The sequence below is a fragment of the Microcoleus sp. PH2017_34_RAT_O_A genome, assembly GCF_020737885.1.
Lineage (GTDB): Bacteria > Cyanobacteriota > Cyanobacteriia > Cyanobacteriales > Microcoleaceae > Microcoleus.
In genome coordinates this window covers 1-43698 of record NZ_JAEQDD010000080.1, presented here as the reverse complement: position 1 = coordinate 43698, position 43698 = coordinate 1, and the positions used below count along the sequence as shown (strand labels likewise).

32 protein-coding genes and 1 pseudogene are annotated in these 43698 nt (G+C 46.4%); 14 read left to right on the top strand and 19 right to left on the bottom strand.

Annotated elements, in window-relative coordinates:
• From JGK11_RS23600 to JGK11_RS23590, 3 genes are all read right to left on the bottom strand, one after another.
• Positions 1-1632, bottom strand: a 1632-nt coding sequence (locus JGK11_RS23600; protein ID WP_293213083.1) for a DUF3769 domain-containing protein, incomplete at its 3' end; no start/stop codon positions are given.
• A gap of 536 nt (positions 1633-2168) precedes the next feature.
• The gene (locus tag JGK11_RS23595) at positions 2169-2285 is read right to left on the bottom strand and encodes a photosystem II reaction center protein I (RefSeq protein ID WP_039887172.1); all 117 of its coding nucleotides are present in this window, start codon (positions 2283-2285) and stop codon (positions 2169-2171) included.
• Positions 2286-2964: 679 nt separating this feature from the next.
• Entirely contained in the window at positions 2965-4947 is a 1983-nt protein-coding gene (locus tag JGK11_RS23590) for a hypothetical protein (RefSeq protein ID WP_293213081.1), read from the bottom strand.
• 183 nt (positions 4948-5130) lie between these two features.
• Here JGK11_RS23590 and JGK11_RS23585 point away from each other — a divergent pair, with 183 nt between their 5' ends.
• Positions 5131-10122 carry an alpha-mannosidase gene (locus JGK11_RS23585; protein WP_293213079.1) on the top strand — a complete coding sequence of 1664 codons (4992 nt, stop codon included), beginning with the start codon at positions 5131-5133 and terminating at the stop codon, positions 10120-10122.
• 230 nt (positions 10123-10352) lie between these two features.
• Here the strand turns inward: JGK11_RS23585 and JGK11_RS23580 are convergent, their stop codons facing one another.
• On the bottom strand, positions 10353-10487 hold the full coding sequence (locus tag JGK11_RS23580; RefSeq protein ID WP_293180234.1) for a hypothetical protein: 135 nt from the start codon (positions 10485-10487) through the stop codon (positions 10353-10355).
• 737 nt (positions 10488-11224) lie between these two features.
• Positions 11225-11389, bottom strand: coding sequence for a hypothetical protein (locus JGK11_RS23575; protein WP_293198533.1), 165 nt, complete (start codon positions 11387-11389; stop codon positions 11225-11227).
• A 171-nt stretch (positions 11390-11560) separates the two neighbouring features.
• Here JGK11_RS23575 and JGK11_RS23570 point away from each other — a divergent pair, with 171 nt between their 5' ends.
• Positions 11561-15505 (top strand): PAS domain S-box protein, encoded by a 3945-nt coding sequence (locus tag JGK11_RS23570; RefSeq protein WP_293213077.1) that lies wholly within the window; start codon positions 11561-11563, stop codon positions 15503-15505.
• Here the strand turns inward: JGK11_RS23570 and JGK11_RS23565 are convergent.
• Both JGK11_RS23565 and JGK11_RS23560 read right to left on the bottom strand, forming a co-directional pair.
• Positions 15471-15665, bottom strand: coding sequence for a hypothetical protein (locus tag JGK11_RS23565; RefSeq protein WP_293206297.1), 195 nt, complete (start codon positions 15663-15665; stop codon positions 15471-15473). The genes JGK11_RS23570 and JGK11_RS23565 overlap by 35 nt on opposite strands.
• Before the next feature lie 218 nt (positions 15666-15883).
• A complete protein-coding gene (locus JGK11_RS23560; protein WP_293213075.1) occupies positions 15884-20332 on the bottom strand; it encodes a tetratricopeptide repeat protein in 4449 nt (1482 codons plus the stop codon).
• Positions 20333-20541: 209 nt separating this feature from the next.
• Between JGK11_RS23560 and rpiA the strand changes: the two genes are divergently transcribed.
• Both rpiA and JGK11_RS23550 read left to right on the top strand, forming a co-directional pair.
• The gene (gene rpiA, locus JGK11_RS23555) at positions 20542-21258 is read left to right on the top strand and encodes a ribose-5-phosphate isomerase RpiA (protein ID WP_293180219.1); all 717 of its coding nucleotides are present in this window, start codon (positions 20542-20544) and stop codon (positions 21256-21258) included.
• 255 nt (positions 21259-21513) lie between these two features.
• Positions 21514-22869: pseudogene (locus JGK11_RS23550) on the top strand (IS4 family transposase); the annotation flags it as partial.
• Positions 22870-22931: 62 nt separating this feature from the next.
• Here the strand turns inward: JGK11_RS23550 and JGK11_RS23545 are convergent.
• The gene (locus tag JGK11_RS23545; protein WP_293213073.1) at positions 22932-23123 is read right to left on the bottom strand and encodes a hypothetical protein; all 192 of its coding nucleotides are present in this window, start codon (positions 23121-23123) and stop codon (positions 22932-22934) included.
• Positions 23124-23153: 30 nt separating this feature from the next.
• Here JGK11_RS23545 and JGK11_RS23540 point away from each other — a divergent pair, with 30 nt between their 5' ends.
• Both JGK11_RS23540 and JGK11_RS23535 read left to right on the top strand, forming a co-directional pair.
• Positions 23154-24299: an aldo/keto reductase gene (locus tag JGK11_RS23540; RefSeq protein ID WP_293213071.1), complete on the top strand. Its 1146-nt coding sequence runs from the start codon at positions 23154-23156 to the stop codon at positions 24297-24299.
• Between the two features lie 489 nt (positions 24300-24788).
• Positions 24789-25544, top strand: a complete 756-nt coding sequence (locus tag JGK11_RS23535; protein ID WP_293180210.1) for a Fe-Mn family superoxide dismutase — start codon at positions 24789-24791, stop codon at positions 25542-25544.
• 58 nt (positions 25545-25602) lie between these two features.
• Here the strand turns inward: JGK11_RS23535 and rsmG are convergent, their stop codons facing one another.
• Complete coding sequence (rsmG, locus tag JGK11_RS23530; RefSeq protein WP_363319733.1) at positions 25603-26328, bottom strand: 16S rRNA (guanine(527)-N(7))-methyltransferase RsmG; 726 nt, start codon at positions 26326-26328, stop codon at positions 25603-25605.
• Positions 26329-26430: 102 nt separating this feature from the next.
• Complete coding sequence (locus JGK11_RS23525; protein ID WP_293147764.1) at positions 26431-27102, bottom strand: energy-coupling factor ABC transporter ATP-binding protein; 672 nt, start codon at positions 27100-27102, stop codon at positions 26431-26433.
• A 389-nt stretch (positions 27103-27491) separates the two neighbouring features.
• Here JGK11_RS23525 and JGK11_RS23520 point away from each other — a divergent pair, with 389 nt between their 5' ends.
• The 3 genes from JGK11_RS23520 (at position 27492) to JGK11_RS23510 (ending at position 29738) form a co-directional block, all read left to right on the top strand.
• Entirely contained in the window at positions 27492-28508 is a 1017-nt protein-coding gene (locus tag JGK11_RS23520; protein WP_293180207.1) for a Sll0314/Alr1548 family TPR repeat-containing protein, read from the top strand.
• An 85-nt stretch (positions 28509-28593) separates the two neighbouring features.
• A complete protein-coding gene (locus JGK11_RS23515) occupies positions 28594-29046 on the top strand; it encodes a DUF3531 family protein (protein WP_293198544.1) in 453 nt (150 codons plus the stop codon).
• A 239-nt stretch (positions 29047-29285) separates the two neighbouring features.
• Complete coding sequence (locus tag JGK11_RS23510; RefSeq protein ID WP_293213085.1) at positions 29286-29738, top strand: NUDIX domain-containing protein; 453 nt, start codon at positions 29286-29288, stop codon at positions 29736-29738.
• 507 nt (positions 29739-30245) lie between these two features.
• Here JGK11_RS23510 and JGK11_RS23505 read toward each other — a convergent pair.
• The 3 genes from JGK11_RS23505 to JGK11_RS23495 all read right to left on the bottom strand — a co-directional run bounded on the left by JGK11_RS23505 (position 30246) and on the right by JGK11_RS23495 (position 32224).
• Entirely contained in the window at positions 30246-30611 is a 366-nt protein-coding gene (locus JGK11_RS23505) for a phage holin family protein (RefSeq protein ID WP_293147768.1), read from the bottom strand.
• Between the two features lie 26 nt (positions 30612-30637).
• Positions 30638-31729, bottom strand: a complete 1092-nt coding sequence (gene ychF, locus JGK11_RS23500; RefSeq protein WP_293180201.1) for a redox-regulated ATPase YchF — start codon at positions 31727-31729, stop codon at positions 30638-30640.
• Between the two features lie 270 nt (positions 31730-31999).
• Positions 32000-32224, bottom strand: coding sequence for a gamma-aminobutyric acid A receptor, epsilon-like protein (locus tag JGK11_RS23495; RefSeq protein ID WP_293206303.1), 225 nt, complete (start codon positions 32222-32224; stop codon positions 32000-32002).
• 364 nt (positions 32225-32588) lie between these two features.
• Here JGK11_RS23495 and JGK11_RS23490 point away from each other — a divergent pair, with 364 nt between their 5' ends.
• From JGK11_RS23490 to JGK11_RS23480, 3 genes are all read left to right on the top strand, one after another.
• Positions 32589-34133 carry an aminotransferase class I/II-fold pyridoxal phosphate-dependent enzyme gene (locus tag JGK11_RS23490; RefSeq protein ID WP_293213069.1) on the top strand — a complete coding sequence of 515 codons (1545 nt, stop codon included), beginning with the start codon at positions 32589-32591 and terminating at the stop codon, positions 34131-34133.
• A 120-nt stretch (positions 34134-34253) separates the two neighbouring features.
• On the top strand, positions 34254-34847 hold the full coding sequence (gene cbiT, locus JGK11_RS23485; RefSeq protein WP_293147744.1) for a precorrin-6Y C5,15-methyltransferase subunit CbiT: 594 nt from the start codon (positions 34254-34256) through the stop codon (positions 34845-34847).
• 429 nt (positions 34848-35276) lie between these two features.
• Positions 35277-36194: a phosphatidate cytidylyltransferase gene (locus JGK11_RS23480; RefSeq protein ID WP_293213067.1), complete on the top strand. Its 918-nt coding sequence runs from the start codon at positions 35277-35279 to the stop codon at positions 36192-36194.
• Positions 36195-36434: 240 nt separating this feature from the next.
• Here JGK11_RS23480 and JGK11_RS23475 read toward each other — a convergent pair whose 3' ends face one another.
• On the bottom strand, positions 36435-37226 hold the full coding sequence (locus JGK11_RS23475) for a DUF2993 domain-containing protein (protein WP_293213065.1): 792 nt from the start codon (positions 37224-37226) through the stop codon (positions 36435-36437).
• Between the two features lie 347 nt (positions 37227-37573).
• Positions 37574-37714 (bottom strand): hypothetical protein, encoded by a 141-nt coding sequence (locus JGK11_RS23470; RefSeq protein WP_293180186.1) that lies wholly within the window; start codon positions 37712-37714, stop codon positions 37574-37576.
• A 112-nt stretch (positions 37715-37826) separates the two neighbouring features.
• Here JGK11_RS23470 and JGK11_RS23465 point away from each other — a divergent pair, with 112 nt between their 5' ends.
• Entirely contained in the window at positions 37827-38621 is a 795-nt protein-coding gene (locus JGK11_RS23465) for a pseudouridine synthase (RefSeq protein WP_293180183.1), read from the top strand.
• Positions 38618-39487, top strand: a complete 870-nt coding sequence (locus JGK11_RS23460) for a RodZ domain-containing protein (RefSeq protein WP_293198547.1) — start codon at positions 38618-38620, stop codon at positions 39485-39487. The genes JGK11_RS23465 and JGK11_RS23460 overlap by 4 nt, the downstream gene beginning before the upstream one ends.
• A 141-nt stretch (positions 39488-39628) precedes the next feature.
• Here JGK11_RS23460 and malQ read toward each other — a convergent pair whose 3' ends face one another.
• From malQ to JGK11_RS23440, 4 genes are all read right to left on the bottom strand, one after another.
• Positions 39629-41137 (bottom strand): 4-alpha-glucanotransferase, encoded by a 1509-nt coding sequence (malQ, locus tag JGK11_RS23455; protein WP_293180177.1) that lies wholly within the window; start codon positions 41135-41137, stop codon positions 39629-39631.
• A gap of 617 nt (positions 41138-41754) precedes the next feature.
• On the bottom strand, positions 41755-41880 hold the full coding sequence (locus JGK11_RS23450; protein ID WP_265235804.1) for a photosystem II protein Y: 126 nt from the start codon (positions 41878-41880) through the stop codon (positions 41755-41757).
• Between the two features lie 206 nt (positions 41881-42086).
• On the bottom strand, positions 42087-42845 hold the full coding sequence (locus tag JGK11_RS23445) for a MinD/ParA family protein (protein ID WP_293147654.1): 759 nt from the start codon (positions 42843-42845) through the stop codon (positions 42087-42089).
• Positions 42846-43401: 556 nt separating this feature from the next.
• On the bottom strand, positions 43402-43698 hold a 297-nt coding region (locus tag JGK11_RS23440), incomplete at its 5' end, for an RNA-guided endonuclease TnpB family protein (protein ID WP_293198549.1).

The window sequence follows — 43698 nt, the reverse complement described above, 5'->3', positions numbered from 1 at the left end:
CTTTGCTCTCAGCCCGTAGCTGTCGGGGGAAAAGGGATTTCCACCGTTCTTTTCCACGATTCGCTGGAGGTAAATTTGGGGTGTCAGAGTCAGGCGCACGGGCCCGTTTTGCAATATTTCAAAACCGCACTCGGCAAACAAACCGCCTCTGTCGCCCCCGTCGTAGCCGAAAGTCAAACAGGGGCCGTTTTTCTGTTGGCTGTCAAAAACTTGCCTGCGGGGATACACGGGTATTTTGACGCGGTTGTCAAATACCAAGCGGGGGGAATTTGTGACTAATTCCTCAGCCGTGGGGGAAATCCTGGTAATTGTTGCTCTTCGGGCTCTGTATTCGAGTTCCGGCGGGGAAAACGGGTCGTTAGTAATCCGAATGTTGGTTGCTACTCTGACGCCATTTGGCAGTAATTCGAGGCGATCTGCTTCAAAGCGGACGCGGTTGACGGCGCCGGTAATTTGGGGGGCGGTTAAGCGTCCGCCAGCGCCACCAGCGCCACCAGCGCCACCAGCGCCACCACCGCCGATGGTAATAGTAGCAGCGCCGGGGGATTTGACTCCGCGAAGGGGCTGTTGGCTGGTCAGCCGATCGCTCAGCGGCTGTTCTAGAATGGTTCCAGCACTAATATCTGTCGGTAGTGTGGGGGTTAACTCGCTACCCGCTGCGGGGAGGAATATTTCGCCGCTGGCTTGTTCGACTGCGCCGGAGTTGAGTCCGAGATTGAATTCCATCTGCCGGCCGCGGACTACTTGTTGGCCGCGAGTATAGGCGACGTTACCGGATGCTATCACTTGGCGGGTGACTAGGTTGACGATCGCGCGATCGGCATCAATCACTGTTTGTCGGAACCGCACCACAACCCTACCAACCGCCGTGACAATTTGCTGTTTGTCGTCAAATTCTTGACTATCGGCCTTAATTTCGATCGTATCAGCCGGACTCACCGGAAATGGCACCGTTCGCTGAGAAGGCGCGGTACGGACTCCGGGCGCGGCAGGTTTGGGCTGCGGTTTCGGCGCTGGGGGAGTGGCTGGCTTGGGCCCTGGGGGCGTCGTTGGCGTCGTTGGCGTCGTTGGAATCTCGAACTCTTGCTGTTTTGCAGGAGGCGTTTCTGGCGGTTCGGGAACAACAATCTCCGCAGGTTCGGGGGAGTTATCTTTTAACTGCTCGCCTTTAGCCTGATACCCGTTTTCTGGCTGTCGGACAGCATTATTGTCCTTTTTGCTCTGATCCCCTGCTGTTCGTTGACGGTTCCGAGCGGCAATGGCATTTTCTACTGAACCCAATTGGTAAGAAGTAAACGAGGTATCTTGCTGGGCTTCCGCAGTTTCGGATTTTTCTGCTGGAACAACCGGAAGCTGAAATCCCGCCGCTGCGCCGCCACTTTCCACGGAGGTTAGGGGAGTGGCGATTTCAGGAGACTGACTGGTGGCTTCGGTGGTACCGAGGAGTGCGGCTGAGGGTTCTGGTTGCGGGGATGTTGGTTCGGGCTGAACGATTTCTGGGCTGGCTTCCGGTATTTGTGCGGAGTTGCTGCGGGTGTCTCCATCATTTGTCGCCACAGTGAGGGCGACTTTTTTGGGCTTCGCGATGTAGATGATGGCAGAGGGTTCGGGCGGCGGTACCGGATAGGGCATAGTTACAACAGGTGAATCATCCGATTTTAGATTTTAGATTTTAGATTTTAGATTTTAGAGGTTTTTTTATAGCGGAGAGTCGATCGTCCAAATTTTTGCATTTAACAGGCAGCGTTTCAAGGTTAACCGGAAATCTTCGGTTGTGCCGAGTCGCTAAGGGGCTCATCCTCAGAAACTTGGTTGATTACCAGAAAGAATTGGTTTAAAGGCGGAACCCTTCCTTGTAGGGAGGAATTAAAATCAGACTATTCATTGCTTCAATCCTCGGACTTCTAGGTTAACTGTCAACTGTCAACTGTCAACTAGGGCGGGCACGGGGGCACCGCCCCTACAACTGTCAACTGTCAACTGTCTTCCTTCTTCCTTCTTCCTTCTTCCTTCGTGACAACTGTCAACTGTTAACTGGTTTCTTTCGGCATAAGATAACCTCGCTAGTGGTGCGAGGTCAAGTTTTGTTGGACTAATTTTTGGGGATTTGCTGGCTGGTGCGGGGGCTGCGGTGACGTGCCCCCGAGTCAGCGAGGGAGGTAGCTGGTTTATTCCATGTCTCTGCGGTTGGGGTTCCGAGCTGGGTCATTGGACAAAAACCCAAATATGAACAGGGAAACAAAAAATAGAACAACTACATTAACTACGATTTTGAGGGTTAGCACGCTAGGGAGTCTCCAAAGATGAAATAATACTGAGCTGATTTGCTGCTGTTGCGGCAACTTTTTTATCTTGACATATTCACTGCCCTAAAAGTGCGGTGATTCTTGACGCTTCCCAGGGTGATGCTACCTGAGTAGTCTTACTCTCCCTCCACATCCATTTAGAGTCGTGGCAATGCCCTATCCCGACTTGTTGGAGACTATAGCAGAAAGCAGTCCTCAAAGGACGGGGTTTTAGCCCTCCGCTTAGCTCCGCCAAATTTTTCCAATAAGCTAAAGATTATTGACACTCCCCACGGCTTCAGCCGGGGGATTCTCCAAGCCGAACTTGGAAGGGATAGGCAAATATCCCCCTAGACCCTTTAAATCAACTACCAATACCAGAGGTGTTGCAGTTGGGCTTACTTTGAGTTTTTCTTTTGCTTTCAGAGTCCATCACAAGCCAGATAGGTACGCTCTTCAACCTGCCATTATTTGCCCTTTCTAAGTATTCCGGTTCTAGCCGGATATCTGAGTTGCCGGGATTTCTCCGCACTAGGATGATTCAACGCGCAGACGGTTATTCCTACTCACTCAATTACATTACCATGCTTAGTCCCCAAATACAATATTTACTGGCGGTTAAAACCGCAGACCGACTAATCCCCACGTAAGACAGCCGGGGACACGGGAGGCTCGTTTTCTAGTCAATTTTATCTTTGCTTTTGAGGATTGTTGGCAAGTTGGTTTTTGCCCAATTCCAGATTTGCTCGATGATTTTTTCGACGCGCACCATGATTAAATCGAGCCATTCGAGCACTTGTTCTAGTGGGTGTTTAATGTAACCCATCGATTCTGCTTTTGTTTCTAAGTATTCGTCTGCTGGCGGGAGACCTGCACTCTGATTTTGATGTGCTGCGATGCTGGGGGCGGGGGTATATCTGCTGGTGGGGGGGGCGATTGCTGCTGGGGATTTGCTGGTTTGTGCGGTGTTCGGGTTGGTGTTTTTTGGCACTTGGGTCTCCGGCGCGCGCTCTGGGGTTGATTCTGCTGCGAGTCCAGATTTATTTTCTGGAGTGACGGCTAAGTTTGAGTTTGTTTGGGGTTGACTTTGTGGGACTTTTGTAAGCAAGCTCTGTTTGAGCTGGGCGAGCATCCTGTGAATTGCTTCGGGGTAAGGCGATATTGAGACTGCGGTCGATCGACTTTCTGACAATTCTACTGTTTTTGCAATTTCCTGCTTGACTTCTGGGCTATTTTGTGATATGAGGTTTTGAACAGTTGCCTCGGGTTCGGCACTTCCTGCGATTAAGTGCTGCGGTGCTGGTTCTCCGAATAAGTCTTGCCAATTCAGCCAAGGTCGATCGACCTCTGGGCTATTTTCCGTTCGATCTTGTTCCTGGCGTTGTTTTAAATAATACTGAATTGCGACTGATTTATCAGTATTATCACTAGCTGCCGTTTCTTTGCCCAGCAGTTGGTCTACGGACGACCAAATCATTTTTTCGATGTTTTTCGCGTATTTTTCGAGGATTTCGCGGGCTGACAGACCTGAATTGTTTTCCGTGGCGGAAGTGTTAAATTTTACTTCTGGATTGTCAGCGGTGGTTTTGGCTGCTGGGGGGAGGGTAAATTCTTCGAGGTTGACGGCGGCGCGATCGAGTAATGTGACAAAGGAGATCGGATTGTCGGTGCGATCGAACTTGCTGTTAAAATTAGGTTCTAATTTTGGGATATTGCGGTCGATCGAATTTGATCGAGCAATCGTCGGCTGTGCGGTGTTGGCCGGAGCGATCGGCGTGGTGGATTTTTGGACTAAGATGAGATTGCGGTCGATCGCGCCTTTGACTGCGAGGATTGATTCTCCAAACTGATTTCTTTTCACAGCAACCGGACTCGACTGGAGCCAGACCATCAATTCCCAAAAACGACGCACCGGCGCCAACCGAGATTTTTTCGCAGCAGACTCTAAACCGAGATTAAATTTTAATTCTTTTTGAGCAATTTCCCGCCGTTCCGGCCCCTCGTTGGCGACTTCCCAAGTTATGCGACTTTCGAGCAGTTCTTGCTGTTCGGGCGTCAAAATATCTAATATGCGATTGTCATCTCCGATTAAGACTAAAGTGCGGGCTGGGATGAAAGTCGCGATTCCCTGAACTTTTTGGGATTGGCTGTCTAATTGAGTTTTGGCCTGGGGAGGTTCTAAGACGGAAGTTGTTTGATGCTTGGCAGCTTGTTTGATAAAATTGATGGCTGGATGCAAATCGCGATCGGCTTTCTCCGTTGCTGGGTTTGTCTGGATTAACAGCGGAAAACTGACTAAAGTTGTGGCGGTTTGCGACGAGTTTAGCAAATTTTCAGCGAGTTGCAAGATTTGGTCGATCGAACTTTCATCGGAAATTTCTCCCGGATACCAATTTCCCGAAAAATCTGGATTTTCGTCATCGGTATATTCTTGAAGTTCGGGTAAATCTACTTTTTGGCTGGATTCCCGCAACTGTCGGCTCAACATTCGGGAACTTTGGACGAGCAGGTAAGCTGGATAAAGTAGAATTTGGGTAGCGCTGAGAGTGGTTTGTTTAATTTGTCGCCAAGTGCGATCGCAATTATCGGCAACTTGGCGGGACTGTTTGGATATAAAATTTAATAGTCGGCTTTGGTATGGGCCGTAGTAACCGTCGGACATAGGTTTAATTATTGAATTCAGGTTTTAGATTCGCGCCGGAATGTCTGAATTTTGCAGTACAATCAAAACTGGATATTAATCGCAGTTTCAAACCCTCTGAAACCTTTATTTCTTCGCGTCCTTTGCGTCTTCGCGGTTCGATACTGAGCCCAGATTCCTACGCAAGTCCTATTTTAACTAAATATGAGCGCCGTTGTGCCACCTGCTAGCAATAATATTTCTGAAGTTGTAGAGAAGTTGCGCCGCCTCAGTCAAGTGGACGTTCAGTCTGGTTGGAGGTACTGCGATGCTGACTCGGCTACTGTCGGTTCGGTAGGTATTTCTAACAAGCAGGTTGCGGAACTTAACGAAAAAGGACATATTGCTTGGCCGTCTGGGAAGCAAGTTGTTTATTTAGGACAGCAATTTGTCATTCCTGACAATTTGCACGGCTATCCTGTGGTGGGTTTGCGTTTGCTGTTGAGTTTGACTTGGTGGGCAGAAGATGCGACTATTTTTGTCAACGGTGAGTTAGTTGGACAAGGTGATTTATTCGATTGTGCCGATCGAGTTTTGTTGAGTGTGGCGGTGAATCCGGGAGATGAATTTTTAGTTATTTTACGGTTGGTAAGTCCTGGACACGATAACGGTGCTTTAGTGCGATCGATTTGTTTGTACGAAGCTGCGGACTCTACTTGTTTCGATCCGGGTTTTGTGGCGGACGAATTAGAGATTTTGCAAAATGCGATCGCTCGAAATTTAGGAAACAAACATTCCCAAGATTTATCCATTAAAATTTTAGCAAGTCGCCCAATGTACGTCAAGGGAGAAAGGCTGCAATCTGAGATTGATTTGGCGGTTGGTTTGATTGATTGGTCTGCTTTGCCGAATCGCGCCAAGTTCGATCGATCTTTGTCTGTGTTGCGACACAATTTACTGGGATATCTGCGGGCTTTTTCTGGAGAGTTAGATGATTTAACCGCAGAGGCCGCAGAGGACACAGAGGGAGGAGGAAGAAAGAGGGTTTCTCGGATTGGAGATAATCGGAACGTTACATCTATATATATAGATGAAAATCTTGACCTTACCTCTTTTTCTGGGGAGTTAGATGATTTAACCGCAGAGGCCACAGAGGGCACAGAGGGAGGAATCAGGGAGAAACTTTCTCAGGTTGGAGATAATCGGAACTCTACATCTATATATATAGGTGAAAATCTTGACCTTACCTCTTTTTCTGGGGAGTTGGATGATTTAACCGCAGAGGCCACAGAGGGCACAGAGGGAGGAGGAAGAGATGTTGTTTCTCAGGTTGGAGATAATCAGAATATTACATCTATATATATAGGTGAAACTGGCGATATAGCTTTTCTCAATCAAGTCATGCACTTGCGGGCTAATCATCAATTACCAATTACAAATTCCCAATTACAAATTACAAATTCCCAATCCAGATCTGACTCACTTGAAACTTGCCATACATCTATATATATAGGTAAAATCTATTTGGTTGGTCACGCTCATTTAGACTTAGCTTGGCTGTGGCCTGTCCCGGAAACTTGGGAAGCGGCGGAACGAACTTTTGAGTCGGTATTGAAATTGCAATCCGAGTTTCCCGATTTGATTTTCTGTCATTCAACTCCAGCGCTTTATGCTTGGATGGAAGAGCACCGCCCTGACTTATTTACTGCAATTCAAAAACAGGTGGCCGTCGGACGTTGGGAAGTTGTCGGTGGGATGTGGGTTGAACCGGATTTAAACTTGATTTCGGCTGAGTCAATGGTGCGGCAAGTGTTTTACGGACAGCGTTATGCCAAAGAAAAGTTTGGGGAGTTGATGCGGGTGGCTTGGCTACCGGATACTTTTGGCTTTGGATGGCAATTACCTCAGATTTTGCGGCAAGGTGGAGTTGACTATTTTGTGACGCAGAAGTTGCGCTGGAATGATTCGACGGAATTTCCCCACGGTGCTTTTTGGTGGGAAGGGTTGGATGGTACTAAAATATTTAGCATGATGTCTGGCGCGATCGGCGAAAGTGTAGAATCTGTAAAAATGACAACTCATGCTTTTGATTGGCAAATTAAAACTGGTTTGCAAGATTCTCTTTGGTTGCCTGGAGTTGGCGACCACGGCGGCGGCCCGACTCGCGATATGCTAGAGGTGGCGAAACGCTGGAAGTTGTCGCCTTTTTTCCCAAGGTTGGAGTTTGCGAAGGCTGTTGATTATTTGTCTTTGATTGAGAGTCAGTTTTTGCCGGAAGTTGCAGATGTTGATTCTCAATCTGATGTTTCGCAGTCGCCAAGTCGGGAAAATTTACCAATTTCTGAAGTTGTCGAAACTTTGTCGGATGTCGCATCGGGAAACTTGCTCGAAAATTCGACAATTTCATCCGAAAGTAGAACTTCAACTCAGGAAACTCCCGCAAGTTTACCAATTGCTGAAGTCGTCGAAACTTTGTCGGATGTCGCATCGGGAAACTTGCTCGAAAATTCGACAACTTCATCCGAAAGTCGAACTTCAACTCGGGAAACTCCCACAAGTTTGCCAATTGCTGAATTCGTCGAAACTTTGTCGGATGTCGCACCTCCAAATTTACTCGAAAATTCCGCAACTTTACCCGGAAGTCGAACTTCAAGTCAGGAAACTTCCGCAAGTTTGCAAGCTGAGACGGTTGTGAAAACTTTATCGGATGTCGCACCTCCAAAATTAGTCGAAAATTCCGCAAATTTACCCGAAAGCCTTAACTCCAATCTCAAAACTCCCGCAAGTTTGCCAATTCCTGAAGTTGTCGAAACTTTATCAGGTGTCGCATCGGAAAATTCCGCAAATTTACCCGAAAGCCTCAACTCCAATCTCAAAACTCCCGCAAGTTTGCCAATTCCTGAATTTGTCGAAACTTTGTCGGATGTCGCACCTCCAAATTTACTCGAAAATTCCGCAACTTTACCCGAAAGTCGAACTTCAAGTCAGGAAACTCCCGCAAGTTTGCAAGCTGAGACGGTTGTGAAAACTTTATCGGATGTCGCACCTCCAAAATTAGTCGAAAATTCCGCAAATTTACCCGAAAGCCTCAACTCCAATCTAAAAACTCCCGCAAGTTTGCCAATTCCTGAAGTTGTCGAAACTTTATCAGGTGTCGCATCGGGAAAATTACTCGAAAATTCGACAAGTTCATCCGAAAGTGAAACGAATTCGGTAGAAAACGAGGAAAATTTGCAACTTAGGAAAACAACCGAGAATTTGTCCGGCTTAGTAGGTGATTTTTCCGGTAAATTTTCGGAATCAGAACCTAAATACCTTGATTTCCCAACCGAAATTCACCAAGAGAAATCTCAACTAAAAAATTCCCCCTCTCTTCCCCTCTCCCCCTCTCCCAATCTCCCGATTTGGAAAGATGAACTTTACTTAGAATTCCACCGGGGTTGTTACACGACTCGCGCTGACCAAAAACGCCAAAATCGCCGCTGCGAAGATTTGCTCTATCAAGCGGAGTTGTTGTCTTCGATCGCGACAATCTGCACTGGTGCGGTTTATCCGAAAGTTGAGTTAGAATTGGCTTGGAAACAGGTGTTGTTTAACCAGTTTCACGATATTTTGCCCGGTTCGGCGATCGCCCAGGTCTACACTGATGCTAATCTAGCCTTTGCTGAGGTCGATCGCTCTTGCCACCACATCCTGCTACAATCCTTAGATGCGATCGCTGCTCAGATTTCTCTACCTTCTCCTCCGCAGCCGGACGCTCAACCGATTTTTGTTTTCAATTCTCTCAATTGGTCGCGCTCTGAAGTTGTCGCCGTAACTCTTCCCGATTCCCCCGACGCAGCTTGGCAAATTTACGACTTATCGGGAGGGCGGTTGACTTCGCAGATTGTTAAGGGCGATCGACTCCCATCGCAATCCCAATCTACACTGTTATTTTCGGCCCAGAGTGTTCCGGCGATCGGCTACCGCGTTTTTTGGCTTTGCCATGGCGCTCAAACCCTAAATCATGCCCCTGCAAGCTCAGCAACCGAAAAAAAGACAGATTTATCAAAACTTACATACGGTATAGCACAAAAAAACACGCCTTGTCAAGAAACGCATTTTTCAGCCCCAGAAACGGTCTTAGAAAATGAGCTTATTCGGGCAACAGTAGACGCAGAAACTGGTAATTTATCCAGCATTTGGGATAAAGCAAACAATAGAGAAGTCCTGAATGCAGTCGGAGGCAATCAACTGCAAGCATTTCAAGACAGCGGCCAATATTGGGATGCTTGGAACATCGATCCGAATTACCAAAAACATCCATTACCCGCCCCGATACTCAAACAGATTTCTTGGGTAGACCGGGGAGAAGTACGGCAGAGTTTGCGCGTAGTTATGCAAATTGGTAAATCCGAGTTTCGCCAAGATTATATAGTAGAAACAGGTTCGCCACTGCTGAAAATCAAGACAGTCGTAGATTGGCAAGAAACTCACGTTTTAGTCAAAACAGCCTTCGGGTTAAATGTCGCAGCAGATTTTGCAACTTGCGAAATTCCCGGCGGCGCGATCGCACGCACGACCAAGCCGCAGACACCGGCAGAAAAAGCCAAATGGGAAGTACCGATTTTCCGTTGGACTGATATCAGCAATGACGGTTTTGGAGTCAGTTTGCTCAACGATTGTAAATACGGTTGCGACATTCAACCAAATCAAATTCGGCTGACTTTGCTCAGAAGTTCCACTTGGCCGGATGAAGCAGCAGATGTTGGAGTTTCCCAATTTACTTGTGCCGTCTATCCCCACGCTGGAAATTGGCAAGATGCTGGCACTGTTCGGCGCGGCTGCGAGTTGAATATGCCGCTGTTAGTAAAGGTGTTGTCGCAGTTGCCGGAAAATCGCGATCGGACTCTGCCACCCGTTGGCAAGTTCTTGGATTTGTCCGCCGAAAATTTAGTGTTGATGGCTTTCAAACAGTCGGAAGATGATGCGAATGTCTGGATTTTTCGGTGTTGCGAATCCGAGGGCAAACAGGCTGTGTTAGCATTGGATGGCGATTTGGGATTGGAGATTTTAGAGTCAGTCGATTTGCTGGAAAGACCTGCAATTTTGTCTGAAAAGTTGCCTCTATCGGAAAGTTTTAAGATAGAACCTTGGAAAATTGCTAGTTTTGCTGTTGTAACGAACCACGATAGCGCTCTTGTCGCGAAGGAAGAGAGGGAAGGGAAGAAGGAATAATCTCAAAACCTAAGATATTAGACCTCTTGCATCAATCATTCAATTATACAGGAACCGCAGATGTCAAGCAGATAAACACAGGTAAACGCAGATGATTTTTCAAGATAATTTGCAAATGAGTGCAATCTTGTCTATTGCCGATCGCCTTTTAGCTAACGGGCGCGGGAATCCCTCGCGCGATATCGTTTACAGATAGGTGTCGATCGCCCGCCAAGCAGTTTTGAGGTCTCCTACTCCCCAAAGCTACGGCACTCATCTGACCCAACAATTGCGATCGCCGCCCGGTTCATCCGCAGCCAGGGCAAATATCCCCAGCCGAAACCTAAGTAAGTCAGTCCCAACAGTAGATATTTGAATGTTATCATAGATACGTGACATACCCGACACTCATTATTGTAAACAAATAGAGTGCGGGCTTCCTCTTTCAACGGGAGAGCCTCGACGCGAGCAATCTCTAAGCTGGTCTTATCCTCCCTCCGTAGGTTTTACTCACCCGAAGGTGGTCCTAACTAGCAAGATAATTACTTATCTTTTCCGGCAGACTCCCTGTGTCCCAAGGAGTAGAATTGTTGATTTTTTCACCCATCCATCAGCTCTTTTACGGCAAGAAAGGGATCTTGGGGCTACCAGTCAGAAACTGATAGGTGGTGTCTAGCATTTATACAACGGAAAGTTCGCCCACCACGGCTACTCTTATCATCCCCGCTTATTTCGATTCTATCATGGATTCGCTATCGCTCAATTTGCTTGCTGCTCGTTTTCATCCCGTCACTCATCCTGTAAACGGATAGAGTGCGGGACTTCCCACTCGTATTAGTTAAAACAATTGATTGCCAATTTTTTCCATTGTCGGGGATACTACAAGTACACAGGGGGTAATTGCTGTTTTAACTGCTGACACGGCAACGCCACAGGAAATATCTCCCGCACGCAGACGGTCTAGCAACTACTGCAACCGCTAAGAGGGTTAAGATGTTCTTAATTGCCGAAACCCTTGTGGTTGATTGCAATGAAAGGTCTTCCCTCGAACGTCTTCCCTCGAACGTTTTCCGTCTTCCCTCGAACGTTTTCCGTCTTCCGTCTTCCTTCTTTCGGTCAACTATCAACTATCAACTATCAACTGCCAACTGCCAACTGCCAACTGCCAACTGCCAACTGCCAACTGCCAACTGCCAACTATCAACTGCCAACTGCCAACTGCCAACTGCCAACTGCCAACTGCCAACTGCCAACTGCCAACTGCCAACTGCCAACTGTCAACTGTCAACTCTTCCTTCTATACAAACACAGGGGTTGCATCGGAAGCGAAAACCAGCGCGCTGGAAAAGCTGTAATTTTGTTACAAGTTGTAACTTTTTCAAATAACAGGTTAAATTTAGTTTCACAAGAAAGTTAAATTCCAGAAAGTAAAATTAATTACAGTCGAGTTAAGCTAAAAGTGTTTGCTAAAAAAAATCATTCAAGGAACCCAGAAACCAACAATTCTCACTTGACAGGTACGGGGGACGATCTCGCGGCCACGAAAGTTTCGTCCACCAAACAACAAGTCGAACAGGATTGGTATCGAACTGTCTACGATAATTTTCCGGGCATTTACTTCGTCCTAGACGCTTTGGGAAGAGTTTTTTCCCTCAATCAATTCGGCGAATCTCGCCTCGCCTACAGGTCGCAGGAATTAATTTGTCATTCAATTTTTAACATATTTTACTGCCAAGATCAAGGGAAAATGCAGTCAGAATTTGCGAGATTGGTTCACCCGACAAAAGGTACGTCAAATCCAAAAGTCGCCTGTTGGGAAGGCTGTTTGACTCGCAAAGACGGCAAAATTATGTGGGTAAAAGCAACGGCGCGCGCTTTGCCTGCGGTAGAATGGAAAATAGACGAAAATACCGATAGTCACTCAGTTGCCAATTTCCAACGGCCGGTGGTACTGTTAGTTTGCGAAGAAATTAAAGCCGCTGCGCCGGTAGCACCGCCGCCAAATTCTCAGGACAATTGGCGCCGTTCAACTTTGGCGATCGCAAAATTAGCCAAAAGTCAACTTAAAGAACGCAACAATATAGAAGAATTCATCCGCGAAGTCACGGAAACCGCTGTCAGTATTGTCAACTGCGATCGAGCCAGTATTTGGCTGTACGGGGAAGACAAAACCCAGCTTCACTGTATCGACTTTTACGAACAAAATACCAAACTCCATTCCGTACAAATAATCATCACAGCGGCCGACTGTCCGGCGTATTTTCAAGCCTTAAAATCCGTAAATGCGATCGCAACGGTGGCAGCCGAAAATGACCCGAGAACGCGAGAACTGGCAAGTCTTTATTTTGCAGATCGGGGTACGACTGCCCTGTTGAATGTACCGATTTTGCTGGCTGGTCAAATGGCTGGAATAGTCAGCGCTGAACGCCGGGGTTCCAGCATCCAGTGGACGGAAGAAGAACACGAATTAACTACAATCTTAGCAGAATTTGTATCGTCAAGTTTGTTGGCTAGCGAAAGCTTAAAATTAGAAGCTATGCGGCGCGAACAGCAGCAAAATATGCTGAGTCAATACTACGACCAACTAGAAGAAAGAGTAGAAAGACGCACGGCAGAACTTAAAAAAGCTAACAAAAAACTGGAACAAGAAATAATTAAAAGAAAACAAGTAGAAGCAGAAATGCGCCGCCAGCACCAAGAACAGCAAATTATTTTTGATTCGGTGCCGGCGATGATTTGGTACAAAGATACGGACAGCCGCTTGTTGCGAATTAATCAAGCCGCCGCTGCATCGAGAGGTTTGCCCGCAAATCAACTAGAAGGCAAATCTTTTTATGAAATCTATCCAGACGAAGCAGAACAATATTATTTAGAAGATTTAGAAGTCATCAATTCTGGCGTTCCCAAACTGGGAAAAGTCCAACTGCTGCCAACTGCCACCGGTCACAAATGCTGGGTGCGGACAGATACAATACCTTACCGCGACGAATCAGGTCAAGTGGCTGGCGTTATCGTGTTTGCAGTAGATATTACAGATTTAATTAGAGTCGAAAGAGAACTGCGAGAAAATCGCGCTCGCCTTACTGAAAAAGTTGAGAAACGTACTGCTATGTATCGGCAGGCAATGGCCGCTCTGTATTCGGCAAATACGCAAATGCAACAGCTAATGAACAACAGCTATGCCGGGGAACACGGTAGCAGCACAGCAGCACAATTGCTCGAATGCGAAGCTTATTTTGAAGCAGTTGCCGTGGCCGATCGCGACACAATTTTGAGCGTCAGCAGGGATTTTGCCGAACTGTTCGGTTACGAACCTGCGGAAATGGTGGGAATGAGTTTGCTGGAACTGCTGTCGCCAAAATCTTACAAAATGGCACCACAAATGATTTCTGCACCCAGCAATACAGTCTGCGAAACGATTTTTCTCAGGCGGGACGGGACTGCTTTTCCTGCTGACGTGCGTAGCAAATTTGTAGTTTGCGAAGGTCGTTTGGTGCAGGTTAAAGCAGTGCGAAATCTCACGGAACGCAAATTAATGGCAGCAGAATTAGAACGATCGCGCTCTTTGTTGCACGCTACGATGGAAGCGACGGCAGATGGCATTCTGGCTGTTACTAACGCCGGAGAATTGATTAGTTTTAATGAAAAGTTAGTTCAAATGTGGGGTATCCACGAAGAAGTTAGAAACTCACTGGATAGAACGGTGCGGCTGACGTTTCTCACTAAGCAAGTTAAAGATCCGAGGGATTTTTTACAGAGAGTTAGAGAAATTTATAGCGATGCGGAGTCCGAAGGCTGCGATATTCTCGATTTTAAAGACGGCCGGACTTTTGAGCGATACACGCAGCCGATTCGAGTCGGACAAAATATTATTGGCAGGGTGTGGCGCTTCCGCGATATTACTTCTCGCGAAAAGGTGACGGCAATGTTGGGGGATTCTCAACGGCGCTTTCGGGCAATTTTTGATTCTTCTTTCCAATTTGTTAGCTTGCTAAAACCGGATGGCATTCTGCTGGAATCTAACCAAACTTCTCTAGATTTCGCGGGAATTAAGCTGCGGGATGTGGCAAATCGACCGTTTTGGCAGGGGCCTTGGTGGGGGGTTTCTCCGGAAGTTCGCCAACAGTTGCAAGAGGCGATTTCTCGATCGGCAAAAGGTGAATTTGTCCGCTATGAAGTGGAGGTTCAAGGGGTAAACCGCACGGCAACTATCGATTTTTCTCTCAAACCGGTGGCAGACGAAACTGGTAAAATTGTCTTGCTGCTACCGGAAGGTCGAGATATTACTGAAAGCAAGCAGGTGCAAGTGGCTCTGCGCCAGCAAGTTGAGCGGGAACGCCTGATCGCCGAAATTCAATCTCGCATCCGTTCTTCTCTGGATCTCAAAGATATTCTTAAGACTACAGTAGCGGAAGTGCGGGAGTTTTTGGCCACGGATCGGGTGATTATTTTCCGCTTCCGGCCAGATTGGAACGGGGATGTGGTGGTGGAGTCGGTGGGCGCAGGATGGATGCCGCTGATGGGGATGGCGATCGAGGATTGCTGTTTTGCTAATACTTATGTGGGACAGTATTTAAAGGGCAGAATTCGCGCTGTAGAAAACATTCAGGCTTCTAATTTTGCCGAGTGCCACGTCAATTTTTTGGCCGAGTGTCAGGTGAAGGCGAATTTGGTGGTGCCCATCGTGCAGCAGGGAATCGAACACCGTGACGGCAATCCTTCTTGTCAAGTGCCGAAGTTGTGGGGTTTGTTGATTGCCCACCACTGTTCGGCGCCCCGCGAGTGGCAGCCGTTTGATATGGATTTGCTGAGTGAGTTGGCTACTCAAGTGGCGATCGCGATCGAACAATCTTTACTTTACCAGCAGTTAGCTGCTGCTAACCAGCGGTTGGACGGGTTGGCGAATTTGGACAGTCTGACTCAGTTAGCTAACCGCCGCCGGTTTGACGAGGTGATTAATCGGGAATGGGAGCAGTCGAGCACTGCGGAACCGCTATCTTTGATCATGTGCGATATTGACTGTTTTAAACTTTATAACGACAATTACGGCCACCAAGCTGGGGATGCTTGTTTGCAACAAGTCGCGCGGGCGATCGGGGATGCTTGCGCCCACGCACCCGCAGAACGCCTTTATTTGGCTGCTAGGTACGGTGGCGAGGAATTTGGGGTAATTTTGCCAAATACGGATATCGCCGCTGCACAGGCTTTTGCTGAGGGAATCCGCAGGCGCGTCAAAGCTTTGGCAATTCCCCACCTCAAGTCTGTTGTCACCGATTGTGTGACTCTCAGCATGGGGGTGGCGACGATTGCTGAAGGTCAAAATTCACCGAAGATGCTGATTGAAGCTGCTGATAAGGCGCTGTATCGGGCTAAGTCTGGCGGGCGCGATCGAGTTGGCCGTTGACAGTTGTCAGTTGACAGTTGGCAGTTGGCAGTTGGTAGTTGACAGTTGGCAGTTGGCAGTTGGCAGTTGGCAGTTGGCAGTTGGCAGTTGAGGAATTACAAAAAAACGATCGCGCCAACCGGCATAAGGTTAGGGCGATCGCGGTACTATGAATCAGCATTTATATATCGGACTCGGCGCGGAATTTTTACGCATTTTCACGGATTTTGTTACAAAAATTTACTGAAGGTTGCGTACAAATATCTTGAAATCGCTTTTCTCTACCTGATATCTCTTTTTTTTTGAACCGCAGAGGGCGCAGAGGACACAGAGGAAGAGAAGGGAGAAAGAGTTCACAACTAATGACAACTGTCAACTGTCAACTGTCAACTGACTAACCTATTTAGCTAATAGTTTCTGAAACACTTCATACATATCTTGGGCTAACTGTTTGGGATTCCACAAAGGCGCAAGATTTTCAGACTGCTTAGACTTAATTAAATGCTCTTTCACCGCATTTCTCAAACCAGCATCGCGCCCAAACTTAACTCCCCACTGCGTGTATTCTTCCCAACTCCAAGCTGCACCCACATCGAGATTTGCACTTTTGAGAAAAGCATAACCCATTCGTGAAAGATATTGGTCGCCGGATCTCGTTACTACTGGCAAATTCGCCCACAAAGCCTCTAAATTGTGAGTCCCGCCGTTGTAAGGATAGGAATCTAACAACACGTCGGCTACATAATAAATAGCGCGATGTTCTTCTTCACTTCGGGTTTGGCCGATAAACTTAATCCGTTCAAAATCTACTCCCTGAATATCGCATTCTTCGCGGTATGTGCTATGAATTATATCCGGATCGCCTTGACCTTTGCGAATCAACATACTATCTGGTACTTGCTTAAGTATTCTAACTTGAGCTTGCACCATTTCAGGATTAGTTTTTCTGCCCGGAGCGACACAGAGATAAGCCATTTGATCCAAGCCAATCCCGAGGGCATTTCTAATCGCCTCTCGATTCACAGGAATGCTTTGCAGTTCGCCAATTGCTACCGAACAATTAGGCAATCTCACTAACTGTTCTAAGTAATTTTTGTCAACACCTGGGGGATGAGTGTGTTCGTCGCACAGAAAGTAGTGATTCTCCGAAATGTATGGCGCGTCGAACCCCAGCCAAGAAACGCAAATCCCCGCCGGATATTGGTACAAAACTTCGACATTTGTCGGTACTGTCATGGAGTCTAAGTCTATTAAAACATCCAAATCGTCTTGGACTACTTCGGCGAAGATTTCGCCACCGTCAGCAAAACCGTTGGGATATTTTTTCGGCCAGTAAAACTTGCCGGCCATTTCTTCAAACCGCTGTGTAACTTCGTCTCGGTTGAGTTTACCTGTTACGTAAAGATGAACGTGGGGAGTGATGCGACTTAATTCGCGGATTAAGGCTTCGCTGCACCAGCCTACGGAGTGGCGGCGGAAGTGTTTGGAAAGGAAGCCGATTTTTAATGGCTGTTGTTTGGTTAAATAATTTGCGGATTTGATTCTGTTGGCTTGCTGTCGCTGCGGGACGGCTTTTTGGTAGTATTCTTTGGCAATTAGTCGGTAGAAACTGGCATTTTTTTCGCGGTTGTCTCGGAGGTGGGAAACTGCAAACAGGAAGATTTCGTAAAGCAGTTTGAGTTCGATGACGCTAAAGGTTTCGACTTTTTCGTAGCAGAGTTGTTCGATTTCTTCGAGTTTCTGAATTGCCTGTTTGCTGACTCCTGATTGGAGGTAGGAAAAGACGTAGGCTGTGGCTGACATGACTGGGGCATTTTCACCGCAGAATTCGCAGTATTTGTCGGCGACGCTGCGGGCTCTGGCTAGGTTGGTGGAGTGGCTTAGCAAGTCGCACAGTTGTTGGTGGGCTTCGCTGTATTTGGGGTTGCATTCGATCGCCTTTTCAAAATATGCGATCGCCTCCAACGGCTTATCTTGCTTCTGAATGTGTCCCATCCGGCAGTAAACCTCTGCCCAATCCGGTTTTAAGGCCAAAGCTTGCTGATAGCTGGCTAAAGCTTCTTCCAGCAGGCCCTGCATGGACAAACAACTGCCGATGTTCGCGTGAACTTCCGGCCAATCGGGCTTAATTTTCAGAGTATTTTGATAATTAGCAATCGCTGCTTCGTAGTTGTATTGCTGCATGAAAGAATTGGCTAAATTGAAGTGCAGCACTTCTAATTCGGGTTTTAAAGCTACAGCTTGCTGGTATGCGACGATGGCAGCATCGAGATTTCCTTGCTGCGATCGCGCGCTGGCGATGTTACCATAGGCCTCTGCCCAATCCGGTTTAATGGCGATCGCCTTTTGGTAGCTTTCGATGGCTTCGTCGCGCTTGCCTTGACTAAACAGTCGGTTTCCTAAGTTGAAGTGGAAGTCGGCGCCGACAAGCTGCGGGTTGAGTTCGGATGTTCTCTGAAAACAGGCGATCGCAGCGTCGATGTTGCCATGTTTGTGATATACTTTGCCTAAATTCCAGTGAGCGCCCGCTAAATCTGGACTCAGGGCGATCGCTTGTTGGTAATGGGCGATCGCCTCTTCCAAACGACCCATTTTGAAATACATACTGCCGATGTTGGCGCGCACTTCCGCAAAATTTGGCTGCAATTCTAAGGCTTGAGAATACGATCGAATCGCAGCTTCCATTTTACCAACCGCTTGCAAAGCATTGCCTAAAGTTACATAAGCATGGGTATAATCAGGTCTAATTTTGATAGCTTGGTGGCACGCTGCGATCGCCTCTTGAATTTTCCCTTTAACTAAAAAGTTTTCTGCCAGTTTTTTGTACTGTTCTACTTCTTGAAAATTAGCAACTTGTGTGATATCTGGAACATTCAGCGAGGTAACTTGTTCGGAAACTTCAGCAGGGTTGGTAAACGGAGTATTTAAATTTTCAGGATTAGGTGCTGGTGGCAAATTGATACTCGAAGGCTGCAATCCATAGCCTTCATCTTTGTTGACAGATACTGGTTGTTGCTCGTCAGATTCTGTTTCTAATGCGAGAAATTTGCTATCGGTAGTTTCTTGCTGTTTTTGTGCGGTTAAACTGGATAAAATTTCCGCAGCGCTGGCATTTTCCGGTTGCAGTTGCAGCACTTTTTGACAGCAAGCAATAGCCGCATCTAACTTTCCTTGCTGCTGCAAAACGCTGGCTAGCATCAAATTCACCGAGCACAAACCGGGATTAATAGCAAGAGCTTGTTGGTAAGCCTTTGCCGCCTGTCCCAATTGCCCTAACTTGTAATACATACTGCCAAGATTCGCGCTGGCTTCTGCTAAATCCGGCTGAAGTTTTAAAGCTTGCAAATAAGCTTGAATTGCCATTTCTAGCTGGTTTTGGCCGTGCAGGGCATTGCCCGCTGTCAGGTACGCGGGAGCAAAATTCGGTTGAAATTTGATGGCGAGGTTGCATTGGGCGATCGCGCGATCGAATTCTCCTTGCAAAACATAAACTTCCGCCAACTTTTTATGAACTTCCGCATCTTTGGGATTGCACTCTAAAGCTTTCTGATAACTCTCGATGGCGCCACCGAGATCTCCTCTATCTTTCAGGCGATTTCCCTTGACAAAATATGTTTGAGCTGATTCTAAATCCACCAAAAACTCTTGGATCATTTGCTCTGCCACTCTTACAGGTTTTACACTAATACTATTCAACCATTCTACCCACTCTCGGGTTCGCACAGACCAAGTACACCCTCGATTGATATATTCTACCTGCTGTCTCAGATGAGTTTCAGCAATTGCACCCCCCGCCCCCGTAAACTCTTTTAAAACTTCGACTGTCGCATCTAAAAACCGCCTTGTATATCCCTCCCAATCCGGTGTCCCTGCACGCTTCCAATCAGTTACAGATGCCAAATTTTCCACCCCTGACATAGAAACTAGACGCGCAAATCCAGCCGTTGTTTCCGGCAAAGCTGCCAATTCACTCGTCACAATGCGGCAACCGCTAGCCATCGCCTCCATCACCGCAATCGATGACGTTTCTAAATAGCTATTCGGGTAAGCTAAAACCGCGACTGAACGCAGTTGCCGGACAAGTTCGGGTTGCGGTACAGAACCGACATACTCGACACCTTCTATTTCCTGACACTCTTCGTAAAGTTGATCGAAACAAAGCTGATTATCATTGTCGTCTATTTGGTGTACTTTCATGCTAGAAAATACTTTTAATCTGGTTCCGGGGACAGCTTGACGAATTTCGGGAAAAACATTTAATAAAATATCCAGTCCGCGAAATGGAGTGCTAGTGTAAGCTAGAATGGGCGGTCGAGATTTTTGAGATTGGATCGAAATATTATCGGCAAAAATGTTAGCAAAACAAGGTGCAATCGCATTTCTGAAAACATAACTGCGCTTGGAGTCAATCCCAAAACGAGTGTGAAATTGCTGGCGCTGCCACTCGCTGACAAAAACCAAAGCATCACAAGCATTAATTTCTAGCTCATTCTTGAAATCCTTAAGAAAAACAAAGCCAGGTTCGTTATGAATCCACAAAATCAATTTAGTGTGCGCGCCCAAAAAAGGCTTAATTTCCAGTGCCTTACCAACTATATTGACTACAACCAAAAAATCTAGCGATCGCAATAATTCCAAATTAGCACTGTCCGCCACCCGCAGCCTGCAATCAACCCCGCGCCACATCCCCGGTTCCGAAGTATTGTTGAGTAGAAATACCTCATTTCCCAGGGCTGCCAACGCCTCAGCTAAATAACAAATAGCCGACTGAGTGCCGCCCAAAGGTTCGCGGTAAGGAGTTTCAATGTTGTAATCCCAAGTGTAGGTATCGAGAAATCCGATTTTCATTATGGCAATTATCCGCCGATTTGTGAACTAGATTTTTTTAACCACAGAGGGCGCAGAGGGCGCAGAGAAGAAAGAGAGAATTTCCCACTTGAAACAATTTGCGAGTGCCGTCTCTTCTGCTTCTTACTCTCTGCGTTCTCTGCGCTCTCTGCGGTTAAAAAAATCCATAATAAATGGTATAATCTTAAAGCTATTGAGGATTACCGAACATGACCACAGAACAAGACCCCGTAAAATTGATGAAACAGCAAGTTGGCTTTGCTGCTGCCGATCGCGTAAAATCTGGTATGATTGTCGGACTCGGCACGGGGTCAACTACAGCTTATACTATTCAAGCATTGGGCGATCGCATAAAATCAGGCGAACTCAAAGATATCAAAGGAGTTCCCACATCCTTTCAATCAGAAGTATTAGCCAAACAGTACGGAGTACCGCTGACAACCCTCGACGAAATTGACAGAATTGACGTAGCCATTGACGGCGCTGACGAAGTAGATCCGCACCTCAACTTAATTAAAGGTGGTGGCGCCGCCCACACCCGCGAAAAAGTAGTCGATTGTCTCGCTGCTCAGTTTATTGTAGTAGTTGACAGTTCCAAAATGGTAGATAAATTGGGTTCGACTTTTCGCGTCCCCATCGAAGTTATACCGATGGCAATTACCCCCGTTACTCGCGCCATTGAAAAATTGGGCGGTAAACCAGAACTCCGCATGGGAATCAGAAAAGCAGGCCCGGTAATTACCGACCAAGGTAATATGGTAATCGACGTTCAATTTGATAACCTTGACAATCCTGCGGAATTAGAAAAAACTTTGAATAACATTCCAGGCGTGTTAGAAAATGGCTTGTTTGTCAACTGTACAGATTTGGTTTTAGTAGGCGAAATTAAGGACGGCAAACCTGTAGTGCGGGAAATTTCTAAATAGTTATAGTAGGGTGAATCAGGAAGGAAAAGTTTAGCAGTCTACTCAAGAATATTCAGCCTGAAGCACCCTACGGTTAATTAGCTACTCAAGCTTTTTATATCATGTCCGATCGATTAACCGCATTAAAATTCGTTCGTAGTGCGGACTTAAGTCAAATGGCACTGAAAAAGTGACCAAAAAAAAATCTGTAAGGCAAGATATACATAGATAATTGCCTTACAAACCAAAATATCTCTCTCCATTATGCCAAATCGTGCGTCCATTCTCAAAGAACAATTTTTGCAAAGCGTTGCGTCACCTTGGGAAAAACTGCTGCCAGAAAAGTTAGTCTATTCGCTTCTAGCGAAAGAGAAAATCACCTACTACCAAAGCATCTACACACCGATAGTCACCTTGTGGGCGATGGTATCCCAGGTACTCGATCCCGATAAAAGCTTGAGTCAAGCCGTGAAGCGGATGAGTACATGGCTAAGTGCGGCCGGAGTCAAGCCTCCTTCTTCTGACACCGGGGCATATAGTAAAGCTCGTAAACGACTGCCAGAAAAACTCGTTCAACAGTTAGTACCCATAGTCGCAGAAGCTCTAGAAGCGCAAGTTCCCATAGAACAACAATGGTGTGGACGACGAGTGCGGGTATTAGATGGGACAACAGTATTGATGAGTGATACTCCTGAAAATCAAGCCGAGTATCCACAACACAGCAATCAAAAACCAGGATGTGGATTTCCCATCGCTAAAATAGTGGTACTTTTTTCATTGCTGACTGGCGCTGTGGTATCTGCTGGTATAGCATCCTTGGCAACCAGTGAGATTGTGATGAGCCGTTTGATTTATGGAAATTTAGTCCCCGATGATGTGGTATTAGCAGATCAAGCTTATGGTAATTATGTCGATTTAGTTTTGGTAAAACAGCAAGGAGCCGACGCTGTTTTTCGTAAAAATCATCTCCGTAAAACGGACTTTAGACGGGGTAAAAAGTTGGGAATAGGCGACCACAAAGTCGTCTGGAATAAGCCCCAACAGCGTCCCAACCACATGACTATTGAGGAATTCGAGGCATTGCCGTCAAGTTTCATCGTCCGAGAAGTATGCTTGCGAATTAAGCGCCGTGGTTTTAGAGATGAGCGGATAATTGTAGTGACAACATTGGTGGATGCCCAACGGTATACTGTTGAAAAGTTGACTGCTTTATATGGATTACGTTGGTCGGCAGCAGAAGTCAATTTACGCTATCTCAAAACCACGTTAAAAATGGAGATGTTAACAGCTAAAACTCCAGTGATGGTGAGAAAAGAAATCTGGACACATCTATTAGCTTACACCTTATTGCGTACCATTATGTGGCAGGCTGCATCTGAGTCAAAAAATACAGTTTTTCAACTCTCATTCCAGTCAACTAGGCAGCAGTTTAATCTGTTATTGACGCTGTTGGCAACTACGGGAAAACGCCAACAGCGGCAATGGCGTCAATTTCTTTTGGAACAGGTGGCAACTAATTTACTCACTATTCGACCCGACCGTTCTGAGCCTAGAGTTTTGAAACTGAGACCGAAACCGTATCCTCGAATGCAGGAACCTCGCTCTGTCTTGAAAGCTAAACTGCGAACGTGATTCAGTCTTTTTCAGTGCCATTTGACTTAAGTCCGTACTACAAACCGTTTTTGTTATGGCAATCAAGAGGACATGATATTACCAATTCCCAATTCATTCCCAATTCCCAATTCCCAATTCCCAATTCCCAATTCCCAATTCCCAATTCCCAATTCCCAATTCCCAATTCCCAATTCCCAATTCCCAATTCCCACCTCACTCACTTCAAAATTGCTATAATAGTATAAATTCGTATCTCTATTTTGATCGTGCAATATCGCAGATTCGGCCGCACAGAATTATCCATGCCCGTCTTTTCCTGCGGCGGCATGAGATATCACCACAAATGGCAAGATGTGCCAGCAAATGAAATTCCACCAGACAATCAACAAAATCTAGAATCGACAATTCGCTACTCAATCGAATGCGGTATCAATCACATAGAAACTGCTCGCGGTTACGGCACTTCTGAGATGCAGTTGGGGTGGATTTTGCCGCAGTTCCCTCGCGAAAAATTGATAGTACAAACAAAAGTTTGTCCTCAAGCCAACTCCGAGGAATTTCGCGAAGAATTTGATAAATCCTTAGCTTATTTACAGCTAGAATACGTCGATTTATTTTCCATACACGGCATTAATACCTGGGAATTTCTAGAGGATTCTATGCGCCCGGGCGGCTGCTTGGATGTGGCAAAAAAATTGCAAGCAGAAGGCAAAGTTCGGTTTATTGGTTTTTCAACTCACGGCCCTACGGATGTGATTGTCAAAACTATTGAAACCAATCAATTCGATTATCTTAACTTGCACTGGTACTACATCAATCAAAATAATTGGCCCGCAATTGAAGCAGCCAAACGTCACGACATGGGCGTTTTTATTATCAGTCCTTCCGACAAAGGCGGTCAACTTTACAACCCGCCGCAAAAGTTGGTAGATTTGTGCTATCCACTGAGTCCGATGGTGTTTAATGATTTGTTTTGTTTGTCACACCCGCAAGTACACACTTTGAGTTTGGGTGCAGCCAAACCTGAAGATTTTAACGAGCATCTAAAAGCTGTAGAATTGTTAGATAAAGCTGATGAAATTTTGCCGCCGATATTAGCAAGGCTGGAAAATGCAGCAATTGATAAATTAGGAGAAGATTGGTTTAAGACTTGGGACTTCGGTTTGCCAACTATCGAAAATACTCCCGGAGAGGTTAACATTCGAGTGATTTTGTGGCTGTGGAATTTGGCGAATGCTTACGATGCGATCGACTATTGCAAGATGCGCTACAACCTTTTGGGTAACGCCAGCCACTGGTTTCCGGGCAAAAAAGCCGATCGCCTCGACGAATTAGACTTGCGCCGCTGTCTCGCCCACAGCCCCCACGCTGCGAAAATTCCTAGTATATTGCAAGCAGCCGATCGACTTTTTGGAGGCGAAGCCGTGCAACGCTTATCCCAAGAATAATATAAAAAACCCGGTTTCGAGACAGAAACCGGGTTTGTGAGCCGGAACACGTGAGACTTATGCACGCGTACCTCATTAGCCTATACTTGAGTTGTTCTTACCAACATCACCCATCCTTCTCATCCATTCGGGCGATAAGTCAGTAGTCATTAGTCATTAGTCATTAGTCAGCTCGCGAAGCCGAAGGGTAGTGATTAGTCATTGGGTGCATCTGGCGCAAGGCAAATATATCCGTAGGGGCGAAGCATGACCGCAGTCAATATGAGATGATAACTAATAACTTATATGCGGTCATGCTTCGCCCTCTTCCTTGCGCCAGATGCACCCTTAGTCATTAGGAAAGAAGAAGATATACACAGCAAGCTTGAGCGCGAGTTGTATTTTAAGTTTAATTAGGTATATTTACGATTTTATAATTTTTTTCCCAACTTCCTCCCCTTTTGCTTTAATCTGAGATAAAACAGTTAATAATTCACTTAGGGATCTTTTATGACACTCCAACGCCGAGATTTCTTGTATTTGCTAACAGCCACCGTCGGAGCTATTACCGCAGGTGCTTGCCAAGCGTCAGGCAATAGTGTAGCGCAAGCAAGTCCATCCCCAGAAAGCCCAAAAATAGCCCAAACTCCCGGGCTTTTTACACTACCGCCTCTGCCTTACGAATACAACGCTTTAGAACCGCACATCGATGCGCGGACAATGCAATTTCACCACGACAAACACCACGCAGCTTACGTTAAAAACCTCAACGATGCTGTCAATAAATACCCGAATCTTAAAAACGTGAGTGTTGAAAATATGCTCAAAGACTTGAGCAAAGTGCCGGAAGATATTCGCACAACTGTACGCAATAATGGCGGCGGACACCTCAATCACAGTATGTTTTGGGAAATCATGAGTCCCAAAGGCGGCGGCGAACCCACAGGAGCAATTGCCACAGCAATTAAGCAAAATTTCGGCAGTGTTGAGGATTTTAAAGCCAAATTCAACGAGGCTGGTACTAAGCGTTTTGGCAGCGGTTGGGTGTGGCTAGTTCGCAATAAAGCTGGTAAACTTGAGATTACAACTACTGGCAATCAAGACAGTCCTTTCAGTGATGGCAACTATCCCATTATGGGCAATGATGTTTGGGAACACGCTTATTATCTCAAATACCAAAACCTGCGTGCAGACTACTTAAAAGCGTGGTGGAACGTGGTTAATTGGGCGGAAATTAACAAACGCTACGAAAAGGCGATCGGTTAGTTTAACAAAGATACAGTGGCGGTTGTTTCAACCGCTATTGTATCTAAAATGGCTTCCGCTAGCGAATCGGGCGATCGAGCTTCTGTACAGTTTTCCGCAAATAAAGGCAGTGGCGCGCGCCCTGACTCGCAGGCGTGGTGAATGATTCGACTGACTCAAGCGTACCGCCCAAACGCTCGATCGCACTTTGCAACTCTTCCTCTTCCTCTACCGTCCAATTTCCCCGGTAAAGTACCGCCAAACCGCCGTTTTTCAGGAAAGGTAGCGCGTATTTAGCGCACAGAGAAGCTGCTCCAACTGCCCTCAGAAATGCGATATCGTAAGCTTGTCTGTGCTGCGGTTGTCGGGCAATTTCATCGGATCTGCCCAGCAAAGTCGTAGCATTTTTGATCCCTAAAGACGGCAAAACCGTGTCCAAGAAAGTAATTTTCTTGCGAGTAGAATCCAGGAGAGTGACTGATAAATGTGGAAGGGCGATCGCGATCGGCAAACCAGGAAAACCCGCACCAGTCCCGATATCGATCGCTTTGAGCGGGGACTCAACGGGAAAATCGTTATTTTCCGGCGAATTGTGATTAACCGGCAGCAGTCTCGCAATTCCCCGCAGAGAATCCCACAAATGTTTTTCCCAAAACTCGATCGGCTCAATAATTCGAGTTAAATTCAAGGAACGATTGCCTTCAACAATTAACTCATAAAGCCGCTGAAATTGTTGCTGCTGCGACTCATCCGGCTCCCAATTCAGCGTTTTTTGCCACAATTCATTCATTTGGGGTAACATCATAATTTCTGTCTGGTTCATCTTCTAATAACCATCGAAAGAACTAATGACAAAGTTTGCGACTTCTTAACCTCGCACAACTGTCAACTGTCAACTGTCAACTGCCTACTGACTCACACAACTTGCTTCCTTAGCCTCTAACTTCGCGCGATCGACCTCCTGCAAATCCCCGTGATCTAACGTCCAAAACTTATCAGCAACGCTCAACAAATCGCTAGCATCGTGAGTAACAATCAACAAAGTCCAGTGATTTTTCAACTTACCCAACAAGCTTACCAACTGTCGGCGCATCGACCAATCCAAACCCGCCGTCGGTTCGTCCAAAAGTAGCAAATGCGGCTGGCGAATTAGCTGCACCGCCAGGGCCACCCGGCGCTGTTGTCCGCCACTTAAAGCGTGGGGAGAAGCGCGCAGCGGCAAATGTGCCAACCCAACTTCTTTCATCGCTGAGTGAATTTGTTCTTGTCCCAATTCGGGATGTCCCAGTCGCAATTCTTCTAAAATTGTCCCCCCACAAAAATGTCTTTCAGGAAACTGGAACACTAAACCTCCTAACTGTTGCAAGTGTTCCGGTGTTAATTCTTGTTCGCGCCAGCGGATGTCGCCGCTAGTTTTTTCTGCTAAACCTGCTAATATTTCTAAGAGCGTACTTTTGCCGGAACCGCTACGGCCGACAATCAGCCCCATTTGTTGCGATGGCAGTTCTAAGTTGATATTTTTTAGAATAGCATTGGGACAGGCTGTAGGATGATAGACTAAGTTTTTTAGATAAAGCATTAACGTAATTGGGAATTGGGAATTGGGAATGGGGAATTGGGAATTGGGAATTGGGAATCGTGTATACCTCAGATCCTGGTTGTGCTATTAATAGTTAAGGTTGTTTTTGGCTGGTGCCGATCGCCCAAATTTATTTTACATAAATCTTTACAAAATTTTCGGTTTTTTTCAGCCTTGGCGTTTGATTATTGACATTTTTTATGGTATATTTTGACAATGGAAATCTGTGCGCTCATATATATTAGAATTCACACTTCCATTATTAAAATATACCGCAAGAGCCACAAAAAATCAAGCAAATTTAACTCTTTTTTGCTAGCGGCCCGATAGTCTGAGAACGTAACTCTCTTGTTTCTAGTTTACAGTATATTTCATTGAGAGAATTGACTATGACGAAAAACCCTTTAGCATCGCTGGGCAAGCAAATGTTAAGTTACAAACAGACAGTACGGGCGATCGCCTGTGGAAGTGCGATCGCCCTGGGCATCTGCATAAACTCCGCAGTAGCAGGCGATCCCTTCCGCACGAGCAACCAGCAGGCGATCGGGCCCAACACCGAAACCGCCTTCAAAACAATGTTTCAGCAAGGAAACTACAAACAAGCAAAAGCCCAAGTTCAACAAGCACTATCAGCAGAACCAAACGAACCCCTAGCCTATGCAATGGCAGCCTCATTATCCTACATCGAGCAAGACTTAAACTCGATGAATACCTACGCGCAAAAAACCCGCGAAGTCGGCGAAAAATTGACCAAAACTAACCCCTTGCGCGGCAACATTTACACAGCAGCAGGTCACTTTCTAGAAGGAGCAAATGCCATAGCCAAAGAAGGAACAGCCAAAGGCGCGCCCCAAGCACTCAACAAACTGCGAGTAGTATTTCAATACCTAGATGCAGCAGAAAAAATAGCGCCGAACGACCCAGAACTCAACCTGCTCAAAGGCTACATGGACTTAATGTTAGCCTCAAACCTACCCTTTTCCAACCCCAGCGACGCCATTAAACGACTGGAAGAAAAAGCCTCGCCCCGCTACTTAGCCTATCGCGGCATGGCCGTAGGCTATCGAGACTTAAAAAAATACGATCGCGCTTTAGAATTTGCCAACAAATCTCTAGCAGAAACACCCACCAACCCCGAAATCCTTTATCTCAAAGCACAAGTCTTATCTGCTCAAGCCAAGACTCAATCCAACAACAAAACCATACTTGAGGAAGCCCGAAAAAACTTCGACGCCGCCTTAGCAAAACCAGATCAACTACCGCGCAGCTTAGTAGCCGAAATCTTCTTTCAGCAGTGCAAAACTCGCAACCGTCTCGACAGCAAATCTCGCGATTGTGACCCGATGCGCGATAAAATTAGAGATGCAGATGGAGTCTGGGGGCCGACGGCTTTACCACCACTATAAACAGTTGACAGTTGACAGTTGACAGTTGACAGTTGACAGTTGACAGTACCATCTTGGCGGTTGTTATTAACAAGAGTAAAACTTGATGCAAGTACAGTTTCGCGAATTTAATCCCTTTGACCTCTGGATTTGGCTAAAATTCAGCAACGTGCCTTCAAACGGCGAAAAACAGTATGTAGAAGAAGTGTTTGATTCTTGGTTCTTTTTGGGAAAACTGGGAGGATTTAATGCGGAAAATTTGCAAGTTCAAGATGAAGGCTTAGACATCAGCGATATGAATTACGATGTTAATCTAGCCGACCAAAGCATGATGGCTTTGATGCACAATATGGGAGAAATGGAGTATGAAGGTTCTTGGGCTCGCTGCTGGTTTGATTTGGGGACTAGCGATGCTATCGGCATCGATGTTTTAATTAATGTTTTCCAGCAACTCAGCAAAGAATTTGTGACGATTGAAGAACTAATTATCGGCGGTGAAAATATAGACTGGCCCGTTGAAAATACGAGGAAGAGAGAGGGTTTTGAGCCGGACAATTAACCGTTAGCACGACACGGATGATACGGATAATGACTAGAAATCTCTCATGATTCTTGTGGAACAGGCAGGATGCCTGTTCAAAACTGGCTTTTTATGAGATGTCTAATGATTGATGACTCATGACTGAATGGCTATAGCACTTCTCAAAAAGGTGAGGTATGACTGACAGCTTATATAACCGCTAAACAAAGAGGGCCCAAGCCCAACAACATACCTCATCTTTCTGAGAACCGCTATATATTATGCAAGGTAAAATTCGTGTAATTGTTTTAGGATTAATTCGATCGGGCGTTAGCGAAGCCCTCGAAGAGGATCGCATTTTCGTTTCCCAATTCAAAGATCCGGTAAAACAAGACACATTGTATCGAGCTCTGGGTGGAGGCGTAGAATTCGGAGAACACAGCCTCGACGCTTTGCAAAGAGAATTTAAAGAAGAAATTAAAGCCGAGTTAACAAATATCAGATATTTAGCTTGTTTGGAAAACTTCTTTATTTTTAATGGTCAAGCTGGACACGAATTAATACAACTCTATCAGTGCGATTTTGTTGACTCCAAATTCTATGAATTAGCAAGTTTAGATTTTGTAGACGGTAACTTGAAATGTACCGCATTTTGGATGCCTGTTCACCGATTTCGTTCGGGAGAATTGCGCCTAGTTCCAGAAAGCTTTCTCCACTATTGCCAAGACTGATAACTATAGCCTTTATCAAAAAGATGAGGTATTCATGGGGATAGGGCATAGGCCTCCGTGGGCATAGGGGATAGGGCATACCTCAATACGGTTTACTTAAAGCTTTTTTAGGAATTTCATCTGACGATTTTCTAGGCAATACAGGCATTTTTTGCAAGTCAGATTCTTCTTAAGTCAACCGTATTGGGGCATACCTCACTTTTTTGAGAACCGCTCTAAAGCGCTCCAAATCCCAACAAGCAAATACATTAGAACCAATTTTTACTCAAAATATGTGCAGTAGAGGCGGGTTTTCTCCCAAATACTTTGCCACAATTCACAAATATAGATAAACCCGCCCCTTTATTTTTGTCCGCGTTACCAGAAATAATTGGTTGAAAGCCTCTGGGTTTGGCGTAGAAATTAAAAGAAGACGATTCATTACTCCAATCCTCTTCCTTCCAGGAGGTAGAGATTGCTGTCAACTGTCAACTGTCAACTGTCAACTGTCAACTGAATGAACTTTCTCTACCTTACTCTGGGAAGCGTACCCAAAACCTGATACAGCAAAGAGTTAATGAAAGCGAGGGCTAGAGCACCAAGCAAAGCACTCCAAATTCCCCACCGCAATCTAAATCCTTCGACTAGCCAAGCCGCCAAGCCAAAGATAGCAGCGTTGATAACAATCATAAACAAACCAACAGTTACCAATAAAGCTGGAAAGCCCAAAACTACAAAAACTGGTCGCACTAAAGCATTCAGCAATCCAAAAACTGCCGCCGAAACCATCGCTTTGCCAAAACTGTCAATATCCACGCCTATGGGTAACTTGGAAATAATAAAAAAGCTCACAGATGTTACCAACCAAGCAATTACCAGCGAAACGATATCTATGTGCACGTGCTTATCTCCTTAAAAGACTAAACATTAAATCGGAACAACAGCACATCCCCCTCTTGTACAACATACTCTTTTCCTTCACTGCGAACTAAGCCTTTTTCCTTAGCTGCATTCATCGCACCGGTAGCCACCAAATCTTCATAAGCTACAGTTTCGGCCCGGATGAAACCCCGCTCAAAATCAGAGTGAATTACCCCCGCAGCTTGTGGCGCTAACATTCCTGCGATAATCGTCCAAGCGCGAGTTTCCTTCGGCCCGCTAGTGAAATAAGTCCGCAAACCCAATAATTCGTAAGTAGCTCGAATCAAAGATTTTAAGCCACCTTCTGTTACCCCCAGAGATTCGAGGAAATCAGCTCGTTCTTCCTCTGGTAGTTCTACCAATTCTGACTCAACTTGCGCCGAAACTATGACAACCTTAGCATTTTCTGCTTCTGCTATTTCCCGGACTTGTTCGACATAGCTATTTCCGGTTCCCAATTCGTCTTCAGACACGTTCGCTGCATAGATGATCGGCTTGTTTGTTAACAATTCTAAACCTTTAACTAATTCTGCTTCTTCGTCAGTTAAACTGGTCTGGCGTACTGGTTTTTCTGCATTCAAAACCACGACCAATTTTTCAAGGACGTTTACTTCTGCTTGAGCTTCCTTGTTGTTGCGGGCTTGTTTGCGAGTGCGATCGAGTCGGCGTTCAATTTGAGCTAAATCTGCTAAAATTAATTCGAGATTGATAATGTCAATATCTCGCTGGGGATCGACAGAACCGGAAACGTGAATGATATCATCATTGTCAAAACAGCGGACAACATGGACGATCGCATCTACAGCCCGAATGTGAGACAAAAACTGATTTCCCAGCCCTTCGCCCTGACTCGCACCCTTCACCAAACCTGCAATATCGACAAACTCCATCCGCGTGGGCACAGTTTGCACAGAATTGGAAATATTGCTCAGCACCTTCAACCGTTCGTCGGGTACTGCCACGATACCAGTATTTGGCTCGATCGTACAAAAAGGAAAATTAGCAGCAGTCGCTTTGGCATTAGCCACCAAAGCATTAAACAGAGTAGATTTGCCAACATTAGGCAGTCCGACAATTCCGGCGGTAAGCATAGCTATTTAGAAACATATCACTGTTTCAAAATATCATAAGTATCCGCAATATATTGGACAAGCCACCCCAAATCTCAAGCCTGTGTTCGGCTAAATATCTAACTTGAGGTAGATGGCTGAACGGTTCACAAGTGGTTTCCCAAAAAAGCGATCGCCCGAAACCTCTCCCTGTCCCTTATTTATCAACAAATTGGGTCCTGGGCAAGAAACTCGGTTTGGGCGATCGACCTTACAAATTCTGTTAAACTTCACTTTCAACTAAAACATCATTTAAACAGGTTCGGGGATTGTCTGAGGAATCGGCGAGGGTACAGTCTGGGGAATCGGAGAGGGTACTGTTTCCGGCACCGGTTCGGGAATTGGCTGCGGAATTGGCGCAGGTACGGGCTCCGGTACAGGGCTGGGAATCGGTGGCGATGAAGGAATCTCTGGTAGCCCCGGTTCAGTAGCGGGAATTTGCGGGCCTGGAAGCGGATCGGGAGTGGGATAAATCATGTTAGTGTTTAGCTCAGCTAATAGAGATGTTAAAAAAACAATTGGTCACCAATTCCAGCTATCTTTTAAAACAAAAACAACTGATTTGTGGTATTGGTTAATTAGAGTTAACAGACTTGAAAAATACCTTAAATTTATCTGCGTCTATTTGCGTCTATCTGCCTTCATCTGCGGTTGAACTCGCAATCAAATATTTATGAACGAGTCTATATATATTAAAAAAAAAACAGCGCCTAACACATCTATCTAAATAACCATAATTCACTGTTACGTCCGCCTAAAATTATGCCTTGAGTATTAGGGAAGATCCAGTGAGTCATCCCCAATCTCAAATCTCAAATCTAAAATTTAAAATGGTATAAGTGTGTCACCAGCAAACCCTCAACAACAAACTCCCCTATTAGATGCGCTGCGCGATCGCACCAACCACCATCACAGCCCATTCTACGCCCCCGGACACAAACGCGGACAAGGCATTTCTCAACCGTTAGTTGACTTATTCGGGGCCGCAGTATTTCGCTCAGATTTGCCCGAATTGCCAGAATTAGATAATCTGTTTAATCCAGAGGGCGTAATTGCCGAAGCTCAAAATTTAGCGGCTTCGGCTTTTGGCGCCGAACATACTCGGTTTTTAGCAAACGGTTCGACTTGCGGAATCATGGCGGCAATTGTCGCGACTTGCGGGCCGGGAGATAAAATTATCTTGCCTCGAAACATCCATCAATCGGCAATTTCTGGTTTGATTTTATCCGGTGCAATTCCCATTTTTGTCAATCCCGAATACAACCCGGATTGGGATATTGCCAACAGCATCACCCCAGAAGCAGCAGCAGCAGCCCTAAAACAACATCCCGACGCAAAAGCAGTAATGGTCGTCTACCCTACTTATCACGGCGTTTGTGGAGATTTGCGGGCGATCGCCAAAATTACCCATCAATACAACATCCCGTTATTAGTAGACGAAGCCCACGGCGCCCACTTTAACTTTCATCCAGACTTACCAGAACCAGCCCTATCCGCCGGGGCAGATTTAACAGTACAATCAATCCACAAAACCCTCAGTGCAATGACTCAAGCATCGATGTTGCACGTCAAGGGCGATCGCATAGATATTCAAAAATTAAATAGGGCATTGCAGCTTGTACAATCCACCAGTCCCAGCTACTTATTATTAGCATCATTAGACGCCGCCCGCCAACAAATCGCACTCCACGGGAAGGAGTTAATGATGCAAACTTTAGATTTAGCTGCAAAAGCGCGATCGCACATTAGTCAAATTCCCGGCTTATCAGTTTTAGAACCGTTAAATACGCCCGGTTTTGTCGCACTAGACAGAACCAGGCTAACAGTAAAAGTATCCGATTTAGGAATAACAGGATTTGCGGCTGATGAAATTCTCCACTCGCAACTCGCAGTCACCGCAGAATTACCAATGCCGCAGCATTTAACATTTATTATCAGCTTGGGAAATACAGCATCAGATATTGACAATCTGGTTAAAGGTTTCCAGAATTTAACTCACAATTTAGGAGGCGGGCACGGGGACGACGCCGGTACAACCGGGGGCGGGCAAGATGCCCACCCCACAAGAAAATTCACTCTTTGTGGAACAGGCATCTTGCCTGTTCTTGAGAATGGTGCAAGATCTCTGTTAGGATTTCCCACTCCCTCTCTCTGCCCCCGCGAGGCCTTTTTTTCCCCGGCGGAAACCGTAGGAATAGACCAAGCAGTCGATCGACTCAGTGCCGAACTCATCTGTCCCTACCCGCCAGGAATACCAGTTTTGATGCCCGGTGAAATCATTACCTCACAAGCCCTTGACTACCTGCAACACATCCTTGCAGCCGGCGGCAAAATCACAGGTTGCAGCGATCCCCGCCTCCAAACTCTCAGGGTTGTGCGAAAGTAAATATTAAGACTTGGGGATAGTGGGAAATGAGGGATAGTAGGAAATGGGAAAAATCTTCCCTCTTCCCTTTTCCCTCTTCCTTCTTCCTTCTTCCTTCTTCCTTCCATTAAAAATACAACTATGCTTTGGCCCTACGTCACTCCTGGTATCCCAGACGATTTATTTGAACGTTTACCGGGAATTCCCATGAGTAAGCGAGAAGTCCGACTGCTGTTACTCTCCCACCTGCGGCTGCAAGCAGATTCAGTGGTGTGGGACATCGGTGCAGGTACTGGTACCATCGCCGTAGAAACAGGTTTGCTGTGTCCCAAAGGTCGCATTATCGCCATCGAAAGGGATGAAGAAGTAGCAAGCTTGATTCGCCGAAATTGCGATCGATTCGAGATCAAAAACGTAGAAGTCATCGAAGGTAGCGCCCCTGAATGCCTCGAAAATCTCCCCGAACACCCCCACCGAGTCTGCATCGAAGGAGGGCGCCCGATTAAAATGATTCTCAAGGAAGTCTGGCGACACTTGCGCCCACAGGGTCGAGTTGTCGCCACAGCCTCGAATTTAGAGAATCTTTACGCCCTTTCCGAAAGCTTCGCCGAGTTGCAAGTCCGCAACATCGAGGTAGTCCAGTCCGCCGTCAACCGCTTGGAGACTCGGGGCTTGAGTCAAACCTTTGCCGCCGTCAATCCCATCTTTATTCTCAGCGGTGAAAAGTTGGATTAGTCGTTAGTCATTAGTCATCAGTCATTAGTCCTTAGACGGAAATATTCCCACACCACATCAAAGATGGTGATGTGGGCCCGGAGGCTGTATCACTGAGAATCAAACATTAAATGCAATTCTTAACCTTTTTTACGTTAGCTTAACGTTCATAATACTTATAATAAGGCCGACCTTAGCTGGAGCGATCGCCTGAGTTGAAATTTTGGATCGCCGGTTGAGGATGGGGGACGAACCTGTGCCTTAACCATCCTTGTATCCTTGTATCCTTGTATCCTTGCATCCCAAATCGACCGAGCCCGCCCAAAAAACAAAATTTTAGACCATAGTTCCAACCCCCAGATTCATCTGTGGACTAAATCTAAAATCTAAAATCTAAAATCTAAAATCTAAAATCGACTGACCTGCCGTCTCCTGTGAGAAATTCATTTTATGCCTTGGTCTCGTATCCTGAGTGGAATAGTTGCGATCGTCCTTGCTTTGGGAATGATTATTATGGGGGGATGGTACTTCACCCTCGGCTTTGGCGTCATCGTGTACCTAGGTCAATTGGAATATTTTCAGTTAGCCCGAGCTAAGGGCATTGCACCTGCTGGCAAAACCACCTTAGTTGTCAGTCAAATTCTGCTGATTACTGCCGCCCTGGCGCCTCAACTCGTAGACGCCATGTTCCCCTTAGCCGGAACTTTCATCTGTTTCTATCTGTTGTTCCAACCGAAGTTATCGACGATCGCCGATATTGCCGCTTCTATTTTAGGATTGTTCTACGGCGGCTATTTGCCCAGCTATTGGATACGGCTGCGAGTCGGACTCGATCCTGCCAATGTGGCTACAACCCAATTTTCGCAATTAGTAGCAAGCAATTTGCCCGTTAACATTTACTCGTCCCAGTCTTGGACAAGTTCCAGCAGCATATCTTTAGGATTGACTTCGCTGCTGGTGGCTTTCCTCTGCATCTGGGCCGCTGACATTGGCGCTTATTTTGTCGGCAAATTCTTCGGCCGCACTAGCCTCTCCCACATCAGCCCTAAAAAAACCGTTGAAGGTGCCGTATTTGGAGTTTGCGGCAGTATCGCCGTGGCCGCCGCCTGGTCTTGGTACTTACAATGGCCGGGGTGGCCGTATACTGGGGCAGCTTTTGGTCTGTTGATTGGCGTTGCTAGCTTGTTGGGAGATTTAACTGAGTCGATGATGAAACGAGACGCCGGCGTTAAGGATTCGGGACAGTTGATTCCCGGTCACGGCGGCATTCTCGATCGCACTGACAGTTATGTTTTTACCGCACCCTTAGTCTACTATTTTGTGACTTTGTTATTGCCCGCGATCGACTCTTATCTCATCGCCCGCTAATTGGTCATTGGTCATTGATAACTCTTAACTCATCCCAGAGTTACCGTTGCGAGTCACGCACGCGATGCAATCATCCGCGCAGAAAGCAATCTCACAAAACAAGATTGCACTCGCAAACTTTCCTCTCTTGAAATTTATCTGCGTCCATCTCCGTCGATCTGCCTTAAATCTGCGGTTGAGTTATCAATCAAAGATTTATGCAATTCAAGTTTGCAGACTCAAAACATCTTCCCTTCTCCTTTAAGGCAAAACTCTAATTGAACCCCGACAAACAATCTCCCCCGGACTCAAAATCAACTCATCAATTGCAACTTCCTGTCCGAAATCAATTTTAAAATCCTTGAAATCACTGCTCTTGATTTCTCCATTGACTTCGATTTCCGGTACTTCAAACATCAATTCGCGACCGCTAGCAATCCGCAAACCAGTCCGCAATACAACAGGAATTTGCGTACCCCCAGCGCGCAAAATTGTCGCCACCAGCGTCAACTTCCCCGCCTCAATTTCGATCTGCGAATTTTCCAACTTCAGCGACTTTTCGCTATCTGTCAGCGGCAACATTGGCAGCAAAAATTCACTCAAAGCATCCGCCAGCAAAGGCGCTTTTAGGGACGCATTCAAATCCGCTTGATTGAGCCTCAAAACGCCAGTCACGGGAACCGATTCGAGCAGGCGCAGTGGTTTGCCTTTGAGAGCTTGACCGAGGTTGATGCGAATCCCACAGCCCTCTAGGGCAACTTCTGTTAGGTGTAATCCTTTATACACGGCACCGCGAGCCGCTGCCGTTACTTTGGGGATTGCACCGCTGAAAATTTGTCGATCGCTCCCCTCAATTTTCACCTTCAACTCGTCAACTTGCTGAACTTGCGATCGCAGCAACAACTGCACCGCCGGAGACAGCACCGAACTTGCGATCCGGCTGCCTTGGCTCGGCGGCGGTGTCTCCCCTTCCTCGTCGAGGTTGGCAGTCCCACCAGAGCTGGCCGCAGTAGCTATATTGTCAAATAAAAGAGAGTGGCGATCGACAGTCATAAACAATTTGAAAATTACAAACCTTAATATTCAAACACAAAAATTTAACTATTAACGAGCGCATCCCGTCTCACAAACCCGGTTTATACAAAGAAATATCGCCCTCAACCTCGGATTTTCCCTAAGAACGGGTTGATGAACCCACCTCGTGACATACTCCAGAAGCCGAAATCAGACATCAGCAACGCCTGAAGCAGAAAAAATCTCACCCTTCCCCCCTCAGGCTTTCTCCTGAGTTTGCCAGTTGTGCGATCCCGAGGGAAATTTCGCGATCGAGCGTATAAAATTAACCAGCAGTACCGGTTTTATGGTAGTGTTAGTTAATGGTCGTGTCAGACCCACACATTTTAAATCAGCAACAAACCAACGGTGCAGGCAATAGCCTCCCGCGAGTCTTTTCCTCGTAGTTTTTGCACAACATTCAGGGTTATGCCATAAGGACAATCTGCACCAGGCGCAACGCCCTGCAAGGATTGGTTAGCAAACATTAGAATTTCTTCCCAACCAGGAATTGAACATTGGTAGCATCGGTTAATCCATTAACCGTGTCGTATTTCCTCCCTCCACCGCTCGGGTGTTGGGGCTTTCCACATTCCCGTCATGTCTGATGAAAGGCTGCAAAAAATCCTCGCCCAGTGGGGCATTGCCTCTCGCCGTCTTGCAGAACAGATGATTGTAGCTGGACGAGTCCGGGTTAATGGCAATATTGTTCGTTTAGGACAAAAGGCGAATCCCGATCGCGATTTCATCGAAGTCGATGGAGTCCCAGTGAAACCAACAGATAGACCGGCAGAGGTCTATCTGTTGCTCAACAAACCCGCAGGCGTAGTTTCTACTTGCAGCGATCCCAGGGCGCGATCGAAAGTTCTCGACTTGCTGCCGCCCAAACTGCGATCTGGTCAAGGCATCCATCCCGTAGGACGCTTAGATGCAGATTCCACAGGCGCCCTATTGCTCACCAATGATGGTAAGCTGACATTTTGTTTGACCCATCCGCGTCACTCGATCGCCAAAACTTATCAAGTTTGGGTGCTCGGCGATCCCCCGGAACCCATACTACAAGCGTGGCGTCAGGGCATTATCTTGTCCGGTAGAAAAACATTACCCGCGAAAGTTAGAGTTATCGATCGCGCGCGAGACCAAACTCTGTTAGAAGTAATTCTATCAGAAGGGAGAAACCGACAGATTCGGCGCACCGCCGAGCAGTTGGGATATCCAGTGGTGCGCCTGCACCGCACAGCCATTGGCCCGATTCAATTGCAGCCCCCCGCAGGGCCGATATTGGCACCGGGCTGCTACCGACCCCTAGAAGATTCAGAAATTATTTTTTTATGGAATCTAGTCAACCTAACATCAATAAGCGTGCCAGTGAATCCCCAGGAGCACAGCATATGACAAAGAATTTATTGTTTTTATTCTCCCAAATAACTAAGAAGAAACTGCACTCCCAAGAGCCAGAAACTCCTCAGAAGAAATTAGCGGCAATAGGATCTCAACTCCGGGAGTACCGCGAACAGCAGTCGATTTCTTTGGACAGAGTAGCTGTCGTAACCATGATTCGGCGGAATCTGCTGCAAGCCATCGAAGACGGCCAACTCGACCAACTCCCCGAACCCGTCTACACTCAAGGTTTGATCAAGCGGTACGCCGAAGCAATGGGTTTGGACGGAACTCAGTTTGCCGACTTTTTCCCGATCGAACCGCCACCGCGATCGACCACCAAGCTATCCTGGCAGAATGGGCCACAATTGCGGCCGATGCACCTGTACCTTTTTTACACATTTCTAATTATCTGTTCAGTCAATGTCTTATCTCAGTTGATGGGCGGTTCTCTGACAACAAAAAACGGTACGGGAACCAAAGAACTAGCTCTTGAGCAAGAACAAGCTCGTTTAGCCCAGAGCGCCTCAAAAAATCAGAAAGCCGATAGTTACGATGCTGTGGAAGCAACAAGAACAGGTCAAAGTTTAGATAAATCTGGCAATAAACCAGTCATGGTTAACGTCAGTTTAAAAGACGAATCATGGATGAAGATTGAAGTTGATGGCAAACCCGAGTTTGAGGGAACTTTGCCTTCAGGAACTGTCCGCACCTGGCAGGCCCAAAACAAATTGGTAGTTCTAGCTGGTAACGCCGGCGGTGTAATGATTGCTGTGAATAACGGACAAGCCGAACAACTCGGAGAATCTGGAGTTGCCAAACAAGTTGTTTTTACCGCCGACGAACTCAAGCCTTCAGCAAAGCCCAAAAATGAAGGATAATCGGGCATAGGGCATCGGGCATTGGGCATGGGACATAGTTAATAGTTAATAGTTAGTCGTTAGTAGTTAGTCGTTTCTCTAATAACCAATGCCCTATGCCCTATGCCCTATGCCCAATTCCCAATGCCCAATTCCCAATTTTCAATTTTTCTGGGGAGCGCGCCCGCAGATGTAAGTCATGGTTTTGAGCCGATCGCGCACCTCCCAATTCAAAGCTTCGCGCCGATACCGCCAGCCCCAATTTCCCTCTGCTTTCCCCGGAAAATTCATCCGCGCGTCGGTATCCAAACCCAACAAATCTTGAAAGGGCACGATCGCCAAATTAGCAATAGAAAACCAACCCATGCGGATTAAAGACCAGTGAATTCCTTGGGGATCGATGCAGCCCAAATAACGCAAAACCTCATCTCTTTCGTAGTTTTGCAGTTGATTGAACCAGCCAACAGTCGTGTCGTTGTCGTGGGTACCGGTGTAAACTACACAGTTACGAACATAATTGAAAGGCAAAAAAGGATCGCCAGGCCCCGCACCGAAAGCAAACTGCAAAATCTTCATTCCGGGAAACTCAAACCGATCGCGCAAAGCTTCCACTTCCGGAGTAATTACCCCCAAATCCTCAGCGATAATCGGCAAATTGCCGAACTTCTCGTTAATTACCTCAAACAAAGCCGTTCCCGGCGCATTAATCCACTCTCCGTCGATCGCAGTTTCCTGCCCGCGCTTCACCGCCCAGTAAGCATCAAATCCTCGAAAGTGGTCAATCCGAGTCACATCTACATAAGCGAAAATCGCCTCAAAACGCTGCACCCACCACTGAAAATTAGTTGCTTCCAAAGCCTCCCAATTGTAAACAGGATTGCCCCACAATTGACCTGTTGCGCTGAAGTAATCCGGCGGAACTCCCGCCATCAAAGCTGGTTCTCCAGTTGCTTCATCCAAACAAAACAAGTCCGGATGCGACCACACATCAGCACTGTCGTGAGCGACATAAATCGGAATGTCACCAATAATTTTAATGTCGCGCAGGTTCGCATAGCGTTTCAACTCAGTCCACTGGCGGAAAAACTCGAACTGCACGTATTTGTAGTAATAAATCTCATTATGTAGCTCCTGCCGCCACTTGTCTAGCGCCTCCGGTTGGCGCTGTGCAATTTCTGGTTCCCAAGTGTGCCAGCTCGTGCCGTTGAAGCTGTCTTTTAGTGCCATAAATAAGGCATAATCTTCCAGCCAACTCGCTTTGCTCTCGCAAAAAGCCGAGAATTCTCTTTGCTGCACCGGCGATGCTTTCGCTTTGAAGTTTTCGCAGGCTTTTTTGAGCAGGGGTATTTTGTGTGCGATCGCGCGATCGAATTCTACTGTATCCAGGGGAAATTCCGGCGAATGAGCTAAATCTTCATCGCTGAGCAATTGCTCGTCCCGCAGAATTTCCGGGCTCAGCATCAGCGGATTTCCTGCCATTGCTGAATAGCACGAATAAGGAGAATTGCCGTATCCAGTCGGGCCCAGCGGCAATATCTGCCAGTATTGCTGGTCGCTCTCTACTAAAAAGTCAATAAAGCGATATGCTTCTATTCCCATATCCCCAACACCAAATCGGCTGGGAAAAGATGTCGGGTGGAGTAAAATGCCGCTAGCTCGGGGAAAAAGCATAATCTATCTAAAGATATAGGAGTTAAACATTGACAATTTGACCGATATTCCCTAGAGGTTAAACTTCGCAGTTTGTAGGGCGATTTTCAGGGCAAATACTTTTGCGATTGTCTCATATTTTCTGCTGGAACGTGGCTAAATATTTGTGTCGCAATCTCATCACAAATGCTGAGGCGATCGCACCCAGTTTATGCACAAGTTTATTTATAACTTTTAAGTGGCTTTCGCTCTATCTGTCTGGAGTCGTACATTGCGATCTCCGGGCCAAACATCAAACAAGTTCCCAAACAGGATGCAACTATATGTCCGCGTTCCAAACCCTGATGCAGTAAGCGATCCGATTTTAGATTTTAGATTCTTCGACCGGAGCGAGCGAACAAGTTTTAGACTTTAGCTTTACTCCACATATTCATCACCGGAGCAGAAACAGGAGTCTAAAATTTTTGGTTTTCTGCACACTCATAGCTTCAGGGGCTTGTACAGGTTTTTGGGCGGGGTCATTGATAATCCAAAATGGCATTAGCCCTCCTGCTCCTGAGAGCCAATGCACAAATCAGCCGACTGTTTTTGTATCTCAACAAACAGTCGGCTGCAAAATTACGGTGAAAATGCTGAGCTTAAGTTTCCTTGTTCAACAATTTCTCAACTTGTTTGAGAGCTATAGTGCCGACATTGTAAGCAGCCCAGCCGCCCGCCAACAAAACCGGACTCAATACTATTAGTATGCGCCAGTCAAAATCCATGAGTTCTCCTCCTAAAGTTTTTTAACAAATTCTCATAATCTATTTGTATCTCATTTTGTCGCCATTCTCCTGACTCCTCAAGCAAATATTGTCGCCGAAAAAGTTCCTCCACAGCAAGGAGCGATCGCGCTTGCAGGACATCGCGCCCCAGTAATTGAGACTGCAACTCGCTCTCGTCAACCTTGATCCGCTGTCCTTACACCAAATTATCCCAAAATCTGCTTGGCAATCCCTTCCACCACTTGAGTTAGAGGGTCTTTAGGGAAGTGCAGGGCAAACACCCCCTTGCTGGCTAACAGCATCATCTTGTCGCTGTGGGGCAGCACCCCTCCAACTGGGATGTTGTAAATACTCTCTACTTGCTGCTTCAAATCCTCGAAATCCAAGGATTCTGGCGCTTTGTTGATCGCGATCAAAATCTTGGGAACTTCTAATTTGCGGGCCACATCTACCGTGACAGCCGTTCCCTGAAAATCTTGCTGATCCGGACGCAGAATCAGCAGCAGGATATCCGAAATCGTGATGCTGAGAAGGGTTTCTTCGTTGAGTCCTGGGTGCGTGTCAATAAATAGGTAGTCTAAGTTCAGAACGTCGATCAGTTCTTGAAAGCCGTCGGTAAGCAGTCCCACGTCGTAGCCTTCCCGCAAAACTCGCGCTATCTCCCCTGCTTTAATGCTCGAAGGAATCAGATAGAGGCTGCCGTTACGGGCTAATTTTGGCAGCAGCGAACTCACATTGTAAGCCGTATCCGAGATCGGACACCTGCCCCACAGGTAATCGTTGAGGCAGCGATCCATGTTGTTCTCGCTGAAACCGAACAGCACGTGAATCCCGGGCGATTGAATGTCTGTGTCCACAATGGCGACCCTGTTTCCGCCGCGAGCGATAATAGATGCCAGGTTTGCAGTCATGTTAGATTTGCCAGTGCCACCCCGGTAAGAGTGGACAGAGATGATTTTGGACATGATAGGCGTATTGCAAAGATTAAACAATTATCTCTTTAAGTCTAATCATTTATGGACTTTCAAGTTTTTGAGATGCTGGACTTTTATTTAGATTCAGTTGTTGATTTATGTCCTCTATAGTTGGGAACCCTGCTTAGCTACGAAGTCTGCCAATCAATCAGACTCTAGAAAAGAAGGCATTAATGAGAGGTAGATCGGATTGTAGTCTACAACCAAAAGTAATCTCAATAACCCGATAGGTAAAATAGATAGAAGGCGTAGTAATTCGGCCGCTAGGCTTAACACCGTCAAAACGGAATGTAAATCATATTTGACCGTAGATTCTACAACGATGACAGGGAGAAACGCGGACAATCAATTATTATGCAATTCACGATCGCATCATATATCATATCGATCGATCTTCCTTGCCGCTCAAATCCTCCTGGTCTGTTAAAGTATCAATCTTTTCCTGCTTCGTAAAACTTACCCAAACTTAACTAAAGCCATCTTTAGCTACAATGAAAGAGTTCACTTCCTGCGCTATTGGGTGGTCGGCCATCCCAAGATAAGCAGGCTATCCCCCAATAGCCTTGGGTTCCCAATTTAAAATATTTAAACTGGCATTAAGATCGCGGTCTACCGACAGACCACAAGCAGGACAATCATAAGTCCGAACGCTGAGTGGCATATCTTTTTTATGCCCGCAATTAGCACAAATCTTAGAACTGGGAAACCATCGATCTACCAGCACTAATTGGGAGCCATACATTTTGCATTTATACTCTAACTGTCGCCTGAATTCGTAAAAACCTAAGTCGGATATTGCCCCAGCCAGCTTGTGATTTGCCAGCATTCCGCTGACATTCAAGTC

What these genes read in the sequence shown, in the direction of transcription:
- JGK11_RS23540 (WP_293213071.1), top strand. Translation starts at nt 23,154, where the DNA reads ATGCCCGTCTTTTCCTGCGGCGGCATGAGATATCACCACAAATGGCAA.
- JGK11_RS23535 (WP_293180210.1), top strand. Translation starts at nt 24,789, where the DNA reads ATGACACTCCAACGCCGAGATTTCTTGTATTTGCTAACAGCCACCGTC.
- JGK11_RS23495 (WP_293206303.1), bottom strand. Translation starts at nt 32,224, where the DNA reads ATGATTTATCCCACTCCCGATCCGCTTCCAGGCCCGCAAATTCCCGCT.
- JGK11_RS23470 (WP_293180186.1), bottom strand. Translation starts at nt 37,714, where the DNA reads ATGTTTGCTAACCAATCCTTGCAGGGCGTTGCGCCTGGTGCAGATTGT.
- JGK11_RS23475 (WP_293213065.1), bottom strand. Translation starts at nt 37,226, where the DNA reads ATGACTGTCGATCGCCACTCTCTTTTATTTGACAATATAGCTACTGCG.
- ychF (WP_293180201.1), bottom strand. Translation starts at nt 31,729, where the DNA reads ATGCTTACCGCCGGAATTGTCGGACTGCCTAATGTTGGCAAATCTACT.
- cbiT (WP_293147744.1), top strand. Translation starts at nt 34,254, where the DNA reads ATGCTTTGGCCCTACGTCACTCCTGGTATCCCAGACGATTTATTTGAA.
- JGK11_RS23480 (WP_293213067.1), top strand. Translation starts at nt 35,277, where the DNA reads ATGCCTTGGTCTCGTATCCTGAGTGGAATAGTTGCGATCGTCCTTGCT.
- JGK11_RS23525 (WP_293147764.1), bottom strand. Translation starts at nt 27,102, where the DNA reads ATGCTTTATCTAAAAAACTTAGTCTATCATCCTACAGCCTGTCCCAAT.
- JGK11_RS23585 (WP_293213079.1), top strand. Translation starts at nt 5,131, where the DNA reads ATGAGCGCCGTTGTGCCACCTGCTAGCAATAATATTTCTGAAGTTGTA.
- JGK11_RS23450 (WP_265235804.1), bottom strand. Translation starts at nt 41,880, where the DNA reads ATGGATTTTGACTGGCGCATACTAATAGTATTGAGTCCGGTTTTGTTG.
- JGK11_RS23515 (WP_293198544.1), top strand. Translation starts at nt 28,594, where the DNA reads ATGCAAGTACAGTTTCGCGAATTTAATCCCTTTGACCTCTGGATTTGG.
- malQ (WP_293180177.1), bottom strand. Translation starts at nt 41,137, where the DNA reads ATGCTTTTTCCCCGAGCTAGCGGCATTTTACTCCACCCGACATCTTTT.
- rpiA (WP_293180219.1), top strand. Translation starts at nt 20,542, where the DNA reads ATGACCACAGAACAAGACCCCGTAAAATTGATGAAACAGCAAGTTGGC.
- JGK11_RS23520 (WP_293180207.1), top strand. Translation starts at nt 27,492, where the DNA reads ATGACGAAAAACCCTTTAGCATCGCTGGGCAAGCAAATGTTAAGTTAC.
- JGK11_RS23460 (WP_293198547.1), top strand. Translation starts at nt 38,618, where the DNA reads ATGACAAAGAATTTATTGTTTTTATTCTCCCAAATAACTAAGAAGAAA.
- JGK11_RS23445 (WP_293147654.1), bottom strand. Translation starts at nt 42,845, where the DNA reads ATGTCCAAAATCATCTCTGTCCACTCTTACCGGGGTGGCACTGGCAAA.
- JGK11_RS23590 (WP_293213081.1), bottom strand. Translation starts at nt 4,947, where the DNA reads ATGTCCGACGGTTACTACGGCCCATACCAAAGCCGACTATTAAATTTT.
- JGK11_RS23565 (WP_293206297.1), bottom strand. Translation starts at nt 15,665, where the DNA reads ATGCTGATTCATAGTACCGCGATCGCCCTAACCTTATGCCGGTTGGCG.
- JGK11_RS23560 (WP_293213075.1), bottom strand. Translation starts at nt 20,332, where the DNA reads ATGAAAATCGGATTTCTCGATACCTACACTTGGGATTACAACATTGAA.
- rsmG (WP_363319733.1), bottom strand. Translation starts at nt 26,328, where the DNA reads ATGATGTTACCCCAAATGAATGAATTGTGGCAAAAAACGCTGAATTGG.
- JGK11_RS23580 (WP_293180234.1), bottom strand. Translation starts at nt 10,487, where the DNA reads ATGATAACATTCAAATATCTACTGTTGGGACTGACTTACTTAGGTTTC.
- JGK11_RS23465 (WP_293180183.1), top strand. Translation starts at nt 37,827, where the DNA reads ATGTCTGATGAAAGGCTGCAAAAAATCCTCGCCCAGTGGGGCATTGCC.